Here is a 54,310-nt window from a genome sequence, read left to right as displayed (position 1 = left end):
TGCTGCCGGTTTCCACCAATTGAATCAGCGGGAAATCCCGCTGCAGGATTTTTTCCAGCGGGTTGCCCTGGGTAATCGCCAGCCGCTTGCCCGCCATCTGCTCAAGGTTCGCGGGGGCGTTGTGCTCCTTGCGTGTCAGCAGCACATAGGAGTTTTCCAGGTAAGGGCGGCTGAAGCTCAGCTGCTTTTCGCGTTCGGCGCTGGGCACGATGGCCCCGATGATATCGGCCTTGCCGGTGTCGACCTGGTCGATCATTCCATTGACATCACGCACTCGCAGGATCTCGAAACGCAACCCGGTGCGCAGGCGGATCAGCTCCAGCAAGTCGGCGGTTATTCCGCGAAAATTGCCATCGACATCGAAGAAGGTCAGCGGGGCAAAGGTTTCATTGACGACCACCTTGACCACTGGGTGGTCCTTCAACCAGCGTTCTTCACGTTGTGTCAGTTGCAGTTTCTGATCGGTCAGCAAGATGTCGCTGCCGGCGCTCCAGCGCTTGGCGATGCTCTCTCGCTCAGTGATGGGCACGGCGGTCAGCACCGCGTCGACGATACTCAGGAGCATGGGCTGATCGCGATGCAGGGCGAAGCTGAATCCATAAGCCTCGTGCTTGCCGAAGTTGGCCATGCGGATGTTCTTCAGGTAGCCCTTGTTGATCATGTAGTGGGTGGAAATCGTGTCGCCGAGGAACACGTCGGCCTGGTCGAACGCCACGGCGTTCAGGGCATTCTGATAGGAAGGGTAGGCACGGATGATCGCTTTGGGGTAAAGCTTCTGCACCTCTTCCAGCGGCAGGTAGTGGTACACCAGGCTCAGTCGCAGGCCGGCCAGGCCGTCGCTGAGGCTGCGGGTTTCGCCTTCACGGGTCACCAGTACCGGCTGGTCCACGGCATAGGGCTCTGAGAGCACGAGATCGGGATTTGCCGCCTCAAAGCCATTGGAGGAGCCCAACAAGTCGATGGCGCCTGCTTCCAGGGCCTGAATGGCGGCTTGCCGGGTGGGGTAGCGCAGTACTTTGACCGGCAGGGCCAGTGCCCTGGCCAGCAGCCCTGCGTAATCAGCCGTCAGCCCCTCGTAGTCGTGCCCGCTGGAGGTGAGGTCGAAAGGTGGGTAGTCAGGGGTGGCAGTGCCGAGTACCAGTTCGCGCTTGTTTTGCAACCACTGGCGTTGAGCCTTGTTCAGTGGCGTGTCCAGTTGAACGGAGCCGGCTCGGCTTAACAGGGTAAAGTGTTCCGGGTCCGTTTGGAGGGCGAGCACTGGAGTGCTGAAGCACAAAACGGCACTCACAATAATCAGATAGTCCTTTATACACCTGAGCATCCGCTTTCTCACACTAGCGCGTTTCGTTTTGCCATCTCGATAAGTTCTACCAAGGAATTGGCTTTCAGTTTTTGCATCAGCCTTTTTTTGTAAGTACTTACTGTCTTGTTGCTGAGAAACATGCCTTTGGCTATTTCCTTGTTGGTACGGCCTTGTGCAAAAAGTTGTAATACCATCAACTCGCGGTCGTTCACTGTCTTGAATAATTCAAGTTCTTCGCAATCCACGCCTTCGCTTCCATTGGCATTCAACGCCTGGCTGGGGAAGTAGTTGTAACCTGACAATACTGCACGAATGGCGCTCAGCAATTCGCTCAGGTCACCTTCCTTGCAGACATAACCGTCGGCTCCAGAGCGCATGCAGCGTGTGGCGAACAGGGTAGGGGACTGAGCCGTCAGGATCAGGGTCTTCATGGGCGTGTTCATGGCGTTGAAGCGACAGAGCACTTCGAGACCGTCGAGTTTGGGGATGCTGATATCGAGAATGATCAGGTCCGGCAGGCACTCGCGAACCATTTGTATGGCGTCGCATCCGTTATCTGTTTCGCCTACGACCTTGTAGCCTTCGTGTTCCAGCAACATTCGTATGGCAAGTCGGATAACAGGGTGGTCATCGATAATAAAAACTGAGTTCATGATCACATTCCATGCATGTGCAAATAAAGCGGGCACATTAGCTCAGAAGAAGAGGCAGGAGCATGAACGGCAAGAGGCACAGATATAAAACAAGAAAGTTCCTACATCAAAAAAGGTGTTTGCCTACTACATGGTAAGGCTTTGGGAAGTACGGAGGCTGTATTTCCAGGGCGCAGGGGGGGATGACGGTGTCAGAGATTTTGCCTCCGTCACTGTGCCTGCTTTCAAGATGGGTCGTGTTTAAAGCCCTATATTTCAGTGGGCGAATAATGGGCGCAGTAACTGTGTGAGTTCGTGCTTGTTCAAGGGCTTGGACAAATAACCCAGCAGGGGCAGGCCGCGTTGCGCTGCCTGGTTCTGCAAGTTCGACAGTTCGGCGTTGGGCAGGCCGCTCAGAAGGATGCCTGCGGTTATCCAACCCTGTCGACTGGCGATTTCCATCAATTCCAGGCCTGACAGGTCCGGCAGGCATTGATCGCATAACATGACGTCAAAGGGGGCTGCGGCCTGTGTCATCAGGCGGATCGCCTGTTCGGCGTTTTCTGCTGGGGTCAGGTGATGAAAACCGAAGTTCTTGAGCAGGCACTGGGTGGCCAGGAGCTGGAAGGGATGGTCCTCCACCACGAGGATGTGGAGCGGGAGTCTGGGCATAGGGGGCACACGGTGAGTCAAGCATCGATGGGATGGGGCGTAGGAATTGTTCGTCAGGCCCGCCAGCAGCGTGCGCGATTATTCCTCGGGCGGCTGTGCGAATTCGATCAGGCCGCTCTGTTCCCATCGTAGGGAGATTCCCTTCAGGTAACAGGCGGCTGGGTCGAGGTTGTTACTGAGGGCTGGAGCGCCCGGTCATCTCCCGTGCCATCTCGGTGGCGTAGCTGTCCGTCATCCCGGCAATAAAGTCGATCATCCGCAGGAATGACGCATGCAGTGGCCAGGCGGGATTCGGTGCGTTATTACCCAGCAGGTCGAGGATGCGCCGGTTTTTGAATGACGGCGTACGCCCGCCATGCTGTTCCAGTGCCGCTCCGCAAAAGGCGTTGAGCAGAATTTCCAGAGTGGTATAGGCCCCGATTTCATGCAGGGTCTTGCGTTTGTCCTGGAAGATCTTCTTGCGGGCCATGTCCTTGGCGTCCAGTACGCAGCGTTTGGCCGGACCGTGCATGTGCTCCACCAGGTCCCCTGGCAGAACGCCGGCCAGCAACGCGTCCTGCTGTTCGACGAACGCACGCGCAGCCGCGTTGGTCAGGTGCTCGATGGCCTTGCCGCGCAGAATCGCCAGTTTGCGTCGACGGGAATCCTGCGCACCCAGTTGCCGATAGGTCTGTGGCAGGTCGTCGCCCACCAGGTCGAGCAACACCGACTCGACTTCGGCATAGTCCAGCAACTCCATCTCCAGGCCATCTTCCAGGTCGATCAGCGCGTAGCAGATGTCGTCGGCCGCCTCCATCAGATACACCAGCGGGTGACGCGCCCAGCGCTGTTCCTCGAGTTGCGGCAGGCCGAGCTTCTGGGCGATCTGTTCAAGGATCGGCAGCTCGCTCTGGTAACAGCCGAACTTGTGTTTCTTGTAGCCCAGGGAGTCGGCGTGGCGGGCGGTCCAGGGGTATTTCAGGTAGGTGCCGAGGGTGGCGTAGGTCAGCCGTGTGCCGCCGTCGAACTGATGGTACTCAAGCTGGGTGAGCACCCGGAAACCCTGGGCATTGCCTTCAAAGTTGAGGAAGTCATTGCGTTCGGCGCTGCTCATGTCATCCAGCCAGCCGCGTCCTGCGGCCTGTTGGAACCAATGGCGAATGGCGTCTTCGCCAGAGTGTCCGAACGGTGGGTTGCCGATGTCATGGGCCAGGCAGGCGGACTGCACCACCATGCCCAGATCGCTGGGGTCGCACCAGTCGGGCAGGGCGTCACGCAGGGTTTCGCCAACACGCATGCCCAGGGAGCGGCCCACGCAGCTGACCTCCAGGGAATGGGTCAGGCGCGTATGGATGTGGTCGTTGCTGGAGACCGGGTGCACCTGGGTCTTGCGGCCAAGACGGCGAAACGCCCCGGAAAAGATAATACGGTCATGGTCTTTGTGAAACGGGCTGCGCCCCAGCTCTTCCGGGCTGTGCAGGGGCTTTCCAAGACGTTCGCGAGTCAGCAGGGTGGGCCAATCCAAGGCGGGTACTCTCCGTGCGGTGAATGACCCCTCCAGCTTCCCGGTTCCGCCCAGTCGGGGCAAGCGAAAATCTACAGGCCGGCGGCGTCGATATCGATTAACAGCAAGCGCTGACCGTTATCGAAGAATTGTCCTGCGGTCAGGCAGTACTGGTTGGTGGTGGCGTCGCGGTAGGTCGAGGACAGGGTCAGGCGCCGCTCTTCCCAGCCTTCGGCCAGCAAATGGTAAAAGTAGGGACGCCATGACCAATTGTGGCCCAGGTAGCGGCTGTCGGTCTGCCAGGCATCCTGACGCCATTCGAAGTTGGGGGTCAGTTGGGTGCCGTGGCGATCGCACTGGTAAAAGCGCAGCAGCCAGGGAAATTCCGGCAGTTGCGGCAACTGTGCCAGCGTTGCCTGGCCTTGCGCCCAGGTTTGCAGGATGTTCATCACTTCACCCAGTTGCAGGCGCAGTTGCATGATGCGCCCGCGCTCGGCGAGCTTCTGTTGTACATAGGCGGCGCGCAACTGCGCAAAGCGCGGCACGAATGCATCGGCGGCGAACCATTGCAGTTGCGCCTGGGCAAACAGATACCCCTGGACGTAACGCGAGCCGCATTCCAGCGCGAAATTCAGCTGGGCCTCGGTTTCAACGCCTTCGGCAATGATCCAGCAGCCGGTTTTTTCCGCCATTTGCGCCAATGCCCGTACCACCTCGCTGCTCGGGCCGCCGCGAGCCGCATCCTGAAACAAACGCATGTCCAGCTTGAGAATGTCCGGCTGCAACGCCAGTACTCGGTCGAGCTGGGAGTAGCCGGCTCCAAAGTCGTCGATGGCGATGCGCGCCCCGGCTTCGCGGTAGCGGGCCACCACCTCGGCCAACCGGTGAATGTCACCCCCAAGCTCGGTGATCTCGAACACGATGCGTCCGGGGTCCACGCCGTGGGTGTGTATCTGCTTGAGGCTGGGCAGGGCTTGCCCGGGGCGCAGTCGGTTGATCCAGCGCGGTGAGATATTCAGGCTCATGAACCAGTCGTGCGGCGCCTCGTGCAGGCGGCTCAAGGCGTTGTCGCGGATCTGCCGGTCGAGGCGACGCAGGGTCACGCCCGGCGTGCGCGGGTCGGCGAACAGCGGGCCCACCGAAAGCAAGCGGCCATCGGCTTGACGCAGGCGACCGAGTGCTTCGACCCCGGCGATACGGCCGGTGGCGGTGTCGATGAATGGCTGGAAGCAGGCGAGCGGGTGCCCGTCGATCACGGGGCCTCCTTAGAGAGCGGTCACGAAAAAAGGCCCAACCCTCGAAAACGAGAGCCGGGCCGATTCTGTTAGCAAGAATGCAGCCAGCCACGCTCAACTTTTGCGCGAAGTGCCCTGCATGGCCAATTTGATCAGCGGGATCAACCCGGCACCCAGTCGCACCAGGCGCGTCAGGCTGCCAATGCTGCCCCCCTTGGCGCCCTTGCCGGTGAAGAAGCCCAGTAGGGTCACCGCCGCCACGCCCCACAGCGGCGCGTGCTTGATGCCCAGCCCGTCCTGCCAGCTCTGACCGAGGTTGCGCACCTTGTTCAGCGGCAGCATCAGCTGTTGGGATTCGTGACGGATTTCCTGGCGGTGCATCTCCATGCGCAGGCGGATCAGTGCCTTGCGCATTTCCCGGCGGGACGTGGTTTGCGGGATTTCAGTCGGGCTCATGGCAGCAAGCGCTCCCGGTCATTGGCCAACTCTTCGAGGGTGGCGTGGAACGGCGTGGACTCATCGAATACTGCCGCCTTCAGGCGCACCCCGCAGAAGGCGGCGGCCAGGGTGTAGAACACGCAGAGGCAGATGATCCCGGTGAGTCGGTAGCCGGTATCCCAGACCAGGATCATCACCAGGGTCGACAGCCCCACCAGCAACAGCAGTGCGAACACCAGCGCCAGGCCGGCAAACAGCAGCAGGCTGACGGTGCGCGCCTTCTGTTCCTGCAATTCGATGCCAAACAGTTCGACGTGGCTGTGCAGCAGGCCCAGAACGGCTGCGCCCAGGCGCCTTGAGGTAGAGCTCGTGGACGAGCCGGTTTCGCCGATAGACATGGGTTACCGCCTTGTGGCCAGCAGGCCGATCAGAAAGCCCACGCCAGCGGCAATGCCCACCGACTGCCAGGGATTGGCCTGCACGTAGTCTTCGGTGGCGGTGACCGCCGCCTGGCCGCGCTCGCGCAAAGAGTCTTCGGTCAGCTTCAAGGTTTCGCGGGCCTTGAGCAGGCTGTCGTGGATCCGCGTACGCAGCTCATCAGCCTGGTCGCCGGCGAGGGTCGCAGTGTCGTCCAGCAACTTTTCGGTGTCACTGACCAGGGTTTGAAAATCCGCCATCAATATCTCTTGCGCCGTCTGTGCAGTTTTTCTGGCCATGGTTATCTCCGTGATTGGCTGATCGGTACGTGTGATTTCGAGTCACCGGCATCGGTGAAGGTTCAGTGCAATTGTCTGGTACAGCTTTTGCTATGACTTGGTGCGCATGCCCCAGGGCTTGCGCTGAATCTGGGCGGTTGGGGCCAAAGCCTTCAAAAACCTTACCCTAAATAACTGAAACTCGCGGAAAAACCCTTTCGGGAATGGCCGGTCGTGCTGATCGCTGCGCTAAAGCGGGTCACACCCTCTCAAGAGGGGTGGAGCTGCAAGTGCCAATTTAGTGCGCGAATCGCCGGCTTGAACCGCTTTGGTGCTTTTTGCCTTTGATGCAGGCCTGCCAACCTCCATGGAAAATTTGCAAAGTGCGGTGGACACACTCGTCCACAGCTCCAATACCCTGTTCATCCTGATCGGTGCAGTGATGGTCCTGGCCATGCACGCCGGGTTTGCCTTCCTGGAAGTCGGCACCGTGCGCCAGAAGAACCAGGTCAACGCCTTGTCGAAGATCCTCAGTGACTTCGCGATCTCCACCCTGGCTTATTTCTTTATAGGCTATTGGATCTCCTACGGTGTGAGCTTCATGCAACCGGCGGCAGTGATCAGCGCCGACCATGGTTACGGTCTGGTGAAGTTCTTCTTCCTGCTGACTTTCGCTGCGGCGATTCCGGCGATCATTTCCGGGGGCATTGCCGAGCGTGCACGCTTCGTTCCACAGCTGTGCGCCACTGCGTTGATCGTGGCGTTCATCTATCCATTCTTCGAAGGCATGGTGTGGAACGGCAACTTCGGCCTGCAAGCCTGGCTGCTCGCAACCTTTGGCGCGAGTTTCCATGACTTCGCCGGTTCGGTGGTGGTGCATGCCATGGGCGGCTGGCTGGCGCTGGCCGCGGTGTTGCTGCTGGGGCCGCGCAACGGGCGCTATCGCGAGGGGCGGCTGGTGGCGTTCGCGCCGTCGAGCATTCCGTTCCTGGCCCTGGGCTCGTGGATCCTGATCGTCGGCTGGTTCGGCTTCAACGTGATGAGCGCACAGACCCTGAGCGGCGTCAGCGGGCTGGTGGCGGTCAACTCGCTGATGGCGATGGTGGGTGGCACGGTGGCCGCGCTGGTGATCGGCCGCAACGACCCAGGCTTCCTGCACAACGGCCCGCTGGCCGGGCTGGTGGCGATCTGCGCTGGTTCAGACCTGATGCACCCGGTAGGCGCGCTGGTCACCGGTGCGGTGGCGGGTGGTTTGTTCGTGTGGTTCTTTATCGCCGCCCAGGATCGCTGGAAAATCGACGACGTCCTGGGTGTGTGGCCCTTGCATGGGTTGTGTGGCGTATGGGGCGGCATCGCGTGCGGCATCTTTGGCCAGACCGCGCTGGGCGGGCTGGGCGGTGTGAGCCTGGTCAGCCAGTTGATCGGCACCGTCCTGGGTGTGGTGGTGGCACTGGTCGGCGGCCTGCTGGTGTACGGCGTGATCAAACGTGTGTATGGCCTGCGCCTGAGCCAGGAAGAGGAGTATTACGGCGCCGACCTGTCGATTCACAAGATTGGCGCGGTCAGCCAGGACTGATCGGAGTTTTCTGTTGTGCAGAGCAGGCCTAGAATGGGGGCCTGCTTTTAATCAGGTCCTGTTGCCATGCTTCCTGAATGCCAGCTCTTCGGCACCCTGGGTTGTCATCTTTGTGAGATCGCCGAAGGCGAAATCATGCCGCTCGTCGAACACGGGCTGCTGGTGGAGTTGATTGATATCACTGAACCCGACGACCTCACTGAAGCCTATGGCCTAAGGATTCCGGTACTTCGCCGGACGGACACCGGGGCTGAACTGGATTGGCCCTTCGACACCGCGCAGGTGGTTGCCTTCCTGGGCTGACGTTTGTTCGATGGCGGGTTTCCAAATATTGCGTTACTGTATGTCTGTACAGTGATCGAGTAGAGGGAACGCCCGTGGTGAATGTCGAACAACTGAAAAGCAGCGTCAATCGCATGCCTGTCGATGTGGTGCGCGACGCAGTGAACGAGCTGCGCCTCGATGGCCTGGTCACGGAAGGCAAGACGCCGTTCAACAAAGTGCATTTCAACACCTGCTTTGCGGAAATCGAAGCGTTGTTCCAGCGTGCCGGCTATCACAAGCAACTGGATGTGGTGGGTTATCAGGGGCTGCTCTATGCCCTCTATGATCCGGGCCGCTGGGAAGCGGTGGACGTACTACGCTGGCTCAAGGAGTTCACCGAGGCGGCCAGTACGTCACCGGTGCTGCGTGCGGAACTGGCAAAGGCCTGAATCCGCCCTGGGATCTGTATGAAGGCTTTTCGTACCGACCCTAGGCTCAATCCCGCTCCATGCGGGATAATGCCTGCCGGTTTTTTCCAGGCGTCGAGCGTCTTCATGTCCACTTCCGGTTTTTCCGCGTCCCAGCACCAAGCCAGCACCCTTCACTTGCCGCCCGGGTCCTGGAAGACGGTATTCGATTGCCTGTGCGAGCATTTCCCGGCCATCAGCCGTGAACGCTGGCTGGACCGGATTGCCCGTGGCCGCGTGCTCGACCTCGATGGGCACCCCATCAGCCTGGACCTGGCCTACCGCGAAGGCCTGTGTATTCACTACTTTCGCGAAGTGCCGAACGAGAAGGTGATCCCGGTGGAAGAGGCCATTCTCTACGCCGATGAGCACCTGGTGGTGGCTGACAAACCGCATTTTCTGCCGGTGACGCCGGGCGGTGAGTACGTCGAACAAACCCTGCTGCGCCGATTGATCCGGCGTCTGGACAACCCTTCGCTGGTGCCGCTGCACCGCATCGATCGACACACCGCCGGGCTGGTGCTGTTCTCGGCCAACCCGTCCAGCCGCTCGGCGTATCAACGGCTGTTTCCCACGCGCCGCATCGATAAATTCTACGAAGCCATTGCCCCGGCCTTGCCCGGGTTGGCGTTCCCTTTGGTGCATACAAGCCGTCTGGTGGAGGGCGAACCGTTCTTCCGCATGCAGGAAGGCCCGGGCGTCAGCAACACCGAAACGGCGGTGGAGGTGCGCGAAAAAAACGGCGAGCTGTGGCGCTACGCGCTCTTTCCGGTAACGGGCAAGAAACACCAGCTACGCGTGCACATGACGGCGCTCGGGGCAAGTATCTGCAATGATCCGTTCTATCCCGATGTGATCAAGGACGCCGTCGACGATTACGCCAACCCGCTCAAGCTGCTGGCCCAGGGCGTGCGTTTCATCGACCCGGTCACAGGCGAGGAACGCAGCTTTCGCAGCCGGATCACCCTCGACTGGTAACCGCCAGAAACGACAAGGCCCGCGCGAGGCGGGCCTTGTGTGCAAGCGGTGAGGCTTACAGGTCTTTGACGGTGCGGACCTGATCCTTGTTGATGCGGGTCTGCTTGCCGTCCAATTGTTCGAACTCGTAGAAGCCCGAATCCTTGTCGAATTTAGGGGTGTCGACGGCCTGGATTTCGCGACCGTCATTCAGGGTGATCACTGTTGGCGAGGCGCAACCGGCGAGGGTAGCGAGGCCCAGTGCAAGCATGAGAGCGGCGATGGTCCGTTGAGTCATGGGTGTTGTCTCCGAGAGAATACTTGTAGGTGCTGACCTTGTGACGTGTGCAACGTCGGCAAAGTTCCTGAAGCGGTGCTCATTCTGACATGCCCGAGCCCGGGTGCAACAGCTCGGGTGTATTCAGGTTGGCCAGGCGCGGGTCATCGGGCGGGCATTCCAGCCCGATGCCGCCCAATTGCAGGAAGATCTTGCGCGGGCTGCGTTCGCCGGCCTGCCAGGCGTTTTCCACCGCGTCGCGCAGGTGCGTGGGGACAATACAGATCAAGGGTTCCCAGAACTGACCGTGACGCACCATCACCGGCAGCAGCGGATTGCGTTGCGCCGTCTCACGCAGCTCGGCCAGCAGTCGCGCGTCCATGTGCGGCACATCGCACGGCAGAATCAGCAGGTGCGCATGGCGGGCTGCGGCCAATCCTGCACGGATACCCGCCAACGGGCCGGGAAAATCCGGGCTGTCGTCGCTCACCAGTTGGTCGGCAAGCGTGGCGTAGCGCGCGTGGTTGCGGTTGCACGAGATGATCAGGTCATCGGTGAGCGCCCGGGTCAGTTGCTGCAAGTGCGCAATCAGCGGTTGGCCACGCCACGCCAGCAGGCCTTTGTCCTGGCCGCCCATGCGTTGGCCGCGCCCACCGGAGAGCAACAGGATCGAGCACGGCAGGGGGGAAGAATCGAAGGACATGGCGGTTCCGCTGCGGCAGGCAAATAGGGGCCTGTGATATAACATCGGGCTGTTCCTACGACAACCGGACCGTGCCATGAAAGCCAAGGCTGATGCGCCCTTCGTACCCTTGAATATTGCTGTTTTGACCGTGAGCGACACCCGCACCCTGGAGACCGACACTTCGGGCCAGGTCTTCGTCGACCGCCTGACCGCCGCCGGCCACCGTCTGGCCGAGCGTGTGCTGCTCAAGGACGACCTCTACAAGATCCGCGCCCAAGTGGCCCACTGGATCGCCGAAGACGTGGTGCAGGTAGTATTGATCACCGGCGGCACCGGCTTTACTGGCCGCGACAGCACACCTGAAGCCGTGAGCTGCCTGCTGGACAAACAGGTCGACGGTTTTGGCGAGCTGTTCCGCCAGATATCCGTGGCCGATATCGGCACCTCCACCGTGCAATCCCGCGCCCTGGCCGGCCTGGCCAATGGCACGCTGGTGTGCTGCTTGCCGGGCTCCACCAATGCCGTGCGCACTGGTTGGGACGGCATCCTCGGTGAGCAACTGGACAACCGTCACCGCCCGTGCAATTTCGTCCCGCACCTCAAACAGGCAGAGCCTTGTGAATCCCGTGGGTAAGCCTGGCAAGACCGGTACGCTGATGCCGGTAGAAGACGCCCTGCAACAGCTGTTGGCCATGGCCGATGCCGTGCCGATCCGCGAACAGGCCACCTTGCCCTTGGCTGAGTGCGATGGTCGCGTGCTGGCCCAGGACCTGGTTTCCACCCTCGACCTGCCACCCTGGCCCAACAGCGCCATGGACGGCTACGCACTGCGCCTGTCGGATTGGAACGGCGAGCCGCTGGTGGTCAGCCAGCGCATTTTTGCCGGCCAGGCGCCCCAGCCGCTGGCCGCCGGCACCTGTGCACGCATCTTCACCGGCGCGCCGGTCCCGGAAGGGGCCGACTGCGTGGAAATGCAGGAAAACGCCGTGGTCCACGCCGATGAGCGTGTGAGCTTCACCGAGCCTTTGCAGGTTGACCAGAACATCCGGCCCCAGGGCCAGGAAACCACCGTCGGTGAGTTGGTGCTGGTGGCCGGTACGCGCCTGGGGCCGATCGAACTCGGCCTGGCCGCCTCCCTCGGCCACGACCGTCTCAACGTGATACGCCGCCCGCGTGTGGCAGTACTTTCCACCGGCGACGAACTGATCGAGCCGGGCCTGCCCCTCGGCCCCGGCCAGATCTACAACAGCAACCGCCGTGTGCTGTGCACCTGGCTTGAGCGTATGGGCTGCGAAGTGATCGACGCCGGCATCCTGCCCGACGACCTGGAACAGACCCGCGCGCGCCTGGCGGGTCTGGGGGCGGTGGACTTGATCCTGTCCACCGGTGGCGTGTCGGTTGGCGAGGCCGACTTCCTGGGGATCGCCCTGCGCGAAGAGGGTGAACTGGCGCTGTGGAAACTGGCGATCAAGCCGGGTAAACCGTTGACCTTCGGCCACTTCCGAGGTGTGCCGGTGATCGGCCTGCCGGGCAACCCGGCGTCGACGCTGGTGACGTTCGCATTGCTCGCACGGCCCTATCTGCTGCGCCGCCAAGGTGTGCAGGATGTCGAGCCACTGCGCTTCGACGTGCCCGTGGGCTTCGAGTGGCCCAAGCCGGGCAACCGCCGTGAATACCTGCGCGGGCGTATCGAACAAGGCAGGGCGATCATCTACCGCAACCAGAGCTCCGGCGTGCTGCGCAGCGCGGCGTGGGCGGAAGGGTTCGTAGAGGTGTTGGAAGGTACGACGCTGGCGATGGGCGACCGGGTCAATTTCATCCCCCTGAGTGAAGTCCTCAACTGACGCTCTGCGTCATCAGCGTTCTTTGTGGGGTGGTTTTGTGTGGGAGCGGGCTTGCTCGCGAAGGCGGTGTGTCAGTCGAAACATGCATCAACTTACCCACTGCATTCGCGAGCAAGCCCGCTCCCACATGGGTTCTCTATTTTTTCCAGTCAGTGCCATCCCCTGTGGGAGTTGTCGAGCCATGGCTTGGGCTACTCAGTAATCATCGCCACGCTCGGTCACATCCCGTTCCACCGGCCCTGCGTCCGGGTCATACCCCACCGGGAACTTGCCTTTCAGGGTCCAGGCAAACGCAATGATTTCGGCAATCGTGCGGTACAACTCCTCGGGGATGCTATCCCCCAGTTCCATGCGCGCCAGCAGCTTCACCAGCTCGGCATTCTCATAGATCGGTACTTCATTTTCCCGCGCCAGTTTCAGAATGGCTTCGGCCAGGGCGTCATCGCCCTTGGCGGTCAGGGTCGGGGCTTGCTGGCCGTCGTACTTGAGGGCAATCGCCTGGCGTGGCGGGGTTGGGTTCTTCATGCGGTTTCATCCACCCAGCGTTGCTCCAATCCGGTTTTCGGTCCGCGTGGCGGCGTGCCCAGGTGGCAATCCAGGTCGCCCACGTTGATGCCCGACGTCACCAGCCGCTCGCGCAAGTTGCCCAAGTGGCTTTCGATCAGGCTGGCGGTGAACGCCCGCGCCGCCCACAACTGGCTCGACAGCTTGCCCTGGTTCAATTGCGCCTGAACCTGCAAGGGGCCCAGCGGCTCCATGTCAAACGCCAGTTCCACCCGCCAGAGCATCTGCTTGGGGTCTTTCTTGTCCTTGCGCTCGGACGGGTCTTTGTCCGGCGCCGGCTCTTCACGCTGGAACTTGACCTGCAGGGGCACGATGTCTTGCAGGGTGCGCATGGGAATTTCCAACTGCCAGGTGGTTTGCACACGGCCATCGGCGGTGGTGCCGGTCTGCTCCAGGCTCGACAACTGATGGCTCTGCAAGCGCGAAATTGCGCCGGCGGCCAGGCGCAGCAGGTTTTCCAGGTCACCTTCGCCTTCCAGCTTGGCCATCAGCCGTTCAGGCAGCGGAAAGCTGGTGGGCAACTGCCGGGCGCTGACCTGGCCGAGGGTATTCAACGGGCTGCGCACAAAATTCGGCAGTACCTGGGCCAGGGTGTTGGCAGCCAGAATCGCGCTGATATTGGTGCTGGCGGGCAGCGCCGGCAGTAAATCGGCGACCAGGCGCAGCAGGGCGCCTTTCATGTCCAGTGGCGGTATCTGCGGGTTTTGCCCGGCCAAGAGCTTGGCTTCCAGAAAGGCCCCGCTGTTCTGGATCACCTGCGCCAGTACTTTAGGGTTGCTCACCTGGGCGAGGTCGGGCAAGGCCGCAAGCAAGCGTTCGGCGGCGGCGCGCAGGTCGGCGGAAAGGTTGCTGCCGCTGCCGGTGTCGCTGGGCGGCGGCAGGTTCTGCAGGGCAGTGAAGACCACGTCCAGCGAGCCCTGACGGCTTTGCTGGGTAGACAGTTGCTGGGCCACCGCCAGTTGATCCTTGAGCCCGCTCAAGGGGACGAAGTTGAGGGTCTGCGCGTTTTGCACCACAGCGCTGAGCAAACTGCCCACCCGCAACGGTTGCGGGCTTTCCACGGTCAGGGTGGCGCCAGCCAGCACGTTGTTGAGCACGGTGACCAGCGAGCGATAGATCGCCGGTTGCGCCGTGCCCTGGGGCAGCATCTGGGTGGTCAGCACCTTGGCTTGCAGCAGCGTGCCCACCGGCATTTGGGCGGTGTCGATGCGGGTGAGGGCGGCGACATTGGCGCTCAGCGCCTGTTGCAGGCTGAGGGTAAGGTTGCCCGCCGGCGTCTGGCTTACCGCCACATTGCTGCCCAACGGCAGCGGCTGGGGGCTGCTCGCCTGCACCAGGGTCTGGCGACCGCCTTCGAGGGTCAGCTTGAGCAACAGCTGAAAGGCTTCACCGCCCTGTTTCAGGGCGATGACTTCGGCGTTCGCGGTTTTCCCGGGGTCGATCAGGCCTAACTGCGGCTCCAGCAGTTTCAGCAGCTCGCCAGTCGCAGGCGCTGGGCTGGGCCCGGCCGCCGGGGTGGGTGGAAGCGTCGGAAGGTTGATTTCACCGGTCATCGTGCACGCCGTCTCATGGGAAATTGCCCTCTTTAGAGTAGGGCATCGCATGTATAATGCGGCCCGTCTGCAAAGAGAGCGCTAAAAACCACACAACTATTTGATCCAGCTCTCTAAAATCGGTCGCCAAAGGCGTTATTGTGCTTTTCTCTTTAACGGCCGCTGCACCGCCGACTTGAACCGTAAAGGCCCGCGATCTCTTGACCAGCCCTCTTCTAGAAGCCGTAGCGCTCTCCTGTGAGCGCGACCTGCGTCTGTTGTTCGAACACCTCGACCTGCGCCTGGCGGGTGGCGACATGGTGCAGGTCAGTGGTCCCAACGGCAGCGGCAAGACCAGTTTGCTGCGTCTGCTGGCCGGGTTGATGCAACCGACGGCCGGCGACATTCGTCTCAACGGCAACCCCCTGCACGAACAACGCACCGAGCTGGCCCGCAACCTGATCTGGATCGGCCACGCCGCCGGCATCAAGGACGTGCTCACCGCCGAAGAAAACCTCAGCTGGCTCAGCGCCCTGCATCATCCGGCTTCCCGCGACGCCATCTGGCTGGCCCTGGCCGCCGTGGGCCTCAAGGGGTTCGAGGACGTTCCCTGTCACACCCTATCCGCTGGCCAACAGCGCCGTGTGGCCCTGGCGCGCCTGTACCTGCCGGGCCCGCCGCTGTGGATTCTCGACGAACCCTTCACCGCCCTCGACAAACAGGGCGTCGCCCAGCTGGAAGACCATTTGGCCCGGCATTGCGAGCAGGGCGGTTCAGTCGTACTGACCACCCACCACACCCTGAATCGCCTGCCTGCCGGTTATCGCGAGCTGGACCTGGGACGGTGGTCGGCATGAGTGTATTTGCCCTGTTGGTCGCCCGCGAAGCGCGCTTGCTGTGCCGTCGTCCCGCCGAACTGGCCAACCCGCTGGTGTTCTTCGCGATTGTCATCGCGCTGTTCCCGCTGGCCGTCGGCCCCGAGACTAAACTGTTGCAAACCTTGTCTCCGGGGCTGCTATGGGTGGCCGCGCTTCTATCGGTGTTGCTCTCGCTGGACGGGCTGTTTCGCAGTGATTTCGAAGACGGCTCCCTGGAACAGTGGGTCCTTTCGTCGCACCCTTTGCCACTTCTGGTGCTGGCCAAGGTGCTGGCACACTGGGTTTTTTCCGGCTTGGCGCTAGTCTTGCTTTCGCCACTGCTGGCGATGATGCTGGGCTTGCCCGTCGAATGCCTGCCGGTATTGCTTCTATCCTTGTTGCTCGGTACGCCGGTGCTCAGCCTGTTGGGGGCGGTGGGCGCAGCGTTGACCGTCGGTTTGAAGCGGGGCGGCCTGTTGCTGGCCCTGCTGATTCTGCCTTTGTATATCCCGGTTTTGATCCTGGGCAGCGGTGCCTTGCAGGCCGCGCTCATGGGCATGCCGGCGAGCGGTTATCTCCTGTGGCTTGGCAGCCTGACCGCCCTGGCGGTAACCCTGACACCCTTTGCTATAGCGGCCGGCCTGAAGATCAGCGTCGGTGAATAATGAGGTCTGATCAAACGTTGTCTTGATCAGTAAAGACCCTGAGCTTCCCGCAACGATGGGAAGCCACCGTGATGGAAACAGCAATGAACTGGACCTGGTTTCACAAGCTCGGCTCGCCCAAATGGTTTTATGGCATCAGCGGCAAACTGCTGCCGTGGCTGAGCCTCTTCGCTCTCCTGCTGATCGGTATCGGCCTGGTCTGGGGCCTGGCCTTCGCACCGCCGGACTACCAGCAAGGCAACAGCTTTCGCATCATTTATATCCACGTGCCCGCCGCCATGCTGGCCCAATCCTGCTACGTGATGCTGGCCGTGTGCGGCGTTGTCGGCCTGGTGTGGAAGATGAAACTCGCGGACGTGGCCTTGCAATGCGCCGCGCCCATCGGTGCCTGGATGACCGCCGTGGCGCTGGTCACCGGTGCGATCTGGGGCAAACCCACCTGGGGCTCGTGGTGGGTGTGGGATGCGCGGCTCACGTCGATGTTGATTCTGTTGTTCCTGTACTTCGGTCTGATTGCTCTGGGCAACGCCATCAGCAATCGTGACAGCGCCGCCAAGGCCTGCGCGGTGCTGGCCATCGTTGGCGTGATCAACATTCCAATCATCAAATACTCGGTGGAGTGGTGGAACACCCTGCACCAGGGCGCCACCTTCACCCTCACCGAAAAGCCGGCGATGCCCGTGGAAATGTGGGCGCCGCTGCTGCTGATGGTGCTGGGGTTCTACTGCTTCTTCGGCGCGGTGCTGCTGATGCGCATGCGCCTTGAAGTGCTCAAGCGTGAAGCCCGCGCCAGTTGGGTCAAGGCCGAAGTGCAAGCCTGCCTGGGAGCCCGTGCATGAGTTTTGCGTCTTTCAGTGATTTTCTCGCCATGGGCCACCACGGCCTTTACGTCTGGACGGCCTATGGCATCTGCCTGACCGTACTGGCCCTTAACGTCGCCGCGCCGATCCTGGCCCGCAAGCGTTACCTGCAACAAGAGGCGCGTCGTTTGCGCCGGGAGAGCGAAAAGTGAATCCGCTGCGTAGAAAGCGTCTGTTGATCATCCTGGCGATTCTGGCCGGTGTCGGCATTGCCGTTGCCCTGGCCTTGAGCGCCCTGCAGCAGAACATCAACCTGTTCTACACCCCGACCCAGATCGCCAACGGCGAAGCACCGCAGGACACGCGCATCCGCGCCGGCGGCATGGTGGAGAAGGGCTCGCTCAAGCGCTCTTCCGACTCCCTCGACGTGACCTTTGTGGTCACCGACTTCAACAAGGCCGTGACCATCACCTACCGCGGCATCCTCCCGGACCTGTTCCGCGAAGGCCAGGGCATCGTCGCCCTGGGCAAGCTCAACGCCGACGGTGTGGTGGTGGCCGACGAAGTGCTGGCCAAGCACGACGAGAAATACATGCCGCCGGAAGTGACCAAGGCTCTCAAAGACAGTGGTCAGCCCGCACCCGCCGCCCCAGCCAAGGAGGGCTAAGCCATGACATCCGTACTGTTTATTCCGGAGCTGGGCCAGTTGGCGATGATCCTCGCCCTGTGTTTCGCCGTGGTGCAGGCCGTGGTGCCGCTGCTCGGCGCCTGGCGCGGCGACCGCTTGTGGATGAGCCTCGCGCAGCCGGCGGCCTGGGGCCAGTTTGCGTTTCTGCTGTTCGCCTTCGGCTGCCTGACCTACGCCTTCATGACCGACGACTTTTCCGTCGCTTATGTCGCCAATAACTCCAACAGTGCGCTGCCGTGGTACTACAAATTCAGCGCGGTGTGGGGGGCCCACGAAGGTTCGTTGCTGCTGTGGGCGTTGATCCTCGGCGGCTGGACCTTCGCCGTGTCGGTGTTTTCGCGGCAGTTGCCACAGATCATGCTGGCCCGCGTGCTGGCCGTGATGGGCATGATCAGCATCGGCTTCCTGCTGTTCCTGATCATGACCTCCAACCCGTTCAATCGCATCCTGCCGCAGATCCCGGTGGACGGCCACGACCTGAACCCATTGCTGCAAGACATCGGCCTGATCGTGCACCCGCCGATGCTTTATATGGGCTACGTCGGTTTCTCCGTGGCCTTCGCCTTCGCCATCGCCGCCTTGCTCGGCGGGCGTCTCGATGCAGCCTGGGCGCGCTGGTCGCGGCCCTGGACCATCGTCGCCTGGGCCTTTCTCGGCATCGGCATCACCCTGGGTTCATGGTGGGCTTATTACGAACTCGGCTGGGGCGGCTGGTGGTTCTGGGACCCGGTGGAAAACGCCTCGTTCATGCCCTGGCTGGTGGGCACCGCGCTGATTCACTCCCTGGCCGTCACCGAAAAACGCGGCGTGTTCAAGAGCTGGACCGTGTTGCTGGCCATCGCGGCGTTTTCCCTCAGCTTGTTGGGTACCTTCCTGGTGCGTTCGGGTGTTTTGACGTCGGTGCACGCGTTTGCCTCCGACCCCGAGCGCGGCGTGTTCATCCTGATCTTCCTGCTGTTTGTGGTCGGTGGCTCCCTGACGCTGTTTGCGCTGCGCGCGCCAGTGGTCAAGAGCCAGGTCGGCTTCAACCTGTGGTCGCGGGAAACCCTGTTGCTGGGCAATAACCTGGTGTTGGTGGTGGCCGCCTCGATGATCCTGCTTGGCACCCTGTATCCGCTGGTGCTGGATGCGTTGAGCGGCGCCAAATTGTCCGTCGGCCCGCCGTACTTCAACGCGTTGTTCATCCCGTTGATGGGCCTGTTGATGGTGGTGATGGCGGTCGGCGTGCTAGTGCGCTGGAAAGACACCCCGGTGAAATGGCTCGCGGGCATGCTGATGCCGGTGCTGCTGGGCAGTGTGGCCCTGGCGGTGATCGCCGGCATCGTTTATGGCGATTTCAACTGGGCAGTGCTGGCCACCTTCCTGCTCGCTGCCTGGGTATTGCTGGCGGGTGTGCGCGACATCGTCGACAAGACCCGCCACAAAGGCCTGATCAAGGGCCTGCCCAGCCTGACCCGCAGCTATTGGGGCATGCAGCTCGCCCACATCGGCATCGCCGTGTGCGCCCTGGGCGTGGTGCTGTCCAGCCAGAACAGCGCCGAGCGCGACCTGCGCCTGGCGCCGGGCGAATCCATGGACCTGGCCGGTTACCACTTCATTTTCGAGGGCGCCAAGCACTTCGAAGGCCCGAATTTCACGTCGGACAAAGGCACTGTTCGTGTCGTGCGCAACGGCAAGGAAGTGGCGGTGCTGCACCCGGAAAAACGCCTGTACACCGTGCAGAGTTCGATGATGACCGAAGCCGGGATTGACGCCGGTTTCACCCGTGACCTCTATGTGGCACTGGGTGAGCCTTTGGGGGACGGCGCGTGGGCGGTGCGGGTGCATGTGAAACCGTTTGTACGCTGGATCTGGTTCGGTGGTTTGCTCACCGGTTTTGGCGGATTGCTCGCCGCGCTGGACCGGCGGTATCGGGTCAAGGTCAAGAGCCGGGTGCGTGAAGCCCTCGGCCTGCAAGGAGCGGCGGTATGAAGCGTGGGTTGATGGTGTTGCCGCTGGCGGCATTCCTGGTGGTGGCGGTGTTCCTTTATCGCGGGCTGTATCTGGACCCGGCGGAGTTGCCGTCGGCGATGATCGGCAAGCCATTCCCCGCGTTCAGCCTGCCGACGGTGCAGGGCGACAAAACCCTGACCCAGGCCGACTTGCTGGGCAAGCCGGCGCTGGTCAACGTGTGGGGTACCTGGTGCATTTCCTGTCGCGTCGAACACCCGGTGCTGAACAAGCTCGCCGAGAAGGGCGTGGTGATCTACGGCATCAACTACAAGGACGACAATGCGGCGGCCTTGAAATGGCTGGCCGAATTCCACAATCCGTACCAGCTGGATATCCGTGATGAAGACGGCAACCTCGGCCTGAACCTCGGTGTGTACGGCGCCCCGGAAACCTTCTTTGTCGATGCCAAGGGCGTGATTCGCGACAAGTACGTCGGCGTGATCGACGAAGTGGTCTGGCGCGAGCAACTGGCCGCCAAGTACCAGGCCCTGGTCGATGAGGCCAAACCATGAAGCGTCTGTTAGCCGCTGCGGTGCTGGCGCTGGGCTTGGCCGGTATCGCCCACGCCGCCATCGACACCTACGAATTCGCCAACGACGCCGAGCGCGAGCGTTTCCGCGACCTGACCAAGGAACTGCGCTGCCCCAAGTGCCAGAACCAGGACATCGCCGACTCCAACGCCCCCATCGCCGCCGACCTGCGCAAAGAGATCTTCCGCATGCTGGGGGAGGGCAAGGACAACCAGCAGATCATCGACTTCATGGTCGACCGCTACGGTGATTTCGTGCGCTACAAACCGGCCCTTACCGGCAAGACCGCGCTGCTCTGGTTCGGCCCGGCCGGGTTGTTGCTGGCCGGTGTGGTGGTGATGGCCGTGATCGTGCGCCGCCGCCGCGCCGCGCCGACTGATGGTTCCGACGCGCTCTCCCTCGATGAACGCAAACGCCTCGACCAATTGCTGGACACCAAGACTGATGATTGATTTTTGGCTTGCAGCAGGGTTGCTGCTTCTGATTGCCCTGAGTTTCCTGTTGATCCCTGTACTGCGCGACCGCCGCGCCCAACGTGAAGAGGACCGCACTGCGCTGAACGTGGCGCTGTATCAGGAGCGTGTGGCCGAGCTGCAAGTGCAGCAGGACGAAGGCGTGCTCAACGCAGCCCAACTCGACACTGGTCGCGCCGAGGCCGCCCGCGAATTGCTGGCCGACACCGAAGGTGTGGAAAAACCCCGCGAATCGCGCCTGGGCAAACCGTTGCCGTTTCTGGCGGCGTTTCTGGTGCCGGTGCTGGGTGTTGCGCTGTACCTGCATTTTGGCGCCAGCGACAAGGTCGAACTGACCCGCGAATTTTCCCGGCCGCCAGTGTCCATGGAAGACATGACCCACCGCCTGGAGCGCGCAGCCGCTGCCCAGCCGGACTCGCCGGAGGGCCTGTATTTCCTCGGTCGCGCCTACATGGCTCAGGACCGCTCCGCCGATGCCGCCAAGGTGTTCGAACGTACCGTGGCGTTGGCCGGGCGCCAACCGGAATTGCTCGGCCAGTGGGCCCAGGCGCAGTACTTTGCCGACAACAAACAGTGGTCGCCCAAGGTCCAGGCGCTGACCGACGAAGCCTTGAAGCTGGACCCCAAGGAAGTCACCAGCCTTGGCCTGCTGGGTATCGCCGCCTTTGAAGGCCAGCGTTATCAAGAGGCCATCGACTACTGGACCCGCCTGCTGGCCCAGCTGCCGCCGAAAGACGGTTCCCGTGCCGCCTTGCAGGGTGGCATCGACCGCGCGACCGAGAAGCTGAAAGCGGCGGGCGGCAATGTTGCGCAAAAGGCCGTGATGAAAGTCCGCGTGGACCTCGCCCCGGAGGTGAAGGCCAAGGCCCAGCCTGCCGACAGCGTGTTCATCTTCGCCCGCGCCGTCTCCGGCCCGCCGGCGCCTCTGGCGGTCAAGCGCGTGACGGTCGCCGAACTGCCGATCACCGTCGAGCTGGGCGACGGCGATGCGATGATGCCGCAGTTGAAACTGTCGAACTTCCCCGAAGTCCAACTGGTTGCGCGCATATCCCGGGCCGGTCAGCCAACCACTGGCGAGTGGATCGGCCGCAGCCAACCCTTGGCCAGCAGCACCACTGCGTTGCAGTCGCTGACCATCGACAGTCCGGACAAGTAAACCGAGGAAACGCCCATGACCGCATTTGCACGCATCACCTTGCTCAGCCTGGTACTCGGCCTGAGCGCTTGTGCGGTCCACCGGCCACCTCCCGGGCCGACCGGGCCGACCATCCCGCCGTCAGGCCCGTCGACCCAGCCGAGCACCAAACCGTCAGGCCCGGTCACCCCGGCGCCGAAACCGGTGCCGACCAAATCACCGACCTTCGCCCCACCGCCGGGCGCCGCCAGTCACTGGGACGGCAAGATGCAGGTGTATGTGCTCGACGAACAGCCCGACACCTTCTACCGCCAGCGCACCTACTACCGCTGGAGCAACGGCTGGAGCCGCTCCATCAGCCCGAACGGCCCGTGGGAAGAGACCAACGTGCAGGGCGTGCCGCCGGGGTTGAGCAAGCAGTACGCGCAATAAAAAAAGGCGACCTATTACAGGTCGCCTTTTTTGCGCTTTGAAATCCAATCTCTCAAACACTGGAGATCAAATGTGGGAGCGGGCTTGCCCGCGAAAGCGGTGGTTCAGACGGCTAGTACAGTAACTGATAGTCCGCCTTCGCGAGCAAGCCCGCTCCCACAACAGCCCGCTCCACAACAGCCCCGCTCACTACAACAAACCAGCTCACCACTGGTGACTGCGGTGGCGTTGCAACCTTTCACAAAACCTTCATCCAACCGACCCCCTCCAGTCATGTGCAAGTAATAGCACTGACACCTCCCGCGCCTACTGTCGTTTGAACTCAAACGCAGCCCTCCCACGGCTGTTCAAACAAGACAGAGAAGCCCATGAATCACGCTATCCATGTCGATCACTTGAACAAGACCTTTGCGAAGAAATCCGCACTGGTCGACCTCGAACTCACCATTGCCGCGGGTGAGATGGTCGCGCTGATTGGCGCTTCCGGTTCCGGCAAGTCCACGTTGCTGCGCCACTTGGCGGGCCTGGCCTGTTGCGACAAGAGCAATGGCGGCAGCGTCAAGGTGCTGGGCCGGGAAGTGCAGGCCAGCGGGCGCTTGAACGGCAAGGTACGGCGGTTGCGGGCGGACATCGGCTACATCTTCCAGCAGTTCAACCTGGTCAACCGCCTGAGCGTGCTCGACAACGTGCTGCTCGGCTGCCTGGGGCGCATGCCGCGCTGGCGCGGCAACCTCGGCCTGTTCAACGCCGAAGAGAAGGCGTTTGCCCTGGAGTCCCTGGCCCGTGTCGGCCTGGCGGACCTGGCCGGGCAGCGCGCTTCTACCCTGTCCGGTGGCCAGCAGCAGCGGGTGGCGATTGCCCGCGCGTTGACCCAGCGCGCCGAGGTGATCCTGGCCGATGAGCCCATCGCCTCCCTCGATCCAGAGTCGGCGCGCAAGGTCATGGAGATCCTCGCCGATATCAATCGCCGCGACGGCAAGACCGTGGTGGTGACCCTGCATCAAGTCGATTACGCCATGCGTTATTGCCCGCGCGCCGTGGCGCTCAAGGGTGGCCGGATTCATTTCGACGGGCAGGGCAGCGCCATGAGCAGCCAGTTTCTCAACGATTTGTACGGTGCCGATGTGGACACCAGCCTGATGTTTTCCGACCAGACCCGCCGCGCCGAAGCCATGCCACGGCTGGCCCTGGCGCGCGCTTGAAACCCTACTCACGACCCACAGGAAACCCTTCCATGTTGAACCGTATCGGCCACGTGTTTTTGTCTGCGGCGCTGTTGGCCAGCGCCGTGATGGGCAATGCCTTTGCTGCGGACAAAGCGATCAATTTCGGCATCATGTCCACCGAGTCCTCGCAGAACCTCAAGAGCATCTGGCAGCCGTTTCTGGATGACATGCAGAAGAAAACCGGCCTGACCGTCAACGCCACCTTCGCCTCCGACTATGCCGGCCTGATCCAGGGCATGCGCTTCAACAAGGTCGACGTGGCTTGGCTGGGCAACAAGGCGGCGATGGAAGCGGTGGACCGCTCCAACGGCGAGATCTTCGCCCAGACCGCCGCCGCCAACGGCGCCGCCGGCTACTGGAGCGTGTTGATCGTGCGCAAGGACAGCCCGATCAACAACGTCGACGACATGCTCAAGAACGCCAAGAACCTGACCTTCGGCAACGGTGACCCGAACTCCACCTCGGGCTACCTGGTGCCGGGCTACTACGTGTTCGCCAAGAACCACGTCGACGCCGCCACCGCCTTCAAACGCACCCTCAACTCCAGCCACGAGGTCAACGCCCTCAGCGTGGCCAAGGGGCAGGTGGATGTCGCCACCTTCAACACCGAAAGCTGGGACCGCCTGGAAGTCACCCAGCCGGACAAGGCCGCGATGCTCAAGGTGATCTGGAAATCGCCGCTGATCCCCGCTGACCCGATGGTGTGGAGCAAGGCACTCAGCGACAGCGAGAAGACCAAGATCCGCGATTTCTTCGCTCACTACGGCGACACCGATGAAGAGAAGGCGGTGCTGAAGAACATGCAGCTTGGCAAGTTCCTGGCGTCCAGCGATGACCAATTGTTGCCGATCCGCCAGCTGGAGCTGTTCAAGCAGCGCACCACCATCAGCGCGGATGAGCATCTGGAAGCGGCAGACAAGGCCAAGAAGCTCGCCGACATCGATGCTGACCTGGCGAAGCTGCAACAGCGTATCAGCGAGCTGGACAAAAAGACCGCGGCAAACGGCTAACCCCTGTGGAAGTTGGCTTTTGTGGGAGCCGGGCTTGCCCGCGATGCAGGCAACTCGGTCTGACAGTTAAACCGAGCCGATTCCATTGCGGGCAAGCCCGGCTCCCACATAAACCTTCCCCCCACACTTACCGAGAGTGATCCATGACGACTTTGCACGCTGAAGCGGTGGGTAAAAGAACCTGGCCCCAATACCTCGGCTGGGGCCTGTTCCTGGTCCTGCTGGCCTGGGCCTGGCGCGGCGCGGAAATGAACCCGCTGGCGCTGTACCGCGACTCCGGAAACATGGCGACCTTCGCCGCCGACTTCTTTCCGCCGGACTTCCACGAATGGCGCTCCTACCTCAAGGAGATGATCGTCACCGTGCAGATCGCCCTGTGGGGCACGGTGTTGGCCATCGTCTGCTCGGTGCCGCTGGGCATCTTGTGCGCCGACAACATCACCCCCTGGTGGGTCCACCAACCCCTGCGCCGGGTGATGGACGCATTCCGCTCCATCAACGAAATGGTGTTCGCGATGCTGTTCGTGGTCGCCGTCGGCCTCGGTCCCTTCGCCGGCGTCCTGGCCCTGTGGATCAGCACCACCGGTGTCCTCGCCAAGCTGTTCGCCGAAGCCGTCGAAGCCGTCGAAGCCATCGACCCGGGCCCGGTCGAAGGCGTACGAGCGACCGGCGCCAGTGCCTTGCAGGAAGTGATCTACGGCGTGATCCCCCAGGTGATGCCGCTGTGGGTGAGCTACGCGCTGTACCGTTTCGAGGCCAACGTGCGCTCGGCCACCGTGGTCGGGATGGTCGGTGCCGGCGGCATCGGGGTGATCCTCTGGGAAAACATCCGCGCCTTCCAGTTCGTCCAGACCTGCGCGGTGCTGCTGGTGATCATCGTGGTGGTGAGCTGTATCGACGTGCTGTCCCAACGCCTGCGCAAGCAGTTCATCTGACGTCGGAGGGGTGCCCGCGAGGCGCTTTTTTTTAACATGCAGTTGTCTAGACAAGATGAGCCGGTGTACCGCGAACTCGCGGACATTCTGCGCCGTGAACTGAGCAACTACAGCGCCGGTGACTTCCTGCCCGGCGAGGTGCACATGGCCGAGCGCTTCGGCGTCAACCGCCACACCCTGCGCCGCGCCATCGACGAATTGGTGTTCGAAGGCAGCCTGTTGCGCCGCCAGGGCAAGGGCACCCAGGTGCTCGACCGCCCGCTGATCTACTCGATGGGTGCCGAGACGTCCTACAGCCAATCGCTGTCGGCCCAGGGTGTCGGTGTGCAGGCGGTGTTGCTCAAGCGCCGCTACTGCTACGCCAGCCGTGACGAGGCCCAGCACCTGGGCATCGCCGAAATGGCGCCGATGATCGAGCTGCAAACCCTGCGCAAGCTCGACCACCAGCCCGTCAGCCTGATCCGCCATCGCTACTGCGCCAGTCGCGCGCCGTTGCTGGCCGACTACAACGGCGGCTCGTTGCGCCACTACCTGCGTGAGCGTGACCTGCCGTTGACCCGTACCCAAAGCCTGATCGGTGCGCGTTTGCCCAACCGTGATGAAGCCGCGCTGCTGATGATGCCTCGGCACTTGCCGGCCCTCACCGTTTTTACCCTTTCCTGCGATCGCGATGGCCGCCCGGTGGAGCTGGCGCAGTCCACCAGCCGTTCGGATCGTTTCCAGTACCAAGTGGTGACTTGAAATGGAGTCCTCGATGAGCTTGTCCTCGCGTCAACACTGGATCGGCGTGCTTGCCCGCGCCCGGCTCAGTGAGCTGCAACCTCACGAAGCGGCGTTGAAAGACGCGGCTTACCAACTGATCCGCGCCCCGGAAATCGGCATGACCCTGGTGCGTGGCCGCATGGGCGGCAACGGGGCGCCGTTCAACGTCGGCGAAATGAGTGTGACCCGCTGCGTGGTGCGCCTGGCCGATGGTCGCACCGGTTACAGCTATCTGGCCGGGCGGGACAAGGCCCACGCCGAGCTGGCCGCCTTGGCCGACGCCCACCTGCAAGGCACGCAGCCGAGCCTTTGGCTCAGCGATTTGATCACCGCGCTGGCCAAGGCCCAGGCCGCCCGCCGCGCGGAAAAAGAAGCCGACACCGCTGCCACCAAGGTCGAGTTCTTCACGTTGGTGCGAGGAGAAAACTGATGAATGCGCAACTGTTGCAACCGGCCTTCGTCGACCCGGTGCTGGACGCCCAGCGTGGTTTTCGCGCTGCGCTCAATGCCCTGGCCGAGCCGGGCCTGATCCAGCATCTGCCCTCGGCCCCGCGCCTCGACGGCCTGGCCCCCGCCACCTATGCGCTGTGCCTGGCGCTGCTGGATGTGGACACGCCGTTGTGGCTGGCGCCGGGCTTCGACACCCCGCTGATTCGCGCCAACCTGGCGTTCCACTGTGGTTGCCCGTTTACGGAAAACCGTGAAGACGCCGTATTCGCCCTGCTCGGTGAACACGACCTGCTCGACCTCGGCGGCTTCGACCACGGCAACGACCGCTACCCCGATCAGTCCTGCACCCTGCTTGTGCAACTCACCGACCTGGAATCCGGGCGCGGCCTGCTCTGGCGCGGCCCGGGCATCAAGGCCCAGCGTCAGGTGCACTTGCCGGTGCCGCAGGCGTTCTGGCTGGAGCGCCAGCGTCGCGAAGCCTTCCCCCGTGGCCTGGACCTGTTGTTTGCCGCCGGTCATCACCTGATCGGCCTGCCGCGCAGCAGCCGCATTGCAGAGGAGCGTGCCTGATGTACGTAGCCGTCAAGGGTGGCGAACAGGCCATCGACAATGCTCACCGCCTGCTGGCGAAAAAGCGCCGGGGCGATACCGCGATTCCGGAACTCAGCGTCACGCAGATCCGCGAGCAACTGCCTTTGGCCGTTGCGCGGGTGATGACAGAAGGCTCGCTGTTCGACGAAGAACTCGCCGCACTGGCCATCAAGCAAGCGGCGGGGGACCTGGTGGAAGCGATCTTCCTGCTGCGCGCTTACCGCACCACGCTGCCGCGCTTCAGCCCGAGCCTGCCGATCGACACCGCGCAGATGTCGTTGAGCCGGCGCCTGTCGGCCACGTTCAAGGACGTGCCCGGCGGCCAGCTGCTTGGCCCGACGTTCGACTACACCCATCGGCTGCTGGATTTTTCGCTGCTGGCCGAAGGTGAATACCCCGGCCCGCAGACCACGCCCGAAGCGAATCTGGAGGCCTGCCCGCGCGTGCTGGGCCTGCTCGCCAAAGAGGGGCTGATCAAAAACGAAGCCGACGACAACGCCCGCGTCGCCGACATCACCCGCGACCCGCTGGAACACCCGGCCAGTCGCGCCGAGCGCCTGCAAGCGCTGGCCCGTGGCGACGAAGGTTTTCTGTTGGCGCTGGGCTATTCGACCCAACGTGGCTATGGCCGCAACCACCCGTTTGCCGGTGAGATCCGCATCGGTGACGTGGAGGTGTGGATCGACCCCGAAGAGCTGGGTTTCCCCATCTGCCTGGGCAGCATCGAAGTGACCGAGTGCGAGATGGTCAACCAGTTCGTGGGCTCGGCCACCGAGCTGGCGCAGTTCACCCGTGGCTACGGCCTGGCGTTCGGGCATGCCGAGCGCAAGGCCATGGGCATGGCGCTGGTGGACCGCTCGTTGCGTGCCGGCGAATACAACGAAGAGGTGGTGTCGCCGGCGCAGCGCGAGGAGTTCGTGCTGGCCCATTGCGACAACGTCGAGGCTGCGGGGTTTGTCTCGCACCTCAAATTACCGCACTACGTGGACTTCCAGTCCGAGCTGGAACTGATCCGCAAACTGCGCCAACCGGCCGAGGGCACCCGCCATGAATGACCTGACCCAGACACCGGTGCGTGACCCGGCGTACAACTTCGCCTACCTCGACGAGCAGACCAAACGCATGATCCGCCGCGCCTTGCTCAAGGCCGTGGCGATTCCCGGTTACCAGGTGCCGTTCGGTGGTCGCGAGATGCCGCTGCCTTACGGTTGGGGCACCGGCGGCATGCAATTGACCGCCGCGATTCTGGGCGCCGACGACGTGCTCAAGGTCATCGACCAGGGCGCCGACGACACCACCAACGCGGTGTCGATCCGCCGCTTCTTTGCGCGCACCGCGGGCGTTGCCACCACCGAAGCCACGCCGGAGGCGACGGTGATCCAGACCCGCCACCGTATCCCGGAAACGCCGTTGCAGGCCGGGCAGATCATGGTCTACCAAGTGCCGATTCCCGAGCCGTTGCGCTTTATCGAACCATCGGAAACCGAGACCCGCACCATGCACGCCCTCAACGATTACGGGGTGATGCACGTCAAGCTCTACGAAGACATCGCCACCTTCGGCCATATCGCCACCAGCTACGCCTACCCGGTGATGGTCGATGAGCGCTACGTGATGGACCCGTCGCCGATCCCCAAATTCGACAACCCGAAACTCGACATGAGCCCGGCGTTGATGCTGTTCGGCGCCGGTCGCGAGAAGCGCCTGTATGCGGTGCCGCCGTACACCGAAGTCATCAGTCTCGACTTTGAAGACCACCCGTTCGAGGTGCAGAAGTGGCAACACAACTGCGCCATCTGCGGCAGTCATGAATCGTTCCTCGATGAGCTGATTCTCGACGATGCGGGCACCCAGAGTTTCGTGTGTTCCGACACCTGGTATTGCGCCCAACGGGTTCTGGAGAACAACCAATGAACCATGTTCTTTTGAAGCAAAAAGCCGGCGCACCGCTACTGCAAGTGCGTGACCTCTCGCTGTTGTACGGCCCGGAGAAGGGCTGCCAAGGCGTCAGCTTCGACCTGTACCCCGGCGAAGTGCTGGGCATCGTCGGCGAGTCCGGCTCGGGTAAATCCACCTTGCTCTCGCTGTTGAGCGGGCGCCTGCCGCCGCAAGCCGGCAGCATCGGCTACCGCAGCCGGGACGGTGAGTGGCTGGACCTGTACAGCGCCAGCGAAGCCGAACGCCGCACCTTGTTGCGCACCGAATGGGGCTTCGTCGAGCAGAACCCCCGTGATGGTTTGCGTATGGGCGTGTCGGCGGGCGCCAACATCGGCGAGCGCCTGATGGCCCAGGGCGTACGCAATTACCAGCAATTGCGCGGTGCCGGGCTGGACTGGCTGGCCCAGGTGGAAATCGACCCGCAGCGCATCGACGACTTGCCGCGCACTTTCTCGGGCGGTATGCAGCAGCGTCTGCAAATCGCCCGCAACCTGGTCTCCAGCCCACGCCTGGTATTCATGGACGAACCCACCGGCGGCCTGGATGTGTCGGTGCAGGCGCGCTTGCTCGACCTGCTGCGCGGCCTGGTGCGTGAGCTGGACCTGGCGGTGGTGATCGTCACCCATGACCTGGCCGTGGCGCGCCTGCTGGCTGACCGCCTGATGGTGATGCGACGTTCGCGCGTGGTGGAAACCGGGCTCACCGACCAGATCCTCGACGATCCACAGCACCCTTACTCTCAACTGCTGGTGTCTTCGGTATTGCAGCCATGACAAATGCCTTGATCGAGGTCCGTGACCTCTCGAAAACCTTCACCCTGCACCAGCAGAACGGCGTGGTACTCAATGTGTTGCGCGGGGTGGATTTCAGCGTGCAGGGCGGTGAATGCCTGGTGCTGCACGGCCAGTCCGGCGCGGGCAAAAGCACCTTGCTGCGCACCCTGTACGGCAACTACCTGCCGGCGGGCGGCAGCATTCGTGTGCAGCATGCCGGAGAATGGCTGGAACTGGTGGGCGCCGAGCCCCGGGACATTCTGCAGGTACGCCAACAGACGCTGGGTTATGTCAGCCAGTTTCTGCGGGTGATCCCCCGCGTGGCATGCCTGGACGTGGTGATGGAGCCGGCGCTGGCCCGTGGCTGGTCCCGGGCCAACGCGCAGTCGCGTGCCGAGCATCTGTTGACCCGTCTCAACATTCCGCAACGCCTGTGGCAATTGGCGCCGGGCACTTTCTCCGGCGGCGAGCAACAGCGCGTCAACATCGCCCGCGGTTTCATGGTGGCCTGGCCGGTGATGCTGCTCGACGAACCCACTGCCTCCCTGGACGACCATAACCGCCAGGTGGTGCTGGAACTGATCAATGAAGCCAAGGCCGCCGGTGCTGCGCTGATCGGCATCTTCCATGACCGCGCCGCCCGTGAGGCGGTCGCCGACCGCCATTTCGACATGACCCCATCGCCTGTTGCCCTAGAGGAATACGCCCATGCCCGCTGAACAGATCCTCAGTAATGCTCAGATTGTCACGGCCGATCGTGTATTCCTGGGCTCGGTGGTGCTGCGCGACGGCAAGATCGTCGACCTCGCCGAGGGCCGCAGCCAATTGCCCCAGGCCCAGGACCTGGGCGGTGATTTCCTGTTGCCGGGGCTGGTGGAACTGCACACCGACAACCTGGAAAAACACATGACCCCACGCCCCGGCGTGGACTGGCCGTCGACGTCGGCGGTGCTCAGCCACGATGCGCAGATCATCGCCGCAGGTATCACCACCGTGTTCGACGCGGTATCCATCGGCGACGTGAACCCCAAGGGCAACCGCATGAAGAAGCTGCCGGCGATGCTCGATGCCATCGCCCAGGCAGAAGGCGCCGGCTTGACCCGTGCCGAGCACCACCTGCACCTGCGCTGCGAGTTGTGCCACCCGGATACCCTCAGTGTGTTCCGCGACCTGGTGGAAAACCCGTTGGTACGGCTGGTGTCGGTGATGGACCATTCGCCGGGCCAGCGCCAGTTCGTACTCGAATCCAAGTACCGTGAGTACTACATGGGCAAGTACCACCTGAACGACGAAACCATGGATGCGTTCATCGTGCTGCAAAAGGCCAATTCCCTGGCGTACAGCGACCGCTACCGCGCGGCCATCGTCGAGCATTGCCTGGCGCGCGGGCTGTCGGTGGCCAGCCACGACGATGCGACGCTGGCCCATGTCGAAGAGTCGGCCCGCTACGGCATGACCATCGCCGAATTCCCCACCACGCTGGAGGCGGCGAAGGGTTGCCACGCGCTGGACATGAAAGTGCTGATGGGCGCGCCGAACGTGGTGCGCGGCGGGTCGCACTCGGGTAATGTGGCCGCCGCCGGCCTGGCGGCCGAGGGCTTGCTGGATATACTTTCCAGCGACTACTACCCGGCCAGCCTGTTGCAGGCGGCGTTCGTGCTGGCCGACCAGCAGGATGGTGGCGACCTGGCGCGGGCAGTCAAGATGATCAGCCTGGCGCCGGCACACGCCGCCGGCTTGAGTGATCGCGGTGAAATTGCCGTGGGCCTGCGGGCGGACCTGGTACAAGCCAGGCGCCGCGAAGGGCTGCCGGTGGTGCAACAAGTCTGGCGACAAGCGAAGAGGGTGTTTTGATGGCGGGCAGGTTGATCTATCTCATCGGGCCATCGGGTTCGGGCAAGGACAGCCTGCTGGATGCCGCACGCCCGCGCTTGGCCGAGCGCGGTTGCCGCATCGTGCGCCGCGTAATCACCCGCTCGGCGGAAGCGGTGGGCGAGGCGGCCCAGGGGGTGAGCGCGGAACAATTCGCGGTGATGCAGGCCGAGGGTGCGTTTGCCCTCAGTTGGCATGCCAACGGGTTGTCCTACGGGATCCCCCGCGAGATCGACGACTGGCTGGCGGCGGGAGAGGACGTGCTGGTCAACGGCTCCCGCGCGCACCTGGCCCAGACCCGCGAGCGTTATCCGAATGCGCTGGTGCTGTTGCTGACGGTGGATCAAGCCGTGCTGCGCCAGCGCCTGATCGCGCGGGGGCGTGAGTCGCTGGCGGACATCGACGCGCGGCTGGCGCGCAATGCGCGCTTCACCGCCGAACTGATCGCCGGCAATGGCGCGGGGCTGTTCGTACTGGACAATTCCGGGCCGCTGGCGCACACCGTCGAGCGCCTGCTGTGCTGCCTTGAACACGGGCAATCGGCGTGCGCCTGACGCTGCTCGGCACCGGTGACGCGCGGCAAGTCCCGGTGTATGGCTGCGACTGTGCAGCCTGTGCCCTGGCGCGCAGCGATGATCGCTTGCGTCGCCGCCCGTGCAGTGCGTTGATCGAATGCGGCGACCAGCGCTGGCTCATCGACAGCGGCCTGCCCGACCTCACCGAACGCTTCCCGCCACGCAGTTTCAACGGGATTTTCCAGACCCATTACCACGCCGATCACGCCCAAGGGTTGTTGCACCTGCGCTGGGGGCAGGGACTGGTGATTCCGGTGCACGGCCCGGCGGACCCTGAGGGTTTGTCCGACCTCTACAAACACCCGGGCATCCTGGATTTCAGCCAGCCCTTCGGCGAATTTGAAACACGGCAGTTTGGTGAACTGAGCGTCACGGCGCTGCCGTTGCAGCATTCCAAACCGACCCTGGGTTACCTGCTGGAAGGTGAGGGGCGACGCATCGCCTACCTCACCGACACGGTCGGCCTGCCACCTGACACCCTGGCCTGGTTGCAGCGCGAACCGCTGGACGTGCTGGTGCTGGATTGCTCCATGCCGCCCCAGCCGCAGGCGCCGCGTAACCACAATGACCTGACCCTGGCGTTGCAGAGCATTGAGCAAACGGGCGCGACCCTGGGCGTACTGACCCATGTGGGGCATACGCTGGATGCATGGTTGTTGCAGCATCGGCGCGAATTGCCCGGGCATGTGACGGTCGGTTGGGATGGCCGCGTGATTTAGCCCCCGCATTGATCGCTCCCACGCTCCGCGTGGGAGCGCCGCCATGGACGCTCCGCGTCCGCTTTTAAAGTCGTGACGCGAAGCGTCACAGGATGCGTTTCCACGCAGAGCGTGGGAACGATCGGCCAACATCCCGAAAAACAACCGTCGATCAGAGTCACGCATGCTGTGCTTGAGTAAATATAACTCTAGGGTTACTTTTCTTCGGGCCGAGCCAAGGAGGCATGGGTGCAAAGCAGGTTATTGATCAAGGAGCTTCAAGAGGCGGGTTGGGTGCTGGATCGTGTTACGGGCAGCCATCATCTTTTCACTCACCGCTATAGCCCTTACACGATTGCGGTGCCGCACCCCAGGAAGGACCTGCCGTTGGGCACTGTCCGAAGCATCAGAAAACGCGCCGGGCTGTTTGAGTTTTAAGGAGAGCATTCATGCAATACCCAATCTGTATCGAATGGGGTGACGACTTCACCGCCACCGGCATTCAGATTCCTGATATTCCGGGTGCGGTCACCGCCGGGGACAGTTTTGAAGAGGCTTACAAGGCTGCGGTGGAGGTCGCGCACATCATGCTGCAAGAGATTGCCGCAGAGGGCAGGCCGATACCCATGCCCACGTCGGTGGCCAATCACCATGTGCACGAGGATTACGCCGGTATGGGCTGGGGCATGCTGGAGTTGGACATCTCGCCCTATCTGGGCAAAACCGAGAAGGTCAACGTGACCTTGCCCGGTTATGTCATCCAGCGCATCGACCGGTATGTGCGGGAGCACAAGGTCAAAAGCCGCTCGTCATTTCTGGCGGATGCGGCGTTGGAGAAGTTGGTACGTTCTTAAGCGGTAGCGGCTACAGCCTGGCGCGACGCGCTCAGAAACCGCAACAACGCCACCAACGGAAATGCGCTGCCTACCGCCATCACTGCCAGCCAGCCGCCGTGTTCGTACACGCTGCTGGCGATGGCCGAGCCGAAGGCGCCGCCCACGAAAATGCTGGTCATGTACAACGCATTCAGGCGGCTGCGGCTGTTGGCATCCAGCGCGTAGATGGCACGTTGGCCCAGCACCATGTTCATCTGCACGCAGAAGTCCAGCACCACGCCGGTAACCGCCAGGCCGATCACGCTGTACAGCGGGTGCACGAAGGCCGGCAGAAAACTCAGGGCGGCAAACAGCATGGCCAGCAGCGACGCACGGTGAGTATGGCCGGCATCGGCCAGGCGACCGGCGATGGGCGCGGCGATGGCGCCCAAAGCCCCCACCAGGGCAAACAGGGCGATCTGGCTTTGGCTCAGGCCGTGGTTACGCGCCAGTTCCAGGGGCGCGGCGGTCCAGAACAGGCTGAAGGTGGCGAACATGCCGCCCTGGTAAAACGCACGCTGGCGCAGCACCGGTTGCTTGCGCAACAGGGTGCCCAGGGAACGCAGCAATTGGCCATAGCTGGCGCTGTGGTCGGGCTGGCGCTTGGGGATGGTGATCAGCAGCACCACGCTGATGAACGCCATCAACCCTGCGGCGGCCATGAACATCGCACGCCAGCCGAAGTGATCCGCCACCACGCTGGACACTGGCCGTGCCAGCAGAATGCCCAGCAACAGGCCACCCATGATGCTGCCGACCACGCGGCCACGGGACTCTGCAGGCGCCAGGTGCGCGGCCAGCGGGATCAGGATCTGCACCGACACCGAACTGAAGCCGATCAACAGCGACACCAGCAGGAACAGGTTCGGCTGCTCGGTGAAGGCCGCGCCCAACAGGCTGGCGATGGCGAGCACGGTGGTGCTGATCATCAGCTTGCGGTTTTCCAGCAGGTCGCCCAGAGGCACCAGGAAAAACAGGCCAAGGGCATAGCCGATTTGTGTGAGGGACACGATCAGGCTGGCCAGCGCCGGCGTCAGGCCGACATCCGGGGCGATCAGTTCGATGATCGGCTGCGCGTAGTAGATGTTGGCAACGATGGCGCCGCAGCAGAACGCAAACAGCATCACCATGCTCCGGGTCATGGTGGTTGTAGCGTGGGAATGAGCGTTCATGGTGTTCTCATAAAGGCGAAGGAAAGTGATGTGCGAGCGTAAAGACAACACCGTAGCCAGAGTAGGCCGCTGGCAGTGATATCACTCATGCCTGGTATTGATGAGTGAATCGTTAACTTTCTGCGCGAAGGCTGATGATACATTCAGACACAACTGTCGAAACAGGAAATCCACTGCGATGAAGATCACGTTGAACAAGATGCTCCTGGCTTCAACCTTGGCCGCCGCGATGGCGATGGGCCTGGCCAACGCCGCCGAAGCCCCGCGTGTGGGCGTGCGCGGGGCCATCACCGCGGTGGACGGGGATGCGATTCACGTCAAGGTCAACAGTGGCGAAGAGGTCACCGTACACCTGACCCCGGACACCCAAGTGCGCGCCGTTACCCTGGCCAAAATCGATGAAATCAAGCCTGGCAGCTACATCGGCTCTGCCGCGATGCCCAATGCGGACGGCACCCTGACCGCGCTGGAAGTGCACGTGTTTCCACCGGCCATGGCGGGCACGGGCGACGGGCACCGCGCGTTCGACCTGAAAGAAGGCAGCAGCATGACCAACGGCACTGTCGGCGATCTGGTGGTGAGCAACGGACGCACCTTGACCGTGAAGTACAAGGGAGGGGAGCAGAAGATCGTCGTGCCGGAGGACGTGCCGATCGTCAACCTGGAACCGGGTGATCGCAGCTTGCTCAAGGCGGGGGTGAAGGTGGTGCTGTTTGCGGCGAAGGGCGCGGATGGGACGATTACGGCCCAGGCCATTTCGGCGGGCAAGGATGGCGTGACGCCACCGATGTAGCTGACGAACACAAAAAATGTGGGAGCTGGCTTGTTGGGTCGCCGCGTCGCTGCGAAGACGGCGGCACAACTGACAGAGCTGTCGACTGTCCCAACGCTTTCGCAGCCTCGCCGGGGCTCGACAGCTTCCCACAGGTGCCTTGCAGTGGCTGGGAAAACGCTGTCAGCAGGGCCATCGCGCCAAGCACTTTCTTGCCAACAACAGAGATTCAATGTGGGAGCTGGCAAGCCAGCTCCCACAAGGGACGGTATTACTGACCGTTGTAGATCTGGTCGAAAACGCCACCATCATTGAAGTGAGTCTTCTGCACGGTGCGCCAGTCACCGAAGGTCTTCTCCACCGACAGGAACTCGACTTTCGGGAAACGATCGGTGTACTTGGCCAGTACCTTCGCATCACGCGGGCGCAGGTAGTTGTTGGCGGCGATTTCCTGGCCTTCCGGCGACCACAGATATTTCAGGTAGTCTTCGGCGGCAGCGGCGGTGCCTTTCTTCTCGACGACTTTATCGACCACCGATACAGGCGGCTCGGCTTCGGCGGACACGCTTGGGTAGATCACTTCGAACTGATCGCGGCCGAATTCACGGGCGATCATTTCCGCTTCGTTTTCGAAGGTCACCAGCACGTCGCCGATCTGGTTGGTCATGAACGTGGTGGTGGCGGCACGGCCACCGGTGTCGAGTACCGGCGCTTGTTTGAACAGCTTGCCGACAAAGGCCTTGGCCTTGTTTTCGTCACCGCCGTTCTTCAGCACATAACCCCAGGCGGACAGATAGGTATAACGGCCATTGCCCGAGGTTTTCGGGTTCGGCACGATCACTTGCACGCCGTCTTTCAACAGGTCCGGCCAGTCCTTGAGGGCTTTGGGGTTGCCCTTGCGCACGATGAACACGGTGGCGGAAGTGAACGGCGCGCTGTTGTTCGGCAGGCGAGTGACCCAGTTGTCCGGCACCAGTTTGCCGTTGTCGGCCAGGGCGTTGATGTCGGTGGCCATGTTCATGGTGATCACGTCAGCCGGCAGGCCGTCGATCACCGAGCGCGCTTGCTTGCTGGAGCCGCCGAAGGACATCTGCAAGGTCAGTTTGTCGTTCGGGTGCTCGGCTTCCCAGTGTTTCTGGAAGGCGGCGTTGTAGTCCTTGTAGAAGTCGCGCATCACGTCGTAAGAGACGTTGAGCAGGGTGACAGGGGCCGCTTGCACGGCGCCCGCCAGGGCAAGGCCGGCGGCCAGGAGAGAGGCGCTAACGAGTTTTTTCACTGCTCATTCCTTGTTGTTCGAGAAGGGGATCGATTGAGTAGGGGCATTTTGCCAGCGACTATAGCGGGCGGCGCATAGACGTTTAAAGATTAAAACGCACTTTGCTTATTCCAATTTACGGAAGAGGGCATTGCCACAGCGAGCGCAGAACGCTGCGTTGGCTTCATGGCTGTCCTTCTTGCACACCGGGCAGTCGTGCTTGAGTTGTTCGCCACGCATGGCGCTCGCCAGTTCAGCGGTAAAAATTCCGGTGGGTACGGCAATGATCGAATAACCGGTGATCATCACCAGCGACGAAATCACCTGGCCCAGCGGAGTCTTGGGGACGATATCGCCGAAGCCGACGGTGGTGAGGGTCACGATGGCCCAGTAGATGCCTTTGGGAATGCTGGTAAAGCCGTGTTCCGGACCTTCGATCACGTACATCAAGGTGCCGAACACCGTGACCAGGGTGCACACGCTCACCAGGAACACCACGATCTTCTGCTTGCTGCCGCGCAGCGCCGCCATCAGGTAATTGGCCTGCTTGAGGTACGGGCTGAGCTTGAGCACACGGAAGATGCGCAGCATGCGGATGATGCGGATGATCAACAGGTACTGCGCGTCGCTGTAGTAGAGCGCGAGGATGCCGGGCACGATGGCCAGCAAATCCACCAGCCCGTAAAAGCTGAAGGCGTAGCGCAACGGTTTGGGTGAACAATAGAGGCGCAGCCCGTATTCGATCAGGAAGACGAGGGTGAAGCCCCACTCGATGTAGGCCAGTACATCGGCGTAGTTCTGGTGGATTTCGTCGATGCTGTCGAGCATCACGATCACCAGGCTGGCAAGGATGATCAGCAGCAGGATGCCGTCAAAGCGTCGCCCGGCGCGGGTGTCGCTCTGGAAAATCATCACGTAGAGCCGCTGGCGCCAGTCGTTGCTGCTGTCCATAAATCCCGCCTGAATCGAATTTCGAGCAAGCCTAGGGGGATTCGAAGGGGCTGTCCATGTGGGGTTTGCGCAGCACCCGCGCGCCTGCGCGCAACAGCCAGCAGGCGAGGATGAACGGCGCGGTCAGCGCAGGCAGGTGCAGGGCGGCAAAGCCTGGGGTGAGAAGGATTGCCAGCAGAATACCCGGCAAGGGCAACCAGGGCTGGCGACGTGACTGGCTCAACGCCAGGGCTGCGAGTGCCGGGTTGTAGCTGTGCAGGCCGAGCAGTGCGCTGGCAGGTTCGTCCAGCCACAGGGCGACCAGCACGCCAACACTTGCACCGACCAACGCCCACAAGGCGGCTCGGCGATTGGCCAGGAACAGGCCGAATGCAATCAGGGCGCCGGCCAAGGGTTGGTCCAGCAACATGACTTGCGCAAGCCCGGTGAAGGGCGCGGCAACCACCGCCAGGACGTCTGGTTCGGCGAGGGCAAATGCGCTGGGCGCGGCGGGCCCCAGCAACAGCCAGCCTAGCCCGACAAAGGGCGCGGTGTAGGCAGGCAGGTCATCCGGCTGGGCCGCATGCTTCAGCCATTGCCGCGTCAGCATCGCCGAAAGCCCGCCACACGCCAGGATCAACGGCGGCAACAGTGCCGACCAGGCGAAGTGCTGACTGATCAGCAAACCCAGCAACACCCCGTTGTAGCTGTACAGTCCCGACTGACGCTCGGCCTTGGGATAACCCCGGCGCTGGGCCGTGAGCAAGCCCGCCACGCCGCCGAGCAACGCACCGCCGAGCAACGCCGGTGCGCCGATCAGAATGGCCAGCAGGCACAGCAGGCCACACAACGGCTGGCGCTGGAGGAAGATCTGACTGAAGCCGTTGAGCAGGGCTTCGGCCCAGTCGGGGCAGGTTGGATTGTGCATTTGGGTTAGTCAGGTAGACCGAGTTGCCCTTATCGCAGGCAAGCCCGCTCCCACCTTTTGATGCGTGAATACCGTCAAATGTGGGAGCGGGCTTGCCCGCGAAGAGGCCCGAACAGACGCTAGATCAACGTCTCGATACGCAGCGAATTGGTCGACCCCGGCTGCCCGAACGGCACCCCGGCGGTAATCACCAACGTATCCCCACGCTCCGCCATGCCTTGGGCCTGGGCGATTTCCAGTGCGGTGGAACACACTTCATCCACCTGGCGCAGTCGGTCGTTGACCACCGAGTGCACGCCCCACGCCACGCTCAAGCGCCGCGCCGTGGACAGGTTCGGCGTGAGGTTGAGGATCGGGGCCACAGGCCGTTCGCGCGCGGCGCGCAGGCTGGAGCTGCCCGATTCGCTGTAGTTCACCAGCACCGCCACCGGCAGGATGCTGCTGATGCGGCGGATCGCACAGCTGATGGCGTCCGACACCGTGGCCTCGGCCTTGGGGCGGCTGACGTCGAGCTGCGTCTGGTAGTCCGGGCCGTTTTCCACCTGGCGGATGATCTTGCTCATCATCTGCACGGCTTCCAGCGGGTACTCGCCCGAAGCGGTTTCCGCCGACAGCATCACCGCATCCGCGCCTTCAGCCACCGCATTGGCCACATCCGTGACCTCGGCGCGGGTCGGCGCCGGCGAGAAGCGCATGGACTCGAGCATCTGCGTCGCCACCACCACCGGTTTGCCCAGTTGGCGGCAGGTGCCGATGATGTCTTTCTGGATTTGCGGCACGCTTTCCGCCGGCACCTCTACACCCAGATCCCCTCTGGCCACCATGATCGCGTCGCTCAGTTCGGCGATTTCCTGCAGGCGCTGCACCGCCGAGGGTTTTTCGATCTTGGCCATCAGGAACGCCCGGTCCCCGATCAGGCTACGGGCCTCGCGGATGTCTTCCGGGCGTTGCACGAACGACAGTGCCACCCAATCCACGCCCAGTTCCAGACCGAAGCTCAAGTCGCGCCGGTCCTTGGCGGTCAGTGGGCTCAGTTCCAGCAGCGCTTGTGGGACGTTCACGCCTTTGCGATCAGACAGTTCGCCGCCATTGAGCACTGTGGTGTCGATGGCATCGGCGTGTTTGGTGATGACCCGCAGGCGCAGCTTGCCGTCGTCCAGCAGCAAATCCATGCCCGGTTGCAGCGCCGCGATGATTTCCGGGTGGGGCAGGTTGACCCGGCACTGATCGCCCGGCGTCGCGTCCAGGTCCAGGCGCAGCGCCTGGCCGCGCACCAGTTGCACCTTGCCTTCGCCGAACCGTCCGATCCGCAGCTTGGGCCCTTGCAGGTCCATGAGGATACCCAGCGGGTAATTCAGCTCGCGCTCCACCTGGCGGATCCACTGATAGCGCTGCGCATGGTCGGCGTGGTCGCCATGGCTGAAGTTGAGGCGAAAGATGTTCACCCCGGCCTCCACCAGCTCGCGAATGTCATCGATACCGTCGGTGGCCGGGCCCAGGGTGGCGAGGATTTTGACCTTCTTGTCAGGCGTCATGGGAGGAACTCTCGAGGATCAGAATGGCGCGGAAGTCATTGACGTTGGTACGGGTCGGTTCGGTGATGATCAAACCGTCGAGGGCGGCGAAGTAGCCGTAGCCGTTGTTGTTATCCAGCTCGTCACTGGCCGACAGGCCCAGGGCTTCGGCACGGCGGTAGCTGCACGGGGTCATGATGGCGCCGGCGTTGTCTTCGGAGCCGTCGATGCCGTCGGTGTCACCGGCCAGGGCGTACACGCCGGGCAGGCCCTTGAGGCTGTCGGTGAGGCTCAGCAGGAATTCGGCATTGCGCCCGCCACGGCCATCGCCGCGTACGGTCACGGTGGTTTCGCCGCCGGAAAGGATCACGCACGGTGCGGCCAACGGTTGACCGTGCTGCACGATTTGCCGGGCGATGCCGGCGTGTACCTTGGCCACGTCCCGTGCTTCGCCTTCCAGGTCGCCGAGAATCAGCGGGCTGAACCCGGCCTGGCGGACTTTGACCGCTACCGCTTCTAGGGACTGCTGGGGGCGGGCGATCAATTGGAAGTGGCTGCGGGCAAGCACCGGGTCGCCGGGTTTGACGGTCTCCGACGCCGGGTTCTGCAACCAGTTGCGCATCGAGGCGGGCGCGTCGATGTGGTAGCGCTTGAGAATCGCCAGCGCCTGTTGCGAGGTGCTGGGGTCGCCGACGGTGGGACCGGAGGCAATCACCGTGGCCTGGTCGCCCGGTACGTCGGAAATCGCGTAGGTGTAGACCGTGGCGGGCCATGCGGCTTTCGCCAATCGACCGCCTTTGATGGCCGAGAGGTGCTTGCGCACGCAATTCATCTCGCCAATGGTGGCGCCGGATTTGAGCAGGGCTTTGTTGATGGCCTGCTTGTCGGCCAGGGTGATGCCTGCGGCGGGCAGGGCCAGCAAGGCCGAGCCGCCGCCGGAGAGCAGGAAGATCACGCGGTCGTCTTCGCTGAGGTTGCTGATCAGTTCCAGCACGCGCTGGGCCACGGCCAGGCCGGCGGCGTCGGGCACGGGGTGGGCGGCTTCGACCACTTCGATTTTCTTGCATGGCGCGCCGTGGCCGTAGCGGGTGACAACCAGACCGGTGACTTCGCCCTGCCAGCAGTTCTCCACCACCAGCGCCATGGCGGCGGCAGCCTTGCCGGCGCCGATCACGATCACACGGCCGCTACGGTCGGCGGGCAGGTAGGGTTCAAGGACTTGCCGGGGGTGGGCAGCGTCGATGGCTGTGGCAAACAGCTCGCGAAGCAGGTGTTGCGGATCGACCGACATAAGCGGGCTCCCGGAGGATTCTTGTTATTAGGGGTGAGACTTGGAACAGGGACCAAAATGTGGGAGCAGGCAAGCCAGCTCCCACACTGGATTGCATTTCAAGTGAGAACTTACTTCTCGCGAATCGAGAAGTTCGCCATATGCTCCAGCCCCTTGATCAGCGCCGAGTGGTCCCAGTTGCCGCCACCCAGCGCGTTGCAGGTGCTGAAGACTTGCTGGGTGCCGGCGGTGTTCGGCAGGTTGATCCCCAGTTCCTTGGCCCCGGCCAGTGCCAGGTTGAGGTCTTTCTGGTGCAGGTTGATGCGGAAGCCCGGGTCGAAGGTGCCCTTGATCATGCGCTCGCCGTGCACTTCGAGGATCTTCGAGGAGGCAAAACCGCCCATCAGCGCTTCACGCACCTTGGCCGGGTCGGCGCCGTTTTTCGACGCGAACAGCAGCGCTTCGGCCACCGCCTGGATGTTCAGCGCCACGATGATCTGGTTGGCCACCTTGGCGGTCTGGCCATCGCCATTGCTGCCGACCAGAGTGATGTTCTTGCCCATGCTCTGGAACAACGGCAGTGCGCGCTCGAAGGTCTGCGGCTCGCCGCCGACCATGATGCTCAGGGTGCCGGCCTTGGCGCCGACTTCGCCGCCGGACACCGGTGCGTCCAGGTACTGCGCGCCGGTCTCGTTGATTTTCGCGGCGAACGCCTTGGTGGCGGTGGGCGAGATCGAGCTCATGTCGATCACCACTTTGTTCGGCGACAGGCCTGCCGCCACGCCGTCCTTGCGGAACAGCACTTCATCGACCTGCGGCGTGTCGGGCACCATCACGATGATGAATTCGGCTTCCTGGGCAACCTGCTGGGGGTTGGCCAGGGCCACGGCACCGGCGTCGATCAACGCCTGTGGCGCCTTGCTGTGGTGTTCGGACAGAAACAGTTGATGACCTGCCTTTTGCAGGTTCGCAGCCATGGGTTCGCCCATGATGCCGGTGCCGATGAATCCGACTTTAGCCATGATCAAAATCCTCTTGTTATTGGATGGGCAGGCCTGACTCGGGCCTGCCAAGACACAGAAGATCTACTGTGGGAGCTGGCTTGCCTGCGATTACGGTGTTCAGGCAATCCATCTGTAACCGAAGGACCGCTATCGCAGGCAAGCCAGCTCCCACATTTAGTTCTGTGTTTGTTCTGTCAGATTGCGTTATGGGTTTTAAGCCAGCCCAAACCCGCCTCGGTGGTGGTCAACGGCTTGTATTCGCAGCCGACCCAGCCCGTATAGCCGATGCGGTCCAGGTGTTCGAACAGGAAGCGGTAGTTGATCTCACCGGTGCCCGGCTCGTTGCGCCCGGGGTTGTCCGCCAGCTGGATGTGGTTGATGTCATCCAGGTGCGTGGCCATGGTGCGGGCCAGGTCGCCTTCCATGATTTGCATGTGATAGATGTCGTATTGCAGGAACAGGTTGGCGCTGCCCACCTGCTCGCGAATCGACAGGGCTTGCGCGGTGTTGTTCAGGTAGAAGCCCGGGATGTCGCGGGTGTTGATCATCTCCATCACCAGCTTGATGCCCGCCGCTTGCAGTTTTTCGGCGGCGTACTGGAGGTTGGCGACGAAGGTCTTTTCAACGGTCGCGTCGTCCACGCCTTGGGGCCGAATACCCGCCAGGCAGTTGACCTGGGTATTGCCCAGTACCTGGGCGTAGGCGATGGCCAGCTTGACCCCGGCGCGGAATTCCTCGACCCGGTCCGGGTGGCAGGCCAGGCCGCGCTCGCCCTTGGCCCAGTCGCCGGCCGGCAGGTTGAACAGCACCTGTGTCAGACCGTGGGCGTCGAGTTGTGCCTTGATTTCGGCGGAGCTGAATTCATAGGGGAACAGGTACTCGACGCCTTGGAAGCCCGCGTCGGCGGCCGCTTTGAAGCGAGCAAGGAAGTCCTGTTCGGTAAACAGCATGGACAGGTTGGCGGCAAAACGCGGCATAGGGTTCTCCTTAATCGAGCAGGGAAATGGCGGTCGGTGCGTCGTTGCCGACCAGGGCCAGATCTTCGAATTCGTTGACGGCGTTGATCTCGGTGCCCATGGAAATATTGGTCACGCGCTCCAGAATAATCTCAACGATCACCGGAACCTTGAATTCTTCGATCATTTCCTCGGCGCGGCGCAGGGCCGGCGCGATCTGGCCTGGCTCGAACACGCGCAGGGCCTTGCACCCCAGACCTTCGGCGACGGCGATGTGGTCCACGCCATAACCATTGAGTTCCGGCGCATTGAGGTTGTCGAAAGACAGCTGCACGCAGTAGTCCATTTCAAACCCGCGCTGGGCCTGGCGGATCAGGCCCAGGTAGGAGTTGTTCACCACCACGTGGATGTACGGCAGCTTGAACTGCGCACCCACGGCCAGCTCTTCGATCATGAACTGGAAGTCATAGTCGCCGGACAATGCCACCACCTTGCGGCTCGGGTCGGCCTTGACCACACCGAGCGCGGCGGGAATGGTCCAGCCCAACGGACCGGCCTGGCCGCAGTTGATCCAGTGGCGTGGCTTGTAGACGTGCAGAAATTGCGCGCCGGCGATCTGCGACAGACCGATGGTGCTGACGTAGCAGGTGTCTTTGCCGAACACCTGGTTCATTTCTTCGTACACCCGCTGAGGCTTGACCGGCACTGCATCAAAGTGGGTCTTGCGCTGCAGGGTGGCTTTACGTTGCTGGCAATCACTGAGCCAGGCGCTGCGATCCTTGAGCTTGCCGGCGGCTTTCCACTCGCGAGCGACTTCAATGAACATCGTCAGCGCCGAGCCGGCGTCGGAGACGATGCCCAGGTCCGGCGTGAACACGCGGCCAATCTGCGTCGGCTCGATGTCGACGTGAATGAACTTGCGCCCTTCGGTGTAGACGTCGACCGAGCCGGTGTGACGGTTGGCCCACCGGTTGCCGACACCCAGCACCACATCGGATTTGAGCAGGGTGGCGTTGCCATAACGGTGCGAGGTCTGCAGGCCGACCATGCCCACCATCAACGGGTGGTCATCGGGGATGGTGCCCCAGCCCATCAGGGTCGGGATGACCGGGATGCCGGTGAGTTCAGCAAACTCAACGAGCAGTTCGCTGGCACCGGCGTTGATCACGCCGCCGCCGCTCACCAACAACGGACGTTCGGCCTGGTCGAGCAGGGCCAGGGCTTTCTCCACTTGCACACGGGTCGCCAGCGGCTTGGCCAGGGGCAGTGGCTGGTAGGCGTCGATGTCGAATTCGATCTCGGCCATCTGCACGTCGAACGGCAGGTCGATCAGCACCGGGCCCGGGCGGCCGGAGCGCATTTCATAAAAGGCTTTCTGGAAGGCGTAGGGCACCTGGCCGGGTTCCAGGACGGTGGTTGCCCACTTGGTCACCGGTTTGACGATGCTGGTGATGTCGACAGCCTGGAAGTCTTCTTTGTGCATGCGGGCACGCGGCGCTTGGCCGGTGATGCACAGGATCGGGATCGAATCCGCCGAGGCGCTGTACAGGCCGGTGACCATGTCGGTGCCTGCCGGGCCCGACGTGCCGATGCACACGCCAATGTTGCCGGCCTTGGTGCGGGTGTAGCCCTCGGCCATATGGGAGGCGCCTTCAACATGGCGAGCAAGGACGTGATCGATGCCACCCACCTTCTGCAAGGCCGAATACAGCGGGTTGATCGCGGCGCCCGGGATACCGAAGGCGGTGTCCACGCCTTCACGGCGCATCACCAGAACGGCGGCTTCGATTGCTCTCATTTTGCTCATGATTTTGGTGCCTCTTGCGTTTTGTAATTGTATACAAGTGGTGATGGTTCGAAGTGTATTCACGGCGAGCTGCGCAGGTCAATTCATTTTATTCGTTGATCCTGATGCTCGTCGGATGGCATTTTTTCGACGTATGGAGGGTTTGTGTAAAAATATTGTATACAAAAATAAATTTCATTGTGTTCTATTTGTTTGATCGAGCATCTGATCAAACAGACCTCCACCGCTTTCCCAATAACAAAAGAAGGACGGCACCATGAGCGCTTTAACCTTGAAAATTGCTACCCAGTTGGCGAGTCAGGCCCTGACCGCGGGCCGCGCCATTTCGGCTGCGCCGCTGACCATCGCGGTACTCGACAGCGGTGGCCACCTGGTGACCTTGCAGCGCGAAGACGGCTCGAGCCTGCTGCGCCCGCAGATCGCCATCGGCAAAGCCTGGGGCGCGATTGCCATGGGCAAGGGCTCGCGCTTGCTGGCACTCGACGCGCAGCAACGGCCAGCGTTTATCGCGGCGTTGAACAGCTTGGGGCAGGGCAGTGTGGTGCCGGCGCCGGGCGGGGTGTTGATCCGCGATCAGTTGGGGGCAGTGCTGGGTGCGATCGGCATCAGCGGGGATACGTCGGACATCGACGAGCAGTGTGCGATTACGGCGATCGAGGGGGTGGGGTTGATGGCGGATGCGGGGGTATCGGCCTGAGTCTCCTGTGACTGGAAAGGCCTCTTCGCAGGCAAGCCAGCTCCCACATTGGCCAGTGTGAACTCCAACAATCTCTGTGGGAGCTGGCTTGCCTGCGATGGCGACGACTCGGTCTCAAGTCAAAGCCAAATGGCATCCCACAGCGGATAATCGCCATATCGTTTTACCAATCCAGCTCTTAGGGGATTGGCCACGATATACCGGGCGATCCCTTCAAGGCTTTCTTCACGGCGCAGCGCATGGTCGTGAAAGCCGGGTTGCCAGAGTCGACCTTGGCGCCCGGCGACGGCATTCACCGCGCGAGTACTTTTGGACTTCACTTGGCGCATCAAATCGGCAAGTGACCCTTTGTCCAACGAGATGAGCCAATGGAAGTGATCGGGCATGACGACCCAGGCCAGGGAGGTCGCCAGACCTTGGTTTTGGGCAATCCGGAATTGTTGAACCACCAACCGGCCCAGCGTGAAGTCTTGAAAAACAGGTTCGCGATTCAGGGTGTTGGTCGTCAATGAATAGATGCGCTTGGGCTCGTCATGGCGGCCAATGCGCAGGCGCTTTGAAGCAGGGAGATCAGGCATTCCATGGCCTCTCTTCAGTGGGGGTTCTAAGAGGCTAGATATCAGTAGCCAAGCTTGGCGGGCAGGCTTTTGGCAGGATGTGTCCGGGAGAACGCTATCGCGGGCAAGCCCGCTCCCACAGTGGGCCTTGCGGTGTTTATACAATTTGTGTGCGACGCAGAACAATGTGGGAGCTGGCTTGCCTGCGATAGCCGCACCTCGGTCTTTCAGTCCGGCTCACACCCCTTGAGCACCAACCGAATTATCGTCTGCGCCGCCGCTTCATAATCCGCCTCGTCCAGCCTGGCCTTGCCGGTCACCGCCGTAATCTGCCAGTCGAAGTCCGCATAGGTCTGCGTGGCCGCCCAGATGCTGAACATCAGGTGGTTGGGATCGATGGCGGCGATCAGGCCGCGATCGACCCAGCTTTGGATGCAGTCGATGTTGTGCTTGGCCTGGGCGTTGAGTTGTTCGACCTGGTCAGCGCTGAGGTGCGGCGCGCCGTGCATGATTTCGCTGGCGAAGACCTTGGAGGCGAACGGCAGGTCGCGGGAGATGCGGATTTTCGAACGGATGTAGTTGCTCAATACTTCCTTGGGATCGCCGTCGGGGTTGAACGGCGTGGAGGCGGCCAGGATCGGCTCGATGATGCTCTCGAGCACCTCGCGGTAGAGGTTGTCCTTGGACTTGAAGTAGTAATAGACGTTGGGCTTGGGCAGCCCGGCCTTGGCCGCGATGTCGCTGGTTTTGGTCGCGGCGAAGCCCTTGTCGGCAAACTCCTCGCTGGCCGCCCGCAGGATCATTTGTTTGTTGCGCTCGCGAATGGTGCTCATAAACCCAGTGTTTCCTTGCCAGGACTGGCGGTCGAGCATGGTAGCACCGGCCATCCGCAAGCCTCAACAATGTGGCCGCAGCGCTTTGCGCCGCGCTATGCTCGATTCATCCCCCTCTTATGGAAGAACGATTCATGGCAGGTAGCAGCTTGTTGGTATTGATCGACGATATCGCCGCAGTACTCGATGACGTTGCCCTGATGACCAAGATGGCGGCCAAGAAAACGGCCGGCGTGCTGGGCGATGACCTGGCGCTGAATGCGCAACAGGTCAGTGGCGTGCGCGCAGAACGGGAAATTCCCGTGGTATGGGCCGTGGCGAAGGGCTCTTTCGTCAACAAGTTGATCCTGGTACCGGCGGCGCTATTGATCAGCGCGTTCGCGCCCTGGGCCGTGACACCGCTGTTGATGCTCGGCGGCGCGTACCTGTGTTTCGAAGGGTTCGAAAAGCTGGCGCATAAATTCCTGCACCGTCAGGACGAGGACCAGGCCGAGCATGCACAGTTGGTCGAAGCCGTCGCCGACCCGGCCATCGATCTGGTAACCTTTGAGAAAGACAAGATCAAAGGTGCGATCCGCACTGACTTCATTCTCTCCGCCGAAATCATCGCCATCACCCTGGGGACCGTGGCCGATGCGCCGCTCATGCAGCAGGTGATCGTCCTATCCGGTATCGCCATCGTCATGACCGTGGGCGTCTATGGTCTGGTGGCCGGCATCGTCAAACTGGACGACCTGGGCCTGTGGCTGACCCAGAAGCCTGGCCAGGCGGCGCGCAGCATCGGTGGGGCCATCCTGCGTGCAGCCCCGTACATGATGAAAAGCCTGTCGGTGATCGGCACGGCGGCGATGTTTCTGGTAGGCGGCGGGATTCTCACCCATGGCGTGCCGGTGGTGCATCACTGGATCGAGACGGTCAGCCAGAGTGCGGGCGGGGTGGCGTGGTTGGTGCCGGTATTGCTCAATGGTGTGGCGGGAGTTATTGCGGGGGCGGCGGTGTTGGCGTTGGTCAGTGTCGTCGGCAAGGTGTGGAACGCGTTGAAGACTTGAGGCGGGCGACAATTAAAAAAGGCCATTCAATCGAATGGCCTTTTTTGTGGGCGTTTACTCGGCAATCTGCAATTTACGTGATTCGGTATAGATGTAGCGCACCTTCTCGTACTCGAACGGCGAGTTCATCTGGCCGTAGCGGAAGCTGGTCTGGTAGCGCTTGTCCACCGCGCGCAGGGCCCAGACTTCCGGATGGTTGGAGCTGACTTCCGCGACGTTGAGGAAGTTGATCTGGTTTTCGGCGCCGTAGTCGACGATCAGGCCAGTGGTGTCGCGCAGGTTCGAGGGGCCGAAGATCGGCAGTACCAGGTAGGCACCACCGGGGACGCCGTAGAAGCCCAGGGTCTGGCCGAAGTCTTCGCTCTGGCGTGGCAGGCCCATGGCGGTGGCCGGGTCCCACAGGCCGGCGATGCCGATGGTGGTGTTGAGCAGCAGGCGCCCGGTGGTTTCAAGGGAGCGGTGGCCCTTGAGTTGCAGCAGGCTGTTCAACAGGTTGGGCACGTCGCCGAGGTTGTTGAAGAAGTTGCTCACGCCGGTACGCAGGAAGCTTGGCGTGACGTAACGGTAACCGTCGACCACCGGCAGGAACACCCATTGGTCGAAGCGATAGTTGAAGTGGTAGACGCGGCGGTTCCACGATTCCAGCGGGTCGTACACGTTCAGTGCGGTGAGCGAGGATCGCTCGAACTCACGCTGGTCCAGCCCCGGGTTGAATTTGAGTTTGCTCAGTGGCTCCTTGAAGCCATCGGCATCGACCTGGACCGGATCATGGGCCTTGCTGTTGTCGGCGTTGGCCACGCCTGCGCAGAGGAGCGCGGCGAGCAGCAGAAGATATTTAGCCACGGAAGAACTCCAGCATGGCGTCGGCGTTGACGCGGTAATTGAGGTTGCCGCAGTGGCCGCCCAACGGGTAGACGGTCAAGCGATCGCCGAAGGTTTTACGCAGGAAACCCAGGTCGCCAGGGCCGAGGATCACGTCGTCGGCGTTGTGCATGACGGCGATTTTCGGGCTGTCGCGCAGGTAGTCCTTGAGGGCGTACAGGCTGACCTGGTCCACCAGTTGCAACAGGCTGCCGCCGTCGGAGCGTGCCCGCCACATCGGGATCACCTGCTCGGTGAGGTAGCAGTCGAAGTCGCACTGCAGCGCACGTTTGAGGAACGGTGTGAGGCTGGTGCTTTCGGTGATCGGGTATTTCGGCGGGATGATCAGGCCACGACGGTTGATCAGGTCCGAGGTGAAGGCGATATCGGCCGCCGAGAAGCGAAACGAGGTGCCGATCAGCATGGCCATCTGTTCGTTGGACAGGTGCTGCTTGGACTGCTGGAAGTCATAGAGCAGGGCGTCGTTGAGGTCGATGTAGCCTTTTTGCTGGAAGTAGCGGGTCAGTTTGTTCAACACCAGCTCATAGAAAGTGGTGGTGTTGTTGATGCCTTTGACCTCGGTCTGTACCAGCTTGTCGAGGTTGGTGATCGAGGTGTAGAGGTTGACCGGCGGGTTCAGCAACAGCACTTTCTTGAAGTTGAAGCTGCGGCGGGTCTCGTCCAGTTTGCTGACGAATGCCGCGTCCAGGCCGCCCAGGCTGTAGCCGGTGAGGTAGAAGTCGGTGATCGGCAACGAGGCGTTCTGCGCGCGCACCGCTTGCATCACGCGGTACATGTCTTCGGCGTCTTCCTGGGTGATGCCCGGGGTGGCGAAGCGTGACGCGGCGCTGATGAAGTCGAAACTGGTCGGCGAGGACAGCTGCACCACGTGGTAGCCGGCCTGGTAATACAGCTTTTTCAGGTATTCGTTGATGCTGCTGTCGAACCGCGCGCCGGTGCCCGCGATCAGGAAGATCAGCGGTGCGGCGTGGTCCTGTTTGGCGATTCGGTAGGTGAGTTTTTTCACCGCCCAGAAGTTGTCCGGTAGGCTGAATTCACGCTCGGGGCGCATCGTCAGGGTGTAGTCGGACTGATTGATGTCGTCATCGCTCGGCAGCTTGGGCCGAAGGTCGGGCGGGGTGGTGGCGATGGTCGCTTCGAACGGGTTGGTCAGCGGGAAGCCATAGCTGGCTTGGTCGATGTCGACGGCCAGTGCTGACGCACTCAGAAATAGGCTGCCCAACAGGGCGGCACAGCGCAAGGAACGGAGCATGACTTAATCCCCAGGGGAAACGTGCTGAATGAAGTTCGCAGGCTATGACCGTCGCGTTATCGCCGAAGTGCCATCACTCGGCACGAAAAGTCGGAAAATAACGTCGGAATCGGGGTAATAGTAGCCAGACGATACACTTTGCCATGCTTTGATGAACACTAATTGTGTGTATGCGCCTTGCCAACGGCCGCCGGGGCATTAAGCTGAGCGCCGTTTTTGCCTATCGGAGTTCCCCATGTCCCGTCGTTTGCCGCTGATTCTGCTGCTGATTGCCCTGCCGCTCTGGCTGGCTGCCAGTTATGGTGCGCGCTATGGCTTTATGGAGGATGGCCGTTGGGTGGGTATCTGCGCCGATGAAGCCAGCCGCTGGGAATGCCAGTTGCGCTCGAACCTGGGGCTGATGATTCACTTCAAGGTCATGGGCTGGGCGGCGCTGATCACGGCGGTGCTGGCGTTTTTCGTGCCGGGCCGCGCCGGATGGGGCTTGGCGGTGCTGGGGATGCTGTTCGGGCTGCCGGCGCTGGCGCTGTACAACACCAGTTTTGCGGTGTTTGCGGTGGTGATTGCGGGGTTGCGTTTGGTCAGGGAGCGTCGGGTGGCCTGATAGGGCCTTATCGCAGGCAAGCCAGCTCCCACACTTGACCGCATTCCAAAGGATGTACTCGGTCAAGTGTGGGAGCTGCGGTTCGACGCTTCGACTTGCCTGCGATAGCGGTTTTAAGCTGTGCGCACCCGCAAGCAACGCCACAACGCTGCAACCATCAGCACGCTGACGATCGCCCAGCCCCACGCCTGCTGGTTCCACAGCCCCTCACGGTACAACTGCGGTGCAATGCCCGCTCCGATGATGAAGGCCAGCAGAGCGATTTCCCGGCGCGGTCCAGTCACAGGACGCACCAGATACACAAGGGCCGGAAGCACCAGTGCTGCACTCGGGAAGCTGCGGTAGCGTGGGTCGAACACCAACGCCAGCATCATCACCGCGCCGGCAAAACCGGCAATTGCCACCAGCCAGCCTGCGTGTCGCTCCAGCCAATCGAACATCCGCTCACGCCAACCTTCGCGTGCGCTCAGGGCCAGTGCCGCATGGGCCAGCACCAGCACGTTCAATAGCACCAGCAGGCCTGCCCACAGCCATTCATCGTTGAAGCGTGCCGTCACGCGGGTCAGCTCGGCCCAGGTGCCAATCGAGCAAGCCGCCACCGCCCCCAGCAGCGGCAGGGCAATCGCGGCGCGGGTGCTGCGCACACGACCACCCAGCACCAGAGTGCCCAACAGGATAAGCCCACCCACGCCCAGCCACAGCGGCCAGTAGGGCACATTGGTCACGGGCCCTGCGAGGATGCCCTTGTCCTGGCGATCGGCATCGAACAGGCCCCAGTAGCCGCCGACGGCGCCTTCGCTGGCGCGTTTCCAGGGTTGGTCGAAGGCTTCGATCAGGTTGTAGCGCCAGCCATTGGCTTCGGCCATGGCCACGAAGCCGCGCATGAACCTGGCTTCGTTGACCCGGCTCGGCACCGCCGTTTCCCGCTGACGACCTTCGCTGGGCCAGCCGGTTTCACCGATCAGGATGTCCTTGGGGGCAAACTTGTTGCCGAAGGTCTGGCGCACATCGCCCACGTGCTTGAGGGCCTGATCGATACCGGAGGGATCATCCTCCCAGTAGGGCAGCAGGTGAATGGTGAGGAAGTCCACTGCCGGAGCGATTTCCGGGTGTTGTAGCCAGAATTCCCACACGTCCGCGTAGGTGACGGGTTGTTTGATCCGGCTTTTGACCTTGTGGATCAGCTTCACCAATTGGCTGGCGGTCACTTCCTTGCGCAGCAGGGCTTCGTTGCCGACGATCACCGAGGTCACCACATCCGGATTGGCGTTGGCCGAGGCAATCAGCTCGTCGATCTCCTTTTCGGTGGCCGCCGGGTCGCTGCTGACCCAGGCGCCGGCCATCACTTTGAGCCCATGCTTGCGCGCCATGTCCGGCAGGGCTTCCAGGCCGGTCATGGAGTAGGTGCGAATGCATTCGAAGCGGGTAGCCAGCAAGGCCAGGTCGGCGTCCATGCGCGCGGGGCGCAGGGCGAACGGCTGGTCGAACGGCGATTGGTCTTTGTCGAAAGGGGTGTAGGACGCGCATTGCATCTTGTGGCTGGCGCTGGCGACGTCCGGCAACACTACGGGCCGGCCGAGGCCGTACCAGTAACCGACGAGGGCCAGCAGGCCGAGGACAAAGGCGAGGAAATAGGGCAGGGCAGGGAAGCGGGCATTCGCAGGCATGGGCGACTAATCTGGAAGAGCAAAGGCGCGCATCTTACCCGGATTTGTCCGGTCCCAGTGGACCTGCATAATTTTGACATGCAAAGTTCGGGCGGGATTTTGACGCTATATCCTACAAAACGTCCTACTGGCGTTGTGATGTCGTTTCTTGCTTACCTGAGGTCGCAGGCAGAGCAGGTTCCAAGCCCCGTCAGGTTGATGATCAAAGGGTCAGCACTCCACTGATGCCTCAGCAGCCGGATCGATGCGCGTGAAGGGGGCGCGGTGCACCACATAACAACAGGTTGACGTCGCTCGGCATCCGCCGGGCGCAGCACTTTCGGGGAAGTACTATGAAGATGCGACGACTCTTGGGCGCAGCTGCCACTCTGGTAGTTGCGATGGGCTCCACACTGGCCAGCGCCGACAGCAAAACCCTGAGCATCGGTTACGTGGACGGTTGGTCCGACAGCGTGGCGACTACCCACGTGGCCGCCGAGGTAATCAAGGAAAAGCTCGGCTACGACGTGAAACTGCAAGCGGTGGCCACCGGGATCATGTGGCAGGGCGTTGCCACCGGCAAACTCGACGCCATGCTCTCTGCGTGGTTGCCGGTGACCCACGGTGAATACTGGGCCAAGAACAAGGACAAGGTGGTTGACTACGGCCCTAACTTCAAGGACGCGAAGATCGGCCTGATCGTGCCGGAGTACGTGAAAGCCAAGTCCATCGAAGACCTCAAGACCGACACCACCTTCAAGAACAAGATCGTCGGCATCGACGCCGGTTCGGGTGTGATGCTCAAGACCGATGAAGCCATCAAGCAGTACGGCCTCGACTGCAAACTGCAAGCCAGTTCGGGCGCGGCGATGATCGCCGAATTGACCCGCGCCGAAGACAAACAGGAATCCATTGCGGTGACCGGTTGGGTGCCGCACTGGATGTTCGCCAAATGGAAACTGCGTTTCCTCGACGATCCAAAAGGGGTTTATGGTGCTGCTGAAACCGTCAACAGCATCGGCAGCAAGGGCCTGGAGAAGAAAGCGCCGGAAGTCGCGGCCTTCCTGAAGAAATTCCAGTGGGCCTCCAAGGATGAAATCGGCGAAGTCATGCTGGCGATTCAAGAAGGCGCCAAGCCTGACGCCGCAGCCAAGGACTGGGTTGCCAAGCACCCTGAGCGTGTCGCCGAGTGGACCGGTAAATAACCGTTAATCTGTAGAAATTACGCCGCAGACCCAATGTGGGAGCGGGCTTGCCCGCGAAAGCAGTGTGCCAGTCGAT

At 62.3% G+C, this 54,310-nt stretch carries 62 protein-coding genes (1 of these 62 cut by a window edge); 36 read left to right on the top strand and 26 right to left on the bottom strand.

Annotated features, from left to right (window positions below; all coding sequences use genetic code 11):
* From ACW9IN_RS21210 to ACW9IN_RS21175, 8 genes are all read right to left on the bottom strand, one after another.
* On the bottom strand, positions 1-1,321 hold the beginning of the coding sequence (locus ACW9IN_RS21210; protein WP_457367653.1) for a transporter substrate-binding domain-containing protein. It extends 2,312 nt beyond the left edge of the window; only the first 1,321 of its 3,633 coding nucleotides appear in the window; it begins with the start codon at positions 1,319-1,321; the stop codon falls past the left edge of the window.
* A gap of 8 nt (positions 1,322-1,329) precedes the next feature.
* Positions 1,330-1,956, bottom strand: a complete 627-nt coding sequence (locus ACW9IN_RS21205) for a response regulator (protein WP_457367652.1) — start codon at positions 1,954-1,956, stop codon at positions 1,330-1,332.
* A gap of 255 nt (positions 1,957-2,211) precedes the next feature.
* Positions 2,212-2,607 (bottom strand): response regulator, encoded by a 396-nt coding sequence (locus tag ACW9IN_RS21200; protein ID WP_457367651.1) that lies wholly within the window; start codon positions 2,605-2,607, stop codon positions 2,212-2,214.
* 172 nt (positions 2,608-2,779) lie between these two features.
* Complete coding sequence (locus tag ACW9IN_RS21195; protein ID WP_457367650.1) at positions 2,780-4,111, bottom strand: deoxyguanosinetriphosphate triphosphohydrolase; 1,332 nt, start codon at positions 4,109-4,111, stop codon at positions 2,780-2,782.
* Between the two features lie 71 nt (positions 4,112-4,182).
* On the bottom strand, positions 4,183-5,346 hold the full coding sequence (locus ACW9IN_RS21190; RefSeq protein ID WP_457367649.1) for an EAL domain-containing protein: 1,164 nt from the start codon (positions 5,344-5,346) through the stop codon (positions 4,183-4,185).
* 93 nt (positions 5,347-5,439) lie between these two features.
* Positions 5,440-5,781, bottom strand: a complete 342-nt coding sequence (locus tag ACW9IN_RS21185; RefSeq protein WP_457367648.1) for a hypothetical protein — start codon at positions 5,779-5,781, stop codon at positions 5,440-5,442.
* Positions 5,778-6,161 (bottom strand): phage holin family protein, encoded by a 384-nt coding sequence (locus ACW9IN_RS21180; RefSeq protein ID WP_457367647.1) that lies wholly within the window; start codon positions 6,159-6,161, stop codon positions 5,778-5,780. Before ACW9IN_RS21180 ends, ACW9IN_RS21185 begins: the two co-directional genes overlap by 4 nt.
* A 3-nt stretch (positions 6,162-6,164) precedes the next feature.
* Entirely contained in the window at positions 6,165-6,479 is a 315-nt protein-coding gene (locus ACW9IN_RS21175; RefSeq protein ID WP_457367646.1) for a DUF883 family protein, read from the bottom strand.
* A gap of 346 nt (positions 6,480-6,825) precedes the next feature.
* Here ACW9IN_RS21175 and ACW9IN_RS21170 point away from each other — a divergent pair, with 346 nt between their 5' ends.
* From ACW9IN_RS21170 to ACW9IN_RS21155, 4 genes are all read left to right on the top strand, one after another.
* Positions 6,826-8,034, top strand: a complete 1,209-nt coding sequence (locus ACW9IN_RS21170; protein ID WP_457367645.1) for an ammonium transporter — start codon at positions 6,826-6,828, stop codon at positions 8,032-8,034.
* A gap of 66 nt (positions 8,035-8,100) precedes the next feature.
* Entirely contained in the window at positions 8,101-8,337 is a 237-nt protein-coding gene (locus ACW9IN_RS21165; RefSeq protein ID WP_457367644.1) for a glutaredoxin family protein, read from the top strand.
* 74 nt (positions 8,338-8,411) lie between these two features.
* On the top strand, positions 8,412-8,747 hold the full coding sequence (locus tag ACW9IN_RS21160) for a transcriptional regulator (RefSeq protein ID WP_457367643.1): 336 nt from the start codon (positions 8,412-8,414) through the stop codon (positions 8,745-8,747).
* A 105-nt stretch (positions 8,748-8,852) separates the two neighbouring features.
* Positions 8,853-9,743, top strand: coding sequence for a pseudouridine synthase (locus ACW9IN_RS21155; RefSeq protein WP_457367642.1), 891 nt, complete (start codon positions 8,853-8,855; stop codon positions 9,741-9,743).
* A gap of 55 nt (positions 9,744-9,798) precedes the next feature.
* On the opposite strand, the gene ACW9IN_RS21150 is transcribed toward ACW9IN_RS21155, so the two are convergent.
* Both ACW9IN_RS21150 and mobA read right to left on the bottom strand, forming a co-directional pair.
* On the bottom strand, positions 9,799-10,020 hold the full coding sequence (locus ACW9IN_RS21150) for a YgdI/YgdR family lipoprotein (RefSeq protein WP_016978480.1): 222 nt from the start codon (positions 10,018-10,020) through the stop codon (positions 9,799-9,801).
* A 79-nt stretch (positions 10,021-10,099) separates the two neighbouring features.
* Positions 10,100-10,702: a molybdenum cofactor guanylyltransferase MobA gene (mobA, locus tag ACW9IN_RS21145; protein ID WP_457367641.1), complete on the bottom strand. Its 603-nt coding sequence runs from the start codon at positions 10,700-10,702 to the stop codon at positions 10,100-10,102.
* Positions 10,703-10,778: 76 nt separating this feature from the next.
* Between mobA and moaB the strand changes: the two genes are divergently transcribed.
* Both moaB and ACW9IN_RS21135 read left to right on the top strand, forming a co-directional pair.
* Positions 10,779-11,318: a molybdenum cofactor biosynthesis protein B gene (gene moaB / locus ACW9IN_RS21140; protein WP_457367640.1), complete on the top strand. Its 540-nt coding sequence runs from the start codon at positions 10,779-10,781 to the stop codon at positions 11,316-11,318.
* Positions 11,302-12,528 (top strand): molybdopterin molybdotransferase MoeA, encoded by a 1,227-nt coding sequence (locus ACW9IN_RS21135; protein WP_457367639.1) that lies wholly within the window; start codon positions 11,302-11,304, stop codon positions 12,526-12,528. The genes moaB and ACW9IN_RS21135 overlap by 17 nt, the downstream gene beginning before the upstream one ends.
* Positions 12,529-12,723: 195 nt before the next feature.
* On the opposite strand, the gene ACW9IN_RS21130 is transcribed toward ACW9IN_RS21135, so the two are convergent.
* A complete protein-coding gene (locus tag ACW9IN_RS21130; protein WP_010211799.1) occupies positions 12,724-13,053 on the bottom strand; it encodes an EscU/YscU/HrcU family type III secretion system export apparatus switch protein in 330 nt (109 codons plus the stop codon).
* Entirely contained in the window at positions 13,050-14,645 is a 1,596-nt protein-coding gene (fliK, locus tag ACW9IN_RS21125) for a flagellar hook-length control protein FliK (protein ID WP_457367638.1), read from the bottom strand. The genes ACW9IN_RS21130 and fliK overlap by 4 nt, the downstream gene beginning before the upstream one ends.
* A gap of 200 nt (positions 14,646-14,845) precedes the next feature.
* Here fliK and ccmA point away from each other — a divergent pair, with 200 nt between their 5' ends.
* The 25 genes from ccmA (at position 14,846) to ACW9IN_RS21000 (ending at position 33,880) form a co-directional block, all read left to right on the top strand.
* Positions 14,846-15,481, top strand: a complete 636-nt coding sequence (ccmA, locus tag ACW9IN_RS21120; protein WP_457367637.1) for a cytochrome c biogenesis heme-transporting ATPase CcmA — start codon at positions 14,846-14,848, stop codon at positions 15,479-15,481.
* Entirely contained in the window at positions 15,478-16,146 is a 669-nt protein-coding gene (gene ccmB, locus ACW9IN_RS21115; RefSeq protein WP_457367636.1) for a heme exporter protein CcmB, read from the top strand. Before ccmA ends, ccmB begins: the two co-directional genes overlap by 4 nt.
* A gap of 83 nt (positions 16,147-16,229) precedes the next feature.
* On the top strand, positions 16,230-16,985 hold the full coding sequence (locus tag ACW9IN_RS21110) for a heme ABC transporter permease (RefSeq protein ID WP_457367635.1): 756 nt from the start codon (positions 16,230-16,232) through the stop codon (positions 16,983-16,985).
* Positions 16,982-17,158: a heme exporter protein CcmD gene (gene ccmD, locus ACW9IN_RS21105; protein WP_457367634.1), complete on the top strand. Its 177-nt coding sequence runs from the start codon at positions 16,982-16,984 to the stop codon at positions 17,156-17,158. Before ACW9IN_RS21110 ends, ccmD begins: the two co-directional genes overlap by 4 nt.
* Entirely contained in the window at positions 17,155-17,613 is a 459-nt protein-coding gene (gene ccmE / locus ACW9IN_RS21100; protein WP_457367633.1) for a cytochrome c maturation protein CcmE, read from the top strand. The genes ccmD and ccmE overlap by 4 nt, the downstream gene beginning before the upstream one ends.
* A 3-nt stretch (positions 17,614-17,616) precedes the next feature.
* Positions 17,617-19,605 (top strand): heme lyase CcmF/NrfE family subunit, encoded by a 1,989-nt coding sequence (locus ACW9IN_RS21095; RefSeq protein WP_457367632.1) that lies wholly within the window; start codon positions 17,617-17,619, stop codon positions 19,603-19,605.
* Positions 19,602-20,138 (top strand): DsbE family thiol:disulfide interchange protein, encoded by a 537-nt coding sequence (locus ACW9IN_RS21090; protein WP_457367631.1) that lies wholly within the window; start codon positions 19,602-19,604, stop codon positions 20,136-20,138. Before ACW9IN_RS21095 ends, ACW9IN_RS21090 begins: the two co-directional genes overlap by 4 nt.
* Complete coding sequence (locus tag ACW9IN_RS21085) at positions 20,135-20,608, top strand: cytochrome c-type biogenesis protein (RefSeq protein ID WP_457367630.1); 474 nt, start codon at positions 20,135-20,137, stop codon at positions 20,606-20,608. The genes ACW9IN_RS21090 and ACW9IN_RS21085 overlap by 4 nt, the downstream gene beginning before the upstream one ends.
* Positions 20,601-21,785, top strand: coding sequence for a c-type cytochrome biogenesis protein CcmI (gene ccmI / locus ACW9IN_RS21080; RefSeq protein ID WP_457367629.1), 1,185 nt, complete (start codon positions 20,601-20,603; stop codon positions 21,783-21,785). Before ACW9IN_RS21085 ends, ccmI begins: the two co-directional genes overlap by 8 nt.
* Before the next feature lie 15 nt (positions 21,786-21,800).
* Entirely contained in the window at positions 21,801-22,196 is a 396-nt protein-coding gene (locus ACW9IN_RS21075; RefSeq protein WP_457367628.1) for a hypothetical protein, read from the top strand.
* Between the two features lie 368 nt (positions 22,197-22,564).
* Positions 22,565-23,398, top strand: coding sequence for a phosphonate ABC transporter ATP-binding protein (gene phnC / locus ACW9IN_RS21070; RefSeq protein WP_457367627.1), 834 nt, complete (start codon positions 22,565-22,567; stop codon positions 23,396-23,398).
* A 32-nt stretch (positions 23,399-23,430) separates the two neighbouring features.
* The gene (gene phnD / locus ACW9IN_RS21065; protein ID WP_457367626.1) at positions 23,431-24,432 is read left to right on the top strand and encodes a phosphonate ABC transporter substrate-binding protein; all 1,002 of its coding nucleotides are present in this window, start codon (positions 23,431-23,433) and stop codon (positions 24,430-24,432) included.
* A gap of 143 nt (positions 24,433-24,575) precedes the next feature.
* Entirely contained in the window at positions 24,576-25,367 is a 792-nt protein-coding gene (phnE, locus tag ACW9IN_RS21060; RefSeq protein WP_457367625.1) for a phosphonate ABC transporter, permease protein PhnE, read from the top strand.
* Between the two features lie 36 nt (positions 25,368-25,403).
* Positions 25,404-26,108 (top strand): phosphonate metabolism transcriptional regulator PhnF, encoded by a 705-nt coding sequence (gene phnF / locus ACW9IN_RS21055; RefSeq protein WP_457367624.1) that lies wholly within the window; start codon positions 25,404-25,406, stop codon positions 26,106-26,108.
* A 13-nt stretch (positions 26,109-26,121) separates the two neighbouring features.
* Positions 26,122-26,559, top strand: a complete 438-nt coding sequence (gene phnG / locus ACW9IN_RS21050; RefSeq protein ID WP_457367623.1) for a phosphonate C-P lyase system protein PhnG — start codon at positions 26,122-26,124, stop codon at positions 26,557-26,559.
* Positions 26,559-27,149 (top strand): phosphonate C-P lyase system protein PhnH, encoded by a 591-nt coding sequence (gene phnH, locus ACW9IN_RS21045; protein WP_457367622.1) that lies wholly within the window; start codon positions 26,559-26,561, stop codon positions 27,147-27,149. Before phnG ends, phnH begins: the two co-directional genes overlap by 1 nt.
* The gene (locus tag ACW9IN_RS21040) at positions 27,149-28,225 is read left to right on the top strand and encodes a carbon-phosphorus lyase complex subunit PhnI (RefSeq protein ID WP_457367621.1); all 1,077 of its coding nucleotides are present in this window, start codon (positions 27,149-27,151) and stop codon (positions 28,223-28,225) included. Before phnH ends, ACW9IN_RS21040 begins: the two co-directional genes overlap by 1 nt.
* The gene (locus ACW9IN_RS21035; RefSeq protein ID WP_457367620.1) at positions 28,218-29,084 is read left to right on the top strand and encodes an alpha-D-ribose 1-methylphosphonate 5-phosphate C-P-lyase PhnJ; all 867 of its coding nucleotides are present in this window, start codon (positions 28,218-28,220) and stop codon (positions 29,082-29,084) included. Before ACW9IN_RS21040 ends, ACW9IN_RS21035 begins: the two co-directional genes overlap by 8 nt.
* Positions 29,081-29,881, top strand: a complete 801-nt coding sequence (phnK, locus tag ACW9IN_RS21030) for a phosphonate C-P lyase system protein PhnK (RefSeq protein ID WP_457367619.1) — start codon at positions 29,081-29,083, stop codon at positions 29,879-29,881. Before ACW9IN_RS21035 ends, phnK begins: the two co-directional genes overlap by 4 nt.
* A complete protein-coding gene (gene phnL, locus ACW9IN_RS21025) occupies positions 29,878-30,600 on the top strand; it encodes a phosphonate C-P lyase system protein PhnL (RefSeq protein WP_457367618.1) in 723 nt (240 codons plus the stop codon). The genes phnK and phnL overlap by 4 nt, the downstream gene beginning before the upstream one ends.
* Entirely contained in the window at positions 30,590-31,735 is a 1,146-nt protein-coding gene (locus ACW9IN_RS21020) for an alpha-D-ribose 1-methylphosphonate 5-triphosphate diphosphatase (RefSeq protein WP_457367617.1), read from the top strand. Before phnL ends, ACW9IN_RS21020 begins: the two co-directional genes overlap by 11 nt.
* Positions 31,735-32,307: a phosphonate metabolism protein/1,5-bisphosphokinase (PRPP-forming) PhnN gene (gene phnN, locus ACW9IN_RS21015; protein ID WP_457367616.1), complete on the top strand. Its 573-nt coding sequence runs from the start codon at positions 31,735-31,737 to the stop codon at positions 32,305-32,307. Before ACW9IN_RS21020 ends, phnN begins: the two co-directional genes overlap by 1 nt.
* Positions 32,298-33,047 carry a phosphonate metabolism protein PhnP gene (gene phnP, locus ACW9IN_RS21010; RefSeq protein WP_457367615.1) on the top strand — a complete coding sequence of 250 codons (750 nt, stop codon included), beginning with the start codon at positions 32,298-32,300 and terminating at the stop codon, positions 33,045-33,047. The genes phnN and phnP overlap by 10 nt, the downstream gene beginning before the upstream one ends.
* Before the next feature lie 228 nt (positions 33,048-33,275).
* On the top strand, positions 33,276-33,464 hold the full coding sequence (locus ACW9IN_RS21005; RefSeq protein ID WP_457367614.1) for a type II toxin-antitoxin system HicA family toxin: 189 nt from the start codon (positions 33,276-33,278) through the stop codon (positions 33,462-33,464).
* An 11-nt stretch (positions 33,465-33,475) separates the two neighbouring features.
* Positions 33,476-33,880, top strand: coding sequence for a type II toxin-antitoxin system HicB family antitoxin (locus tag ACW9IN_RS21000; RefSeq protein ID WP_457367613.1), 405 nt, complete (start codon positions 33,476-33,478; stop codon positions 33,878-33,880).
* Here ACW9IN_RS21000 and ACW9IN_RS20995 read toward each other — a convergent pair.
* Entirely contained in the window at positions 33,877-35,073 is a 1,197-nt protein-coding gene (locus ACW9IN_RS20995; RefSeq protein WP_457367612.1) for an MFS transporter, read from the bottom strand. The genes ACW9IN_RS21000 and ACW9IN_RS20995 overlap by 4 nt on opposite strands.
* Before the next feature lie 178 nt (positions 35,074-35,251).
* Here ACW9IN_RS20995 and ACW9IN_RS20990 point away from each other — a divergent pair, with 178 nt between their 5' ends.
* Positions 35,252-35,866: a DUF5666 domain-containing protein gene (locus ACW9IN_RS20990; RefSeq protein WP_457367611.1), complete on the top strand. Its 615-nt coding sequence runs from the start codon at positions 35,252-35,254 to the stop codon at positions 35,864-35,866.
* Between the two features lie 250 nt (positions 35,867-36,116).
* Here the strand turns inward: ACW9IN_RS20990 and ACW9IN_RS20985 are convergent, their stop codons facing one another.
* The 8 genes from ACW9IN_RS20985 to gcl all read right to left on the bottom strand — a co-directional run bounded on the left by ACW9IN_RS20985 (position 36,117) and on the right by gcl (position 45,509).
* Entirely contained in the window at positions 36,117-37,121 is a 1,005-nt protein-coding gene (locus ACW9IN_RS20985; RefSeq protein ID WP_457367610.1) for a sulfate ABC transporter substrate-binding protein, read from the bottom strand.
* A 105-nt stretch (positions 37,122-37,226) separates the two neighbouring features.
* Positions 37,227-38,051, bottom strand: a complete 825-nt coding sequence (locus tag ACW9IN_RS20980; RefSeq protein WP_457367609.1) for an ion transporter — start codon at positions 38,049-38,051, stop codon at positions 37,227-37,229.
* Positions 38,052-38,082: 31 nt separating this feature from the next.
* Positions 38,083-38,958 (bottom strand): urea transporter, encoded by an 876-nt coding sequence (locus ACW9IN_RS20975; protein ID WP_457367608.1) that lies wholly within the window; start codon positions 38,956-38,958, stop codon positions 38,083-38,085.
* A gap of 119 nt (positions 38,959-39,077) precedes the next feature.
* Positions 39,078-40,493: a pyruvate kinase gene (gene pyk, locus ACW9IN_RS20970; RefSeq protein ID WP_457367607.1), complete on the bottom strand. Its 1,416-nt coding sequence runs from the start codon at positions 40,491-40,493 to the stop codon at positions 39,078-39,080.
* Positions 40,483-41,763: a glycerate kinase type-2 family protein gene (locus ACW9IN_RS20965; RefSeq protein ID WP_457367606.1), complete on the bottom strand. Its 1,281-nt coding sequence runs from the start codon at positions 41,761-41,763 to the stop codon at positions 40,483-40,485. The genes pyk and ACW9IN_RS20965 overlap by 11 nt, the downstream gene beginning before the upstream one ends.
* A 110-nt stretch (positions 41,764-41,873) precedes the next feature.
* A complete protein-coding gene (locus ACW9IN_RS20960; protein WP_457367605.1) occupies positions 41,874-42,764 on the bottom strand; it encodes a 2-hydroxy-3-oxopropionate reductase in 891 nt (296 codons plus the stop codon).
* Between the two features lie 176 nt (positions 42,765-42,940).
* Complete coding sequence (gene hyi, locus ACW9IN_RS20955; RefSeq protein ID WP_457367604.1) at positions 42,941-43,723, bottom strand: hydroxypyruvate isomerase; 783 nt, start codon at positions 43,721-43,723, stop codon at positions 42,941-42,943.
* Positions 43,724-43,733: 10 nt separating this feature from the next.
* Positions 43,734-45,509 (bottom strand): glyoxylate carboligase, encoded by a 1,776-nt coding sequence (gene gcl, locus ACW9IN_RS20950; RefSeq protein WP_457367603.1) that lies wholly within the window; start codon positions 45,507-45,509, stop codon positions 43,734-43,736.
* A gap of 256 nt (positions 45,510-45,765) precedes the next feature.
* Between gcl and ACW9IN_RS20945 the strand changes: the two genes are divergently transcribed.
* Positions 45,766-46,206, top strand: a complete 441-nt coding sequence (locus ACW9IN_RS20945) for a GlcG/HbpS family heme-binding protein (protein WP_457367602.1) — start codon at positions 45,766-45,768, stop codon at positions 46,204-46,206.
* Positions 46,207-46,325: 119 nt separating this feature from the next.
* On the opposite strand, the gene ACW9IN_RS20940 is transcribed toward ACW9IN_RS20945, so the two are convergent.
* Together ACW9IN_RS20940 and ACW9IN_RS20935 are read right to left on the bottom strand one after the other, a co-directional pair.
* Positions 46,326-46,784 carry an REP-associated tyrosine transposase gene (locus tag ACW9IN_RS20940; RefSeq protein WP_457367601.1) on the bottom strand — a complete coding sequence of 153 codons (459 nt, stop codon included), beginning with the start codon at positions 46,782-46,784 and terminating at the stop codon, positions 46,326-46,328.
* A 206-nt stretch (positions 46,785-46,990) separates the two neighbouring features.
* Positions 46,991-47,596, bottom strand: a complete 606-nt coding sequence (locus ACW9IN_RS20935; protein WP_457367600.1) for a TetR/AcrR family transcriptional regulator — start codon at positions 47,594-47,596, stop codon at positions 46,991-46,993.
* Between the two features lie 134 nt (positions 47,597-47,730).
* On the opposite strand from ACW9IN_RS20935, the gene ACW9IN_RS20930 reads away from it, so the two are divergent.
* On the top strand, positions 47,731-48,645 hold the full coding sequence (locus tag ACW9IN_RS20930; RefSeq protein WP_457367599.1) for a DUF808 domain-containing protein: 915 nt from the start codon (positions 47,731-47,733) through the stop codon (positions 48,643-48,645).
* A 54-nt stretch (positions 48,646-48,699) separates the two neighbouring features.
* Here the strand turns inward: ACW9IN_RS20930 and ACW9IN_RS20925 are convergent, their stop codons facing one another.
* Together ACW9IN_RS20925 and ACW9IN_RS20920 are read right to left on the bottom strand one after the other, a co-directional pair.
* Positions 48,700-49,488 (bottom strand): MlaA family lipoprotein, encoded by a 789-nt coding sequence (locus ACW9IN_RS20925; protein WP_457367598.1) that lies wholly within the window; start codon positions 49,486-49,488, stop codon positions 48,700-48,702.
* Entirely contained in the window at positions 49,481-50,779 is a 1,299-nt protein-coding gene (locus ACW9IN_RS20920; protein ID WP_457367597.1) for a serine/threonine protein kinase, read from the bottom strand. The genes ACW9IN_RS20925 and ACW9IN_RS20920 overlap by 8 nt, the downstream gene beginning before the upstream one ends.
* A 235-nt stretch (positions 50,780-51,014) precedes the next feature.
* Here ACW9IN_RS20920 and ACW9IN_RS20915 point away from each other — a divergent pair, with 235 nt between their 5' ends.
* Positions 51,015-51,383, top strand: coding sequence for a hypothetical protein (locus ACW9IN_RS20915; protein WP_457367596.1), 369 nt, complete (start codon positions 51,015-51,017; stop codon positions 51,381-51,383).
* A 113-nt stretch (positions 51,384-51,496) separates the two neighbouring features.
* Here ACW9IN_RS20915 and ACW9IN_RS20910 read toward each other — a convergent pair whose 3' ends face one another.
* The gene (locus tag ACW9IN_RS20910) at positions 51,497-53,050 is read right to left on the bottom strand and encodes a glycoside hydrolase family 17 protein (RefSeq protein WP_457367595.1); all 1,554 of its coding nucleotides are present in this window, start codon (positions 53,048-53,050) and stop codon (positions 51,497-51,499) included.
* A gap of 332 nt (positions 53,051-53,382) precedes the next feature.
* Here ACW9IN_RS20910 and ACW9IN_RS20905 point away from each other — a divergent pair, with 332 nt between their 5' ends.
* Positions 53,383-54,234, top strand: a complete 852-nt coding sequence (locus ACW9IN_RS20905; RefSeq protein WP_457367594.1) for a glycine betaine ABC transporter substrate-binding protein — start codon at positions 53,383-53,385, stop codon at positions 54,232-54,234.
* The last annotated feature ends 76 nt before the right edge of the window (positions 54,235-54,310 follow it).

Source organism: Pseudomonas sp. SDO5271_S396 (genome assembly GCF_054071795.1).
Note: the sequence above shows the minus strand (reverse complement) of the source record. Positions and strands in the feature narration are given on the sequence as shown.

Bases quoted from the DNA above. Each gene is read 5' to 3' on its own strand.
- phnN (WP_457367616.1), top strand. From the start codon at position 31,735: ATGGCGGGCAGGTTGATCTATCTCATCGGGCCATCGGGTTCGGGCAAG.
- ACW9IN_RS21040 (WP_457367621.1), top strand. From the start codon at position 27,149: ATGTACGTAGCCGTCAAGGGTGGCGAACAGGCCATCGACAATGCTCAC.
- phnK (WP_457367619.1), top strand. From the start codon at position 29,081: ATGAACCATGTTCTTTTGAAGCAAAAAGCCGGCGCACCGCTACTGCAA.
- ACW9IN_RS20945 (WP_457367602.1), top strand. From the start codon at position 45,766: ATGAGCGCTTTAACCTTGAAAATTGCTACCCAGTTGGCGAGTCAGGCC.
- ACW9IN_RS20910 (WP_457367595.1), bottom strand. From the start codon at position 53,050: ATGCCTGCGAATGCCCGCTTCCCTGCCCTGCCCTATTTCCTCGCCTTT.
- ACW9IN_RS21200 (WP_457367651.1), bottom strand. From the start codon at position 2,607: ATGCCCAGACTCCCGCTCCACATCCTCGTGGTGGAGGACCATCCCTTC.
- ACW9IN_RS21090 (WP_457367631.1), top strand. From the start codon at position 19,602: ATGAAGCGTGGGTTGATGGTGTTGCCGCTGGCGGCATTCCTGGTGGTG.
- ACW9IN_RS21165 (WP_457367644.1), top strand. From the start codon at position 8,101: ATGCTTCCTGAATGCCAGCTCTTCGGCACCCTGGGTTGTCATCTTTGT.
- ACW9IN_RS20975 (WP_457367608.1), bottom strand. From the start codon at position 38,958: ATGCACAATCCAACCTGCCCCGACTGGGCCGAAGCCCTGCTCAACGGC.
- ccmD (WP_457367634.1), top strand. From the start codon at position 16,982: ATGAGTTTTGCGTCTTTCAGTGATTTTCTCGCCATGGGCCACCACGGC.
- ACW9IN_RS21180 (WP_457367647.1), bottom strand. From the start codon at position 6,161: ATGTCTATCGGCGAAACCGGCTCGTCCACGAGCTCTACCTCAAGGCGC.
- ACW9IN_RS21020 (WP_457367617.1), top strand. From the start codon at position 30,590: ATGCCCGCTGAACAGATCCTCAGTAATGCTCAGATTGTCACGGCCGAT.
- phnG (WP_457367623.1), top strand. From the start codon at position 26,122: ATGAGCTTGTCCTCGCGTCAACACTGGATCGGCGTGCTTGCCCGCGCC.
- ACW9IN_RS20940 (WP_457367601.1), bottom strand. From the start codon at position 46,784: ATGCCTGATCTCCCTGCTTCAAAGCGCCTGCGCATTGGCCGCCATGAC.
- ACW9IN_RS21175 (WP_457367646.1), bottom strand. From the start codon at position 6,479: ATGGCCAGAAAAACTGCACAGACGGCGCAAGAGATATTGATGGCGGAT.
- ACW9IN_RS20915 (WP_457367596.1), top strand. From the start codon at position 51,015: ATGTCCCGTCGTTTGCCGCTGATTCTGCTGCTGATTGCCCTGCCGCTC.
- ACW9IN_RS20920 (WP_457367597.1), bottom strand. From the start codon at position 50,779: ATGCTCCGTTCCTTGCGCTGTGCCGCCCTGTTGGGCAGCCTATTTCTG.
- ACW9IN_RS21000 (WP_457367613.1), top strand. From the start codon at position 33,476: ATGCAATACCCAATCTGTATCGAATGGGGTGACGACTTCACCGCCACC.
- ACW9IN_RS20995 (WP_457367612.1), bottom strand. From the start codon at position 35,073: ATGAACGCTCATTCCCACGCTACAACCACCATGACCCGGAGCATGGTG.
- ACW9IN_RS21155 (WP_457367642.1), top strand. From the start codon at position 8,853: ATGTCCACTTCCGGTTTTTCCGCGTCCCAGCACCAAGCCAGCACCCTT.
- ACW9IN_RS20960 (WP_457367605.1), bottom strand. From the start codon at position 42,764: ATGGCTAAAGTCGGATTCATCGGCACCGGCATCATGGGCGAACCCATG.
- ACW9IN_RS20965 (WP_457367606.1), bottom strand. From the start codon at position 41,763: ATGTCGGTCGATCCGCAACACCTGCTTCGCGAGCTGTTTGCCACAGCC.
- ACW9IN_RS20980 (WP_457367609.1), bottom strand. From the start codon at position 38,051: ATGGACAGCAGCAACGACTGGCGCCAGCGGCTCTACGTGATGATTTTC.
- gcl (WP_457367603.1), bottom strand. From the start codon at position 45,509: ATGAGCAAAATGAGAGCAATCGAAGCCGCCGTTCTGGTGATGCGCCGT.
- ACW9IN_RS21035 (WP_457367620.1), top strand. From the start codon at position 28,218: ATGAATGACCTGACCCAGACACCGGTGCGTGACCCGGCGTACAACTTC.
- phnE (WP_457367625.1), top strand. From the start codon at position 24,576: ATGACGACTTTGCACGCTGAAGCGGTGGGTAAAAGAACCTGGCCCCAA.
- hyi (WP_457367604.1), bottom strand. From the start codon at position 43,723: ATGCCGCGTTTTGCCGCCAACCTGTCCATGCTGTTTACCGAACAGGAC.
- moaB (WP_457367640.1), top strand. From the start codon at position 10,779: ATGAAAGCCAAGGCTGATGCGCCCTTCGTACCCTTGAATATTGCTGTT.
- ACW9IN_RS21075 (WP_457367628.1), top strand. From the start codon at position 21,801: ATGACCGCATTTGCACGCATCACCTTGCTCAGCCTGGTACTCGGCCTG.
- ACW9IN_RS21130 (WP_010211799.1), bottom strand. From the start codon at position 13,053: ATGAAGAACCCAACCCCGCCACGCCAGGCGATTGCCCTCAAGTACGAC.
- ACW9IN_RS21150 (WP_016978480.1), bottom strand. From the start codon at position 10,020: ATGACTCAACGGACCATCGCCGCTCTCATGCTTGCACTGGGCCTCGCT.
- phnF (WP_457367624.1), top strand. From the start codon at position 25,404: ATGCAGTTGTCTAGACAAGATGAGCCGGTGTACCGCGAACTCGCGGAC.
- ccmI (WP_457367629.1), top strand. From the start codon at position 20,601: ATGATTGATTTTTGGCTTGCAGCAGGGTTGCTGCTTCTGATTGCCCTG.
- ACW9IN_RS21185 (WP_457367648.1), bottom strand. From the start codon at position 5,781: ATGAGCCCGACTGAAATCCCGCAAACCACGTCCCGCCGGGAAATGCGC.
- phnL (WP_457367618.1), top strand. From the start codon at position 29,878: ATGACAAATGCCTTGATCGAGGTCCGTGACCTCTCGAAAACCTTCACC.
- phnD (WP_457367626.1), top strand. From the start codon at position 23,431: ATGTTGAACCGTATCGGCCACGTGTTTTTGTCTGCGGCGCTGTTGGCC.
- ACW9IN_RS21110 (WP_457367635.1), top strand. From the start codon at position 16,230: ATGAACTGGACCTGGTTTCACAAGCTCGGCTCGCCCAAATGGTTTTAT.
- ACW9IN_RS20935 (WP_457367600.1), bottom strand. From the start codon at position 47,596: ATGAGCACCATTCGCGAGCGCAACAAACAAATGATCCTGCGGGCGGCC.
- ACW9IN_RS21205 (WP_457367652.1), bottom strand. From the start codon at position 1,956: ATGAACTCAGTTTTTATTATCGATGACCACCCTGTTATCCGACTTGCC.
- fliK (WP_457367638.1), bottom strand. From the start codon at position 14,645: ATGACCGGTGAAATCAACCTTCCGACGCTTCCACCCACCCCGGCGGCC.
- ACW9IN_RS21095 (WP_457367632.1), top strand. From the start codon at position 17,617: ATGACATCCGTACTGTTTATTCCGGAGCTGGGCCAGTTGGCGATGATC.
- ACW9IN_RS21085 (WP_457367630.1), top strand. From the start codon at position 20,135: ATGAAGCGTCTGTTAGCCGCTGCGGTGCTGGCGCTGGGCTTGGCCGGT.
- ACW9IN_RS20990 (WP_457367611.1), top strand. From the start codon at position 35,252: ATGAAGATCACGTTGAACAAGATGCTCCTGGCTTCAACCTTGGCCGCC.
- pyk (WP_457367607.1), bottom strand. From the start codon at position 40,493: ATGACGCCTGACAAGAAGGTCAAAATCCTCGCCACCCTGGGCCCGGCC.
- ACW9IN_RS21170 (WP_457367645.1), top strand. From the start codon at position 6,826: ATGGAAAATTTGCAAAGTGCGGTGGACACACTCGTCCACAGCTCCAAT.
- phnH (WP_457367622.1), top strand. From the start codon at position 26,559: ATGAATGCGCAACTGTTGCAACCGGCCTTCGTCGACCCGGTGCTGGAC.
- ACW9IN_RS20905 (WP_457367594.1), top strand. From the start codon at position 53,383: ATGAAGATGCGACGACTCTTGGGCGCAGCTGCCACTCTGGTAGTTGCG.
- ACW9IN_RS20930 (WP_457367599.1), top strand. From the start codon at position 47,731: ATGGCAGGTAGCAGCTTGTTGGTATTGATCGACGATATCGCCGCAGTA.
- mobA (WP_457367641.1), bottom strand. From the start codon at position 10,702: ATGTCCTTCGATTCTTCCCCCCTGCCGTGCTCGATCCTGTTGCTCTCC.
- ccmB (WP_457367636.1), top strand. From the start codon at position 15,478: ATGAGTGTATTTGCCCTGTTGGTCGCCCGCGAAGCGCGCTTGCTGTGC.
- phnC (WP_457367627.1), top strand. From the start codon at position 22,565: ATGAATCACGCTATCCATGTCGATCACTTGAACAAGACCTTTGCGAAG.